The organism is Leptolyngbya sp. AS-A5, from assembly GCF_039962495.1.
GTDB lineage: Bacteria > Cyanobacteriota > Cyanobacteriia > Leptolyngbyales > Leptolyngbyaceae > Leptolyngbya.
Genome location: NZ_JAMPLL010000013.1, coordinates 56,505 through 114,001 on the forward strand (window position 1 = coordinate 56,505; position 57,497 = coordinate 114,001).

56 protein-coding genes (1 of these 56 only partly in view) are annotated in these 57,497 nt (G+C 48.9%); 32 read left to right on the forward strand and 24 right to left on the reverse strand.

Annotation, left to right across the window (positions count from 1 at the left end; genetic code table 11):
* Positions 1-109 precede the first annotated feature (109 nt).
* Positions 110-427: a DUF3155 domain-containing protein gene (locus tag NC980_RS15815; protein WP_190378108.1), complete on the forward strand. Its 318-nt coding sequence runs from the start codon at positions 110-112 to the stop codon at positions 425-427.
* Between the two features lie 207 nt (positions 428-634).
* Here the strand turns inward: NC980_RS15815 and NC980_RS15820 are convergent, their stop codons facing one another.
* The 3 genes from NC980_RS15820 to NC980_RS15830 form a co-directional block, all read right to left on the reverse strand.
* Positions 635-1,159, reverse strand: a complete 525-nt coding sequence (locus NC980_RS15820; protein WP_190378109.1) for a cofactor assembly of complex C subunit B — start codon at positions 1,157-1,159, stop codon at positions 635-637.
* Between the two features lie 73 nt (positions 1,160-1,232).
* The gene (locus NC980_RS15825) at positions 1,233-1,625 is read right to left on the reverse strand and encodes a PadR family transcriptional regulator (protein ID WP_190378110.1); all 393 of its coding nucleotides are present in this window, start codon (positions 1,623-1,625) and stop codon (positions 1,233-1,235) included.
* Positions 1,626-2,558: 933 nt separating this feature from the next.
* Positions 2,559-3,284: a hypothetical protein gene (locus tag NC980_RS15830; protein ID WP_190378111.1), complete on the reverse strand. Its 726-nt coding sequence runs from the start codon at positions 3,282-3,284 to the stop codon at positions 2,559-2,561.
* 163 nt (positions 3,285-3,447) lie between these two features.
* Between NC980_RS15830 and NC980_RS15835 the strand changes: the two genes are divergently transcribed.
* Positions 3,448-3,984 carry a GNAT family N-acetyltransferase gene (locus NC980_RS15835; protein WP_190378112.1) on the forward strand — a complete coding sequence of 179 codons (537 nt, stop codon included), beginning with the start codon at positions 3,448-3,450 and terminating at the stop codon, positions 3,982-3,984.
* Positions 3,985-4,064: 80 nt separating this feature from the next.
* On the opposite strand, the gene NC980_RS15840 is transcribed toward NC980_RS15835, so the two are convergent.
* Positions 4,065-4,511, reverse strand: a complete 447-nt coding sequence (locus NC980_RS15840) for a DUF4332 domain-containing protein (RefSeq protein WP_190378113.1) — start codon at positions 4,509-4,511, stop codon at positions 4,065-4,067.
* Between the two features lie 246 nt (positions 4,512-4,757).
* On the opposite strand from NC980_RS15840, the gene NC980_RS15845 reads away from it, so the two are divergent.
* The 4 genes from NC980_RS15845 to NC980_RS15860 all read left to right on the forward strand — a co-directional run bounded on the left by NC980_RS15845 (position 4,758) and on the right by NC980_RS15860 (position 10,197).
* Entirely contained in the window at positions 4,758-5,198 is a 441-nt protein-coding gene (locus NC980_RS15845) for a Fur family transcriptional regulator (RefSeq protein WP_190378114.1), read from the forward strand.
* A 283-nt stretch (positions 5,199-5,481) separates the two neighbouring features.
* Positions 5,482-7,509 (forward strand): hypothetical protein, encoded by a 2,028-nt coding sequence (locus NC980_RS15850; RefSeq protein WP_190378115.1) that lies wholly within the window; start codon positions 5,482-5,484, stop codon positions 7,507-7,509.
* A gap of 67 nt (positions 7,510-7,576) precedes the next feature.
* Positions 7,577-9,232 carry a DUF3685 domain-containing protein gene (locus NC980_RS15855; protein WP_190378116.1) on the forward strand — a complete coding sequence of 552 codons (1,656 nt, stop codon included), beginning with the start codon at positions 7,577-7,579 and terminating at the stop codon, positions 9,230-9,232.
* A gap of 161 nt (positions 9,233-9,393) precedes the next feature.
* Positions 9,394-10,197 carry a paraslipin gene (locus NC980_RS15860; RefSeq protein WP_190378117.1) on the forward strand — a complete coding sequence of 268 codons (804 nt, stop codon included), beginning with the start codon at positions 9,394-9,396 and terminating at the stop codon, positions 10,195-10,197.
* Here NC980_RS15860 and folP read toward each other — a convergent pair.
* Positions 10,194-11,030, reverse strand: coding sequence for a dihydropteroate synthase (folP, locus tag NC980_RS15865; RefSeq protein WP_190378118.1), 837 nt, complete (start codon positions 11,028-11,030; stop codon positions 10,194-10,196). The two genes, NC980_RS15860 and folP, sit on opposite strands and share 4 nt — an antisense overlap.
* Positions 11,031-11,178: 148 nt before the next feature.
* Here folP and NC980_RS15870 point away from each other — a divergent pair, with 148 nt between their 5' ends.
* Complete coding sequence (locus tag NC980_RS15870) at positions 11,179-11,454, forward strand: photosystem I reaction center subunit X (RefSeq protein WP_190378119.1); 276 nt, start codon at positions 11,179-11,181, stop codon at positions 11,452-11,454.
* A gap of 43 nt (positions 11,455-11,497) precedes the next feature.
* On the opposite strand, the gene NC980_RS15875 is transcribed toward NC980_RS15870, so the two are convergent.
* The 6 genes from NC980_RS15875 to NC980_RS15900 form a co-directional block, all read right to left on the reverse strand.
* Positions 11,498-13,756 carry a PAS domain-containing protein gene (locus tag NC980_RS15875; RefSeq protein WP_190378120.1) on the reverse strand — a complete coding sequence of 753 codons (2,259 nt, stop codon included), beginning with the start codon at positions 13,754-13,756 and terminating at the stop codon, positions 11,498-11,500.
* Positions 13,753-14,646, reverse strand: coding sequence for a PAS domain-containing protein (locus tag NC980_RS15880; RefSeq protein ID WP_199298637.1), 894 nt, complete (start codon positions 14,644-14,646; stop codon positions 13,753-13,755). Before NC980_RS15880 ends, NC980_RS15875 begins: the two co-directional genes overlap by 4 nt.
* 121 nt (positions 14,647-14,767) lie before the next feature.
* Positions 14,768-15,301, reverse strand: coding sequence for a ribosome maturation factor RimM (rimM, locus tag NC980_RS15885; RefSeq protein WP_190378122.1), 534 nt, complete (start codon positions 15,299-15,301; stop codon positions 14,768-14,770).
* Between the two features lie 5 nt (positions 15,302-15,306).
* Positions 15,307-16,575 (reverse strand): valine--pyruvate transaminase, encoded by a 1,269-nt coding sequence (locus tag NC980_RS15890; protein WP_190378123.1) that lies wholly within the window; start codon positions 16,573-16,575, stop codon positions 15,307-15,309.
* Between the two features lie 295 nt (positions 16,576-16,870).
* On the reverse strand, positions 16,871-17,824 hold the full coding sequence (locus NC980_RS15895) for an isoaspartyl peptidase/L-asparaginase (RefSeq protein WP_190378124.1): 954 nt from the start codon (positions 17,822-17,824) through the stop codon (positions 16,871-16,873).
* Positions 17,825-17,885: 61 nt separating this feature from the next.
* Entirely contained in the window at positions 17,886-18,050 is a 165-nt protein-coding gene (locus NC980_RS15900) for a DUF2256 domain-containing protein (RefSeq protein ID WP_190378125.1), read from the reverse strand.
* A gap of 39 nt (positions 18,051-18,089) precedes the next feature.
* Here NC980_RS15900 and NC980_RS15905 point away from each other — a divergent pair, with 39 nt between their 5' ends.
* Both NC980_RS15905 and NC980_RS15910 read left to right on the forward strand, forming a co-directional pair.
* The gene (locus NC980_RS15905) at positions 18,090-18,812 is read left to right on the forward strand and encodes an RNA methyltransferase (RefSeq protein WP_347272686.1); all 723 of its coding nucleotides are present in this window, start codon (positions 18,090-18,092) and stop codon (positions 18,810-18,812) included.
* 153 nt (positions 18,813-18,965) lie between these two features.
* Complete coding sequence (locus NC980_RS15910; protein WP_190378126.1) at positions 18,966-20,390, forward strand: serine hydrolase; 1,425 nt, start codon at positions 18,966-18,968, stop codon at positions 20,388-20,390.
* Between the two features lie 75 nt (positions 20,391-20,465).
* Here NC980_RS15910 and NC980_RS15915 read toward each other — a convergent pair whose 3' ends face one another.
* Positions 20,466-21,389, reverse strand: a complete 924-nt coding sequence (locus tag NC980_RS15915) for a hypothetical protein (protein WP_190378127.1) — start codon at positions 21,387-21,389, stop codon at positions 20,466-20,468.
* A 279-nt stretch (positions 21,390-21,668) separates the two neighbouring features.
* Here NC980_RS15915 and NC980_RS15920 point away from each other — a divergent pair, with 279 nt between their 5' ends.
* The 7 genes from NC980_RS15920 (at position 21,669) to cobT (ending at position 28,084) form a co-directional block, all read left to right on the forward strand.
* The gene (locus tag NC980_RS15920) at positions 21,669-23,861 is read left to right on the forward strand and encodes a DEAD/DEAH box helicase (RefSeq protein ID WP_190378128.1); all 2,193 of its coding nucleotides are present in this window, start codon (positions 21,669-21,671) and stop codon (positions 23,859-23,861) included.
* A gap of 84 nt (positions 23,862-23,945) precedes the next feature.
* Entirely contained in the window at positions 23,946-24,197 is a 252-nt protein-coding gene (locus NC980_RS15925) for a hypothetical protein (protein WP_190378129.1), read from the forward strand.
* 74 nt (positions 24,198-24,271) lie between these two features.
* Positions 24,272-25,327, forward strand: coding sequence for a spore photoproduct lyase family protein (locus tag NC980_RS15930; protein ID WP_190378130.1), 1,056 nt, complete (start codon positions 24,272-24,274; stop codon positions 25,325-25,327).
* Positions 25,328-25,351: 24 nt separating this feature from the next.
* On the forward strand, positions 25,352-25,756 hold the full coding sequence (locus tag NC980_RS15935) for a hypothetical protein (protein ID WP_190378131.1): 405 nt from the start codon (positions 25,352-25,354) through the stop codon (positions 25,754-25,756).
* Between the two features lie 108 nt (positions 25,757-25,864).
* The gene (locus NC980_RS15940; protein WP_190378132.1) at positions 25,865-26,224 is read left to right on the forward strand and encodes a hypothetical protein; all 360 of its coding nucleotides are present in this window, start codon (positions 25,865-25,867) and stop codon (positions 26,222-26,224) included.
* A 29-nt stretch (positions 26,225-26,253) separates the two neighbouring features.
* Entirely contained in the window at positions 26,254-27,003 is a 750-nt protein-coding gene (locus NC980_RS15945) for a DUF2232 domain-containing protein (RefSeq protein ID WP_190378133.1), read from the forward strand.
* Positions 26,996-28,084, forward strand: a complete 1,089-nt coding sequence (gene cobT, locus NC980_RS15950; RefSeq protein ID WP_190378134.1) for a nicotinate mononucleotide-dependent phosphoribosyltransferase CobT — start codon at positions 26,996-26,998, stop codon at positions 28,082-28,084. The genes NC980_RS15945 and cobT overlap by 8 nt, the downstream gene beginning before the upstream one ends.
* Here the strand turns inward: cobT and NC980_RS15955 are convergent, their stop codons facing one another.
* Positions 28,085-28,453, reverse strand: coding sequence for a hypothetical protein (locus tag NC980_RS15955; RefSeq protein WP_190378135.1), 369 nt, complete (start codon positions 28,451-28,453; stop codon positions 28,085-28,087).
* Positions 28,454-28,872: 419 nt separating this feature from the next.
* Here NC980_RS15955 and NC980_RS15960 point away from each other — a divergent pair, with 419 nt between their 5' ends.
* On the forward strand, positions 28,873-30,045 hold the full coding sequence (locus NC980_RS15960; RefSeq protein WP_190378136.1) for an extracellular solute-binding protein: 1,173 nt from the start codon (positions 28,873-28,875) through the stop codon (positions 30,043-30,045).
* Here NC980_RS15960 and NC980_RS15965 read toward each other — a convergent pair.
* Positions 30,023-30,679 (reverse strand): hypothetical protein, encoded by a 657-nt coding sequence (locus tag NC980_RS15965; protein WP_190378137.1) that lies wholly within the window; start codon positions 30,677-30,679, stop codon positions 30,023-30,025. The genes NC980_RS15960 and NC980_RS15965 overlap by 23 nt on opposite strands.
* A 46-nt stretch (positions 30,680-30,725) precedes the next feature.
* Here NC980_RS15965 and NC980_RS15970 point away from each other — a divergent pair, with 46 nt between their 5' ends.
* The gene (locus NC980_RS15970) at positions 30,726-31,148 is read left to right on the forward strand and encodes a peptide chain release factor 1 (protein ID WP_190378138.1); all 423 of its coding nucleotides are present in this window, start codon (positions 30,726-30,728) and stop codon (positions 31,146-31,148) included.
* Positions 31,149-31,224: 76 nt separating this feature from the next.
* Complete coding sequence (locus NC980_RS15975) at positions 31,225-31,755, forward strand: DUF456 family protein (RefSeq protein ID WP_190378169.1); 531 nt, start codon at positions 31,225-31,227, stop codon at positions 31,753-31,755.
* On the opposite strand, the gene NC980_RS15980 is transcribed toward NC980_RS15975, so the two are convergent.
* A complete protein-coding gene (locus NC980_RS15980; RefSeq protein WP_190378139.1) occupies positions 31,752-32,828 on the reverse strand; it encodes a type IV pilin-like G/H family protein in 1,077 nt (358 codons plus the stop codon). The genes NC980_RS15975 and NC980_RS15980 overlap by 4 nt on opposite strands.
* A gap of 321 nt (positions 32,829-33,149) precedes the next feature.
* Here NC980_RS15980 and NC980_RS15985 point away from each other — a divergent pair, with 321 nt between their 5' ends.
* The 6 genes from NC980_RS15985 to NC980_RS16010 all read left to right on the forward strand — a co-directional run bounded on the left by NC980_RS15985 (position 33,150) and on the right by NC980_RS16010 (position 40,550).
* Complete coding sequence (locus NC980_RS15985) at positions 33,150-34,076, forward strand: Hpt domain-containing protein (protein ID WP_190378140.1); 927 nt, start codon at positions 33,150-33,152, stop codon at positions 34,074-34,076.
* 48 nt (positions 34,077-34,124) lie between these two features.
* Complete coding sequence (locus NC980_RS15990) at positions 34,125-35,009, forward strand: NAD(P)-binding domain-containing protein (protein ID WP_190378170.1); 885 nt, start codon at positions 34,125-34,127, stop codon at positions 35,007-35,009.
* Positions 35,010-35,299: 290 nt separating this feature from the next.
* The gene (locus NC980_RS15995) at positions 35,300-36,577 is read left to right on the forward strand and encodes a glycosyltransferase family 4 protein (RefSeq protein ID WP_190378141.1); all 1,278 of its coding nucleotides are present in this window, start codon (positions 35,300-35,302) and stop codon (positions 36,575-36,577) included.
* A 185-nt stretch (positions 36,578-36,762) separates the two neighbouring features.
* Entirely contained in the window at positions 36,763-37,686 is a 924-nt protein-coding gene (locus NC980_RS16000; RefSeq protein ID WP_190378142.1) for a glycosyltransferase family 2 protein, read from the forward strand.
* Complete coding sequence (gene hpsU / locus NC980_RS16005; protein ID WP_190378143.1) at positions 37,683-38,300, forward strand: hormogonium polysaccharide biosynthesis acetyltransferase HpsU; 618 nt, start codon at positions 37,683-37,685, stop codon at positions 38,298-38,300. The genes NC980_RS16000 and hpsU overlap by 4 nt, the downstream gene beginning before the upstream one ends.
* A 72-nt stretch (positions 38,301-38,372) precedes the next feature.
* A complete protein-coding gene (locus NC980_RS16010) occupies positions 38,373-40,550 on the forward strand; it encodes an AAA family ATPase (protein WP_190378144.1) in 2,178 nt (725 codons plus the stop codon).
* Positions 40,551-40,556: 6 nt separating this feature from the next.
* Here the strand turns inward: NC980_RS16010 and NC980_RS16015 are convergent, their stop codons facing one another.
* The gene (locus NC980_RS16015) at positions 40,557-41,402 is read right to left on the reverse strand and encodes an MBL fold metallo-hydrolase (protein ID WP_190378145.1); all 846 of its coding nucleotides are present in this window, start codon (positions 41,400-41,402) and stop codon (positions 40,557-40,559) included.
* A 74-nt stretch (positions 41,403-41,476) separates the two neighbouring features.
* A complete protein-coding gene (locus NC980_RS16020; RefSeq protein WP_190378146.1) occupies positions 41,477-42,328 on the reverse strand; it encodes a DNA adenine methylase in 852 nt (283 codons plus the stop codon).
* A 129-nt stretch (positions 42,329-42,457) separates the two neighbouring features.
* Here NC980_RS16020 and NC980_RS16025 point away from each other — a divergent pair, with 129 nt between their 5' ends.
* From NC980_RS16025 to NC980_RS16045, 5 genes are all read left to right on the forward strand, one after another.
* Positions 42,458-42,664, forward strand: a complete 207-nt coding sequence (locus NC980_RS16025; protein ID WP_190378147.1) for a DUF751 family protein — start codon at positions 42,458-42,460, stop codon at positions 42,662-42,664.
* 33 nt (positions 42,665-42,697) lie between these two features.
* Positions 42,698-43,090 (forward strand): 30S ribosome-binding factor RbfA, encoded by a 393-nt coding sequence (rbfA, locus tag NC980_RS16030; RefSeq protein WP_190378148.1) that lies wholly within the window; start codon positions 42,698-42,700, stop codon positions 43,088-43,090.
* Entirely contained in the window at positions 43,065-44,729 is a 1,665-nt protein-coding gene (locus NC980_RS16035) for a glycoside hydrolase family 3 N-terminal domain-containing protein (protein WP_190378149.1), read from the forward strand. Before rbfA ends, NC980_RS16035 begins: the two co-directional genes overlap by 26 nt.
* 360 nt (positions 44,730-45,089) lie before the next feature.
* On the forward strand, positions 45,090-47,432 hold the full coding sequence (pcrA, locus tag NC980_RS16040; protein ID WP_190378150.1) for a DNA helicase PcrA: 2,343 nt from the start codon (positions 45,090-45,092) through the stop codon (positions 47,430-47,432).
* A 9-nt stretch (positions 47,433-47,441) separates the two neighbouring features.
* A complete protein-coding gene (locus NC980_RS16045) occupies positions 47,442-48,155 on the forward strand; it encodes a Uma2 family endonuclease (RefSeq protein ID WP_190378151.1) in 714 nt (237 codons plus the stop codon).
* On the opposite strand, the gene NC980_RS16050 is transcribed toward NC980_RS16045, so the two are convergent.
* From NC980_RS16050 to ispF, 5 genes are all read right to left on the reverse strand, one after another.
* Entirely contained in the window at positions 48,144-48,866 is a 723-nt protein-coding gene (locus NC980_RS16050; RefSeq protein WP_190378152.1) for a response regulator transcription factor, read from the reverse strand. The two genes, NC980_RS16045 and NC980_RS16050, sit on opposite strands and share 12 nt — an antisense overlap.
* 353 nt (positions 48,867-49,219) lie before the next feature.
* The gene (gene trpE / locus NC980_RS16055; RefSeq protein WP_190378153.1) at positions 49,220-50,752 is read right to left on the reverse strand and encodes an anthranilate synthase component I; all 1,533 of its coding nucleotides are present in this window, start codon (positions 50,750-50,752) and stop codon (positions 49,220-49,222) included.
* 152 nt (positions 50,753-50,904) lie between these two features.
* Positions 50,905-51,327, reverse strand: a complete 423-nt coding sequence (locus tag NC980_RS16060) for a photosystem I reaction center subunit II PsaD (RefSeq protein WP_190378154.1) — start codon at positions 51,325-51,327, stop codon at positions 50,905-50,907.
* A gap of 182 nt (positions 51,328-51,509) precedes the next feature.
* The gene (locus NC980_RS16065; protein ID WP_190378155.1) at positions 51,510-53,495 is read right to left on the reverse strand and encodes a DICT sensory domain-containing protein; all 1,986 of its coding nucleotides are present in this window, start codon (positions 53,493-53,495) and stop codon (positions 51,510-51,512) included.
* A 170-nt stretch (positions 53,496-53,665) separates the two neighbouring features.
* Positions 53,666-54,145 carry a 2-C-methyl-D-erythritol 2,4-cyclodiphosphate synthase gene (gene ispF, locus NC980_RS16070; protein ID WP_190378156.1) on the reverse strand — a complete coding sequence of 160 codons (480 nt, stop codon included), beginning with the start codon at positions 54,143-54,145 and terminating at the stop codon, positions 53,666-53,668.
* A gap of 91 nt (positions 54,146-54,236) precedes the next feature.
* On the opposite strand from ispF, the gene NC980_RS16075 reads away from it, so the two are divergent.
* Both NC980_RS16075 and NC980_RS16080 read left to right on the forward strand, forming a co-directional pair.
* Positions 54,237-54,653: a BlaI/MecI/CopY family transcriptional regulator gene (locus tag NC980_RS16075; protein WP_190378157.1), complete on the forward strand. Its 417-nt coding sequence runs from the start codon at positions 54,237-54,239 to the stop codon at positions 54,651-54,653.
* Positions 54,654-54,655: 2 nt separating this feature from the next.
* Positions 54,656-55,498, forward strand: a complete 843-nt coding sequence (locus tag NC980_RS16080) for a M56 family metallopeptidase (protein WP_190378158.1) — start codon at positions 54,656-54,658, stop codon at positions 55,496-55,498.
* A gap of 63 nt (positions 55,499-55,561) precedes the next feature.
* On the opposite strand, the gene lpxD is transcribed toward NC980_RS16080, so the two are convergent.
* Positions 55,562-56,596, reverse strand: a complete 1,035-nt coding sequence (lpxD, locus tag NC980_RS16085) for a UDP-3-O-(3-hydroxymyristoyl)glucosamine N-acyltransferase (protein WP_190378159.1) — start codon at positions 56,594-56,596, stop codon at positions 55,562-55,564.
* Positions 56,597-57,497, reverse strand: the 3' portion of a protein-coding gene (rlmD, locus tag NC980_RS16090) for a 23S rRNA (uracil(1939)-C(5))-methyltransferase RlmD (RefSeq protein WP_347272700.1). Its footprint extends 494 nt past the window's final position; only the last 901 of its 1,395 coding nucleotides appear in the window; its start codon lies off the right edge, out of view; it ends in the stop codon at positions 56,597-56,599. It abuts the gene before it with no gap.

Sequence of the window (57,497 nt, forward strand, 5' to 3'; positions counted from 1 at the left end):
GATGCGTTAAGAGAAGTTGAAGTCTAGGGCGGGAGCTGATATAGTTGCGACGGGTTTTGTAACGATCATTACAAGTTTCGGCAGTTTGGAACCTAAGGAGGTAAAGGGTTTGGCAAGGAGACGTAAACGCAAGAGTCGGCGGCGGCAGGAAGGAAGACGGATTTTAGAAAGCGTTCCTCAATTTAGCATTGAGTGTGGCGAAGATAAACCCGTTACTGCTGCTCGCAAATTCATTCACTCTGAAGGCATCGTGCCGCCCGCGCTGTTGCTGGTCAAGAGAAATGAGCATACCACGGATCGATACTTCTGGGCAGAGAAGGGATTATTTGGCGCACAATATGTGGAAGAAAATCATTTCTTATTCCCCAGCTTGCGAACCTCTGAAGATGAAGTGGATGCTGTCGTTGTTCCGTCCCGGAGCCGATAGACGTTTTTGCCATTGGCAGAACCTTTAAATGGTTCGGCTTATCGGTCTTTGCTTGCTCTGAATGCGAAGTGCAACTGTAGCTAAATTTTGTTACAGGTTCAGTTGAGCAAGTTAATATAAAGCATTCATCTGATAAAAGCTCCCTTCAACGCAACGAAGGGAGCTTTTACATTTGATCGGTCTGACGGTGCTAGATCCGAAGCAGAGCTATTCTGATTTCAGTTCTAAAAATCGCTGCAACTCCGCTAACTCATCCCGGTGTGCCTTTACAGTAATCACGCTCCGCGATGCGGCATCTAGACTCGGCTCTACTCTAAGCGATACCTGCTCAACTCGCCCTGCCCCTTTCCAGTAAAAGACTCCTGCCAAGGGCGACAGGAGCAATAATCCAAACCAAAAATTTGACCAGTCGGGCAGCACCATCGAGAGGACGAGCACAAAGCACAGTACACCGATCGAGGCAAGCAAGGACAGAAAGACTGCTAGGAACACGCTAGGGCGAACTACGCCTTCAAATGTAACCTGATTATTCGCTGCGTCGATCGCCGCCACTCGATAAGAGCGCTGCCCGAAGTAGGAGCGCAACTGAGACAGCAGAGAATCTTCGGATTGGTCAGACAGCAAGCGCACCTCCTGAGTTCGATCTTTGACTGAGGCGCGAATGAAGAAAAACAGCCCAATCATTAATAGAACGGTGAGAAGAAGCGTTGAGGCAATTACAGGCTGAGTCATGGCGCAACTAAAGAGCAATCCCAATTACACCATCAGTTTAGACAACAACGGGACATCGATAGAACTCCGCTGCTTATTTCTCAGCCCCACTAACCTGAGGAACTCCTGAATTCTCGTGCGCGGTTTCGCGTTTAACGGCATATTCGCGCCAGAGTCGAGCAAGATCCTGTGCCTGCGGCATGGCTTCAGATTTAATCTGATACATGCGACGGGGACGACCCCGACCTTCGACTTTTTTCCAGTAGCCTGTGACCATTTCTTCATCCTCAAGAAACTTCAAGGCACTGTAGAGAACTGTGTCTGATAGTCGATACAGCGGATATTCTGTTTCAAGCAGTTGAATTAATTCAGTTCCGTAAGAATCTCCCCGCAAGAGGACGGCGAGAACGTAACAGACCGCCAGTTCTTTATTGAGATAGAAAGGTGGCGGATCTTTGAAAAATTGGTAAATATCCTCAAATTTCATCTGTCTGATTCCAGGTATGCGACAAATCACTTGCTTGAGAAAGCGACACGAAGATCGAAAACTCAGCTTTGCTTCCTAGATTAACAATCACATATCGGAGGTTGCCGTCCCTCTAAAGGGTTAATCCTTCAGCGTGAAATATTAAACTGGCTCGAATTGCAACTTGGCACAAACACACTGAACAACTCCACAACTCAAATGACAACTAACATTTGAATTGATATTTAAGTTGTCAGCCTGAATGAGCTTCACAATTCGATCGTAGACTGAGCGAATCGGCATCGCTTTGAGTTAAACAATTTTAAGAAATCGGTGCTTAAGATCATAGGGCAATATTCAGTCTTCATCTTGACTGCACTGTGTAAATAGCACCCAGCAGCCTATGCGCTTTTCTTAAAACAGCCATTTCATTAAGTTGCTTAGCTTCTGCAAATTGTACCTCTCGATTCTAAACTTGAAATTCTAATTTGTGGGTTAGGAAGTAAATTTACAATCGCTGTATCATACGGAATTCAAGAATTTGGCGATATTTGAAGAAATATTTAGATTATTCGCAATCTTGGCAGATTTACGATCGACAGGCGCCCAAATTGATAACGCAATCTAATCTCTGCTTAGCTTGACCTCTTATCGGTTCGATCAACTTTTGCCAATCTACGAACTTGCTGAATTTCAACGAAAAATTTTAGTCTACTTGTGACTGTCAAAACCCAAAATTTTAGCTTATCGGATTTAAATTGGCAGAAGTTTTTTAGAGAAATCGCTAGAATTCTCGTTAATCTTAGCGTGCGAAGCGATTAAGAGGATTATTTTTAGACCGTTGACTAAAAATACCCAAGCTGGAGTAGCAAGTAGACGAATGCCTCCAAGAAAAGTTCCCAAAGGCTGCGGGTCGATCGTTGCGTGAGCGATCGCGAATCTTGGAGAATCAAACTAAAATCGTCGTCCCAGTAATCGCTGCTTCACACCTTCAGCAATCTTTTGACCGAGATACTCAGGAATTAAACTTTCATTCGGGCCTAATAAGTACAAAATTAGCCGCGTTCGTCCACGCCAAACGAGCAAATTCGCATTCACGACCAGCAAATCTTCCTGCCAGATTGCGTACATCACTTTGTAAAACAATCCAGGCTGATTATCTGCTTCAATTAGCAGCGCGGGCAGGTGGAAGACTGGATCGACATAGAACTCAGTCTCAACCTGTTCTAGTCCTGCATCCAGGTTAAACTCAACAGCCAGCATTTCTTCGACTTCAAACCGTCCCGCCAAGGCTTCTCGAATCGCCCGACAGACATTTTCAGCCGTCTTGTCGGTCAGGGCTTTGCCGCTGCGCGACACAATCAGCTTAATGAACACCAGCATTGGTGGGTAGATTTGCCCATACAGGCTGAGACTGTGAATTGTCAAGCCATAAGCTGCCAAAACCCCGAAAATATCGCTGAGCAAAAAGGACTGGTTGCGGTAGGCAAAATGCAGCGCACTTTTTGTTCCCTCGGTTTTTAGCTCGATCACGGCTTGTTTTGACTTATACAGTTGATAAGCCAATCGGAGATTTTGCAGTTGAATTTCGCTGCTGACGAACTGCTCATAAAACTGGGGGAACGCCCGATTAAAGCGCTTTAACAGTTCTAACGTAGAGGATTTTAGACCCAAAGCCATAGTGGAGGAGACCGCTGCTCAACGACACGCAGATAAATAAGTCGAAACTAAAAAATATCGATAAGGAGACTGACAATTGCTAACATTTCCCCAAAATCAGGAGAATGCAACTCAAATCCGAGAGATATACTAGCTATTACTGCTTCACTGTGATGACCTTGGCATGGGTTTTTGGAAAAGCTTATTTAGTAGCACGGATGCTTCGATCGAGAAACCAGCCTCGACGGAGAGTTATGTTGTCCCCGGATCAACAGAAGGAACAACGACAGGCGATCGCGCCAACTCGCGGGTCTTTTTCTCAACAGAGCGAGAGATTGATCTTTACGAGCTAGAGGAGCTGTGCGATGCGGTGGGCTGGTCGCGTCGCCCCTTGAGAAAGGTGAAGAAAGCGATTCAGCATAGCTTTCTAGTGGCAACAATGTGGGAGCAGCGAGGTGCGTCGCGGCGACTGGTCGGATTCGCACGGGCGACTTCTGACCATGCGTTTAACGCAACGATCTGGGATGTCGTAGTGCATCCGGATTTCCAGGGCAAGGGGCTAGGGAAAGCGTTGATGAAGTTCATGATTAAGAAGCTTCGGAGCGAGGATATCAGTAATATCACTTTGTTCGCTGATCCGCATGTAGTCAATTTCTATCGAAATTTGGGATTCATGCAAGATCCAGAGGGAATCAAAGGAATGTTTTGGTACCCGGATTAAAGTGCAATCCGGGCATCTGCATTTTCAGAGTTCCCCAGACTGTGAAGCAGGGATACGATCGCGTAGATGAAATTCTTGAATTACCGTAGGCTTCGCGCTTGATGAATCCACAAGCCGATGTAATCTGTCGTAGGACAGAGATCGCGCCGTTGCATCGTGGAAACGTAAAGCCGCAGCAGTTGGCGGTGGAGTTGACCGATCGAAGTTTGCCCCAGCTGTAGAGGTGAGGCAATGCCTGCGTGAAGGAGCAGTCCAGCGTACTCACAGCCCACACTAGGGATACGGGCGAGGTCGGCAAGGGCAACCCATTTGTTCAGTTGGCGAATTGGCACTTGTAGTTCAGTTGCTAAAAGGTTTCTCTGATCTTGCGTTTTACCCAGTTTAAACAAGTCTAGCGTTGTGTGAATGTGACGATCGTTCAGTCGAGTTGCATCATCGGCAGCAAGACCCGGAAGTAGGTCGATCTCCCAGCTTGCCGAGGGAATGCCTGCTGATTTTTTCGATGGCTTTGCGGAAGAATGCGTCACGGTGTCCTCGAACAAAATTAGAACATTTAGTTTAACAACTCGAACTCTTCAAAGCAAAGTTGTAGCGAGTTTACTTTAGCTTGTGATAGAACTAGAGATAGATCAGATGAGCTAACCTCTATCATTTGATAGGGTATCGAAGCCTTCAGAAAACGAATAAAACTTTCATTTACAGTTGTACTTTCTAACAGTTTCACGATCGAGATGGTTCGTTAACAACAAATTCCTTAGCATTGCCACTTAACGATGAACACCGAACTGACATCAGACCTTAAACCGATTCGCTGCCTCGACGATGCGATCGAACGCTGTCAACGCCTTGGGATGCGTCTCAGCCGCCAGCGTCGATTTATTCTTGAATTGCTTTGGCAAGATCAGGAACATTTATCGGCGCGAGAGATCTACGATCGCCTGAATCGCCAGGGCAAAGAGATTGGGCATACCTCGGTCTATCAGAATCTAGAAGCGCTGTCTGAGCAGGGGATCATCGAGTGTATTGAGCGATCGGATGGGCGACTGTATGGCAATGTTAGCGATGCTCATAGCCATGTGAATTGTCTGGACACGCAGCAGATTTTAGATGTTCACATCGAGCTTCCTGAAGAAATCATTCGACAGGTAGAAGCAAAGACGGGTGTGCGGATCACAGAATATCACATTGATTTCTATGGCTATCGAGCGCAGTAGAAATCAACGAGTTAGAGCTATTTTTTACAGCGATCGTCCTTTCTTTAGAACTGAAAGCCAGAAATTCATCAGCGAGTCTGTGAATTTCATTTTGTCAATTTAGCCATTACGCTGCTTGCAAATTGTAAAGAATTGTAAGTGGCGTTTTTGTCGTAACTCCCGGAAACGCTAGTTTTTCGTGCGGAACTTGTAAAAGCAATCCGCATCAAGGGTTCCATTGGCAAAATCGCCTGTAGAATATCCGAGACTCTGACCCGCCGCCTGATAAAGGTTCGCAGCGACAATGGCTAGAAAAACCACTCCTCAATGGCTTCAAGGGCTTCAAGCCTTCCAGAAGCCGAAGTCCACAAAATTGCATCCGCCTACTTCGACCGATCGTCCGCCTGAGAATTCTACCGCTCTCCTTGAGAGCCATCCGCCCACGCAGCCAAAACGCCGCAAATCGCCCCCCAATCAGCGTAAGGTCGCCAAGATTGGTCAGCGGGCGACGAGAACTGCGTCTTCAGCCACACGGGCGATCGCGCGACGAACGGCGGCGATCGCGAGTGCTTGGAAATGGCAGTTGATTTGGCTGGGAATTTTAGGTGTTTTTGGCGGAACTGGAGCGATCGCGTTCTGGTGGCTGTCGAAGGTTCCCCCTGCGGTGGACTGTAAGCAAGTGACGGCACAATCGCTTGAGTCAGAGCAATTGTCTTGCGCTCAGCAAGCAGCGCAATCCGGTAAAGCCGATCAAATTCTGGCATCAATTAATCTGGTCAAGGATTGGACAACCGAGCATCCCCTGTATGCCCAATCGCGATCGCTGCTGCAAGATTGGTCGAATGCACTGCTGATTCTAGCGCGGGATCGAGTTGGACAGCGAGATATTAAGGGGGCAGTGTCCTTAGCCAATCAAATTCCGAAGACGAGTCCGATTTACAAAGAGGCTCAGGCGGCGATCGAGCGCTGGACAGAGGAATATCGGCGCGGAGAAGCGATCTACGTCAAGATTGTCGATGCGCTGAAGAAGCAAGATTGGAACAAAGCCTCAGAAGAAATGGCGCAATTGGCGCTAGTGAACGATCCCGGTTGGCAAGACCGTTTAGGTGAGATTCGCGAACAGTCAAACAATGAGCGTAAAGCCTGGAAAGCGCTTACCGATGCGCGGAATTTTGCTAAATCGAATTCACCGAGTCAGCTAGGACAAGCGATCGCGCTGACAAATCCGATCGATCGTAAAACTTTTGTCTGGACGTTGCAGGCAAATCAAGAGGTCGTGCGCTGGCGTAATACAATCTTTCAACTGGCGATCGTGCAATTCGATCAGCAGAACATTCCTGAAGCGAGTCGGTTGATTAACTCGATTCCCGAAAGCATCAAGCTAACGAGCGCCAACCAGGATTTGGTGCAGTTGGTGCGGGCGCGAGAAATTGAGACGATCAATCAATACAACACTCCTGGGCTAGAGCGGATCGCCCCCCTGATGATGGCGACTCATCTCGTGAAGCAAATTGATCCCCAAAGTCCATTTGCTTCACGAGCAAAAGTGTTGATCCCGCGCTTGGAGCAACAGACCCAGGATTTGATGCAGTTGAATGTAGCAAGCACGATCGCGAATCTTCAGCAGATCCCACTGTTAGAAGCCGCGATCGCTCAAGCGGCATCAATCCAGGCAAAGCGTCCGGGACGACTGCACGCGCAAACCTTGATCGCACAGTGGCGGAAAGAGCTACAGTCGATGCAAGACCGCCCCGTACTCGCTCGCGCTCAACAGGTCGCGAAATCGGGCAAGATTGGCAATTTGCGATCGGCGGTTGCAATGGCCACGCTGGTCAAACCTAAGCGTTCGCTGCGAATCGAGGCGCAAACCTATATCGCGGATTGGACAAATCAGATCGAAATTATCGAAGATCGTCCGATTATTAACAACGCCAAAGCGATCGCACAAACTGGACAACTCGGACAGGCAATCACGGTGGCAGGAGGTATTCGACCGGGACGCGCGCTATACAACGAGGCGCAAGGCTTGATCGGAGAGTGGGTATATCAGATTCAGCTTGCGGAAGATCGATCGCTACTGGCTCAGGCAACGAGTTTGGCAAATCAGGGCTACCTGACGCGGGCGATCGATGCAGCATCGGGAATTACGCCCGGACGACCTTTATATGGGGAAGCAAGGAGTGCGATCGGGCAATGGGCAGCAGAGCGGGCAGAGATATGGCGGCAGCGAGATATGGCTCCGAGTTATAGCGCTCCGGTTGAGCCGTCTCCTGCTCCGGATTCTACCGAGTCAGAGCCAACGCCGCCTGCTTCTCCGGAGCCAACGCCCTAAGCAATTTCCGTAGCTTGTGCAACGGGTCGCTAAACTGTTTAATCAAAACAAACTTGCTAACGAATGGATGAATAGTTTAGCTGGGGTGGCGCGATTGATGATTGTGGAGCGAGATCCGGTGTTTCGATCGGGCTTGCTCAATTGTTTGAGCCGGTTTCCAGAGTTTCGCATCGTTGCGGAAGCAGAATCGATCGCGATCGCGACTCGCAATTTGGCAGAATTGGGGCGCGATCGCTTAGATGGCATTTTGATCGGAATCGACAGCGAATTTGCTCAACAGGTAAAAGCGCAGTATCCGACCGTGCCAATTTTGCTGATCGAGCCATTGCCTGAGCCAGAATTAGCCGCGGCATTTCAGGCGGGGATCGAAGGCTACTGTCCTAAAGGGAGTTCGATTGCTGAGTTTGTCACGGCAATTCGGCAGATTACAGCGCGGCAGAACTATTGGCGATCGGAGGTGTTGCAGCAGTTAACGCTCCAGGGGACGCGATCGCAATCAATTAGTGTTGCTAAGGTGATTCGGCAAAATTGGCGATCGTCAGGACTCGCTCAAATCGATGCGGCATTGAATGACATTGATGCACAATTGCGATCGGTAACTCTTTCAACCTTGGATCGGATTTTTCTGACCGGACGACGACGAGAACTGAAAGCAGCGCGATGGTTGGTGCAAAAAGCCTTACCGCCTGAACAGATCCAACCCAAAAGAGGCGCGATCGTTCCACTTGAATCTGCGACTCCAGATCCTCAAACCTCAGAAATTGTTCCAGAAGCGCCGCAACCGAAAGTATGGCGAGGAGAACTGCTCGATCGCATCGCTGCAAAACTTCAATCTAATCTCGATAATCTAACGAATATTCCTTTAGAAATTGACATCTTGAGATTAGAAAAAAAACGGGAATTGTTCTTTACGATTTTGCGACAGTTAGAAGAATTACTCGATGAATTGAGATTTTCTCAGATTCAATCAGATCAACTTGCAGCGAAGCAATCTGAGATTTTATGTGATTTGTGGCAAACGATCGTCATCCAATTTTTCGGACGCTATTCGATGGTGCGGGTGAAAAAGCGCGATCTTGAAATCGTAACCGCGCTGCTTGCACAAAGAGACATGGTGCGATCGCAGATTCTAGATCAAATCCCGCTGACACAGGCAATTTTTGAACATTTGCTGTTTGAATCACCGCTGATTGTTGATCAAACGCTCTACGAAGTGGGCACCCTTGAAGCCCGCGATCGCGCGATCGATTTGCTGGAAAACCTAATGATTCAGCTTGCAAATGCCGTAATTCAACCCCTACTGAATCAATTTTCTAACCTAGAATCAATCAAGCAAAACTTCTATGATCGTCGTCGATTATCCACTCGTGAAATTGAGCGATTCCGCAATGATTTATCCTGGCGATTTCGAGTCGAGCGATTTTTTAATGAGCCAAAAGCGATGTTTGAAAGCCGTTATCGCCTCTTTATCTTCAGCGAATATGGCATCGATCGCATTACCATCTATTCCCCCAGAACTGAAGAACTCGAAACGCTTTCCGGAGTACAATTAGCAGTCACGCTGGCGCTAGAAACTCGCGATGCAATTTCTCCACGATTAAGAAGTACGATCGCATTTCTTGGCAGTGGAATTGTCTATCTGTTGACTGAAGTGATCGGACGGGGGATCGGGCTGATTGGACGGGGAATTCTCAAAGGAATTGGAAAATCAGTTCGCGGATAGCACGAACTCGCCAAGAACGGCAAAATAGTATCAGGAGAAACGTTGATCGATCTTGAATTTCGCGCTTGAATCTGCAACATTTTCAAGGAGAGCGATTAGACTAAATTTGCAATCTCTATTTTTGAAATCATTAAAACTCTGGTTTGGCGGGAGCGCGATCTATGCTTGAAATTATTGGTGCATTCTGTCTGATTCTGTTAGGCGGTGTAATTGGCTCAATCCGCGTCATTGAGCAAGGTGATCAAGCGATCGTGCAGCGACTTGGAAGATATGAACGTACCCTCAATCCAGGGCCGAATGTGGTCATTCCGTTTCTAGATACGGTATTAGTGGAAACGGTGCGGGAGCAACTTTTAGACATCGATCCCCAGCGGGCATTTACCAAAGACAATGTGCCGATTGAAGTCGACGCGATCGTATCGTGGCAGATTCTCGATTTGCAGAAGGCTTATTATGCGGTCGAAGATCTGCAAGAGTCGCTGAAGCAGATTGTGATCTCAACTTTGCGGAACGAGATTGGGCTGCTGACACTAGAACAACTCTTTTCTTCTTCAGCCGCGATTAATAAAGCACTATTGCGCGAGTTAGATCAGTCCACTGCAAACTGGGGCGTGAAGGTAATTCGCGTTGAGGTGCAAGAGTTTCAGATTTCGCAAGCACTGCGGGAGTCGTTAGAGAAAGAGCGGGCAGCAAAGGCAGAAAAGGCAGCCGAACTGACTCGTACTCAAGGAACGGTCGAATCGATTCAGCAGCTCGCTCAGGCGCTCCAGGGACAAATGAATGCAGAAGATGTACTCCGCTATCTGGTAGCAAAGGATTATGTCTCAGCAAGTATGGAAATCGGTAAGAGCGATAACTCTAAAATTGTGTTTATGGATCCACGCGCGTTGAGTGAAGCGGTGACGGAGCTAATGGGACAAGTTGAAGAACCTCGCAATCGTGGCAATCTCGACGGTGAGGCTTAGGAATTTCGCCAAATCGCATCAGCAACGTGACAAGCATCGCGCATTTCTGCAACATCGTGAACGCGAACAACATCGGCTCCATTGGCGATCGCGCTGACACAGGCGGCAGCGGTTCCCCAAACTCGCTGTTTCGGATCAGGCTGATCGAGAATCTGCCCGATAAAGCTTTTGCGCGAGGCTCCGACTAAAATCGGACAATTCAAAGATTTAAAGTCTTGTAATCGCCGCAGAATTTCCAAATTTTGATCATATTTTTTCGCAAATCCAATTCCTGGATCAATCATGATCTGGTTAATTCCCTGTGCGATCGCGCTTTGGATGCGTTCCTGTAAGAAATCACAAATCTCTTGAATGAGATTGTCATACTCGGTTAACGACTGCATGGTTTTCGGTGTTCCTCGCATGTGCATCAAAATGATTGGAACTCCTAATTTGCCAACGACTGTAAGCATTTCTGCATCGAAGACTGCACCGGAAATATCGTTGATCATATCTGCTCCCACTGCGATCGCGGCTTTTGCCACCTGCGATCGCGTGGTATCGACTGAAATTGGAGTCTCAAATCGCTGACGAATTGCCTCGATAATGGGCAGTACGCGATCGAGTTCTTCTTGCAATGAGACTTCGTCAGCGTTTGGACGAGTAGATTGTCCACCAATATCGAGAATGTCTACACCGTCTTTAACCATTTGTTCAGCTTGAGTGATCGCGCTCTGGAGCGAATTAAACTGTCCGCCGTCGCTAAAGCTATCGGGTGTCACGTTCAAAACACCCATAATGTAGGTTTTCTGTCCCCAACTCAACGTAGTGCGCGATAGTTCCCAAGCTTGCATGGTGAATTAAAGATTCTACTTCTTGAATCATCGCATCAAAAACTGCGTCCCTATCTTTGGATAGAGCCGAAATCCCCCACTGAGAAAGACGCGAAGAGTACAGCGATCGTCAAATGATAGTCCCAGTACCATTATGGAGTTACGCTTTATGTTGAATCTCGTTGCTGCTGCCTTTCAACAACCGCCCTCTGGCAACCTCTGGAACTGGCAAGGAACCCCCTTTATTGTTGGAGCTTGCCTGTTAGTGTTACTCATCGGATCGCGCACCATTAAATATCCGCACACAGGCGCAAGAATGCCGCTACCTTTTTCTAAATCTCTGTTCAACAGCATCAGCGTTGGCGGATTCTTAGCTTGCATGAGCTTTGGGCATATTCTCGGCTTCTTGCTCACGCTCGGATTTGCGAATACCGCACTGAAATAGAGTGGAGCGGGAATAGAGTGGATCGGGGCGATCGCGCCCCCAATTACCGCTTCAGCAGCGAGACGATCGCGTTCACTAACTCATCCACATCCACAGGCTTCGCCAAGTGCCGCTGAAATCCCGCTTTCAGAATTTGCCGCTGATTCGTTTCTCCGGCATAAGCCGTGAGTGCGATCGCAGGAATTTCGCTCTTTTGCCGAACCTGCTGTATCAGTTCATAGCCATCGAGGTCGGGCATTGCGATATCGCTGACCAAGATATCCGGGGCAAATTCAGACAGGATTTCAAGGGCTGATGACGCAGATTGAACTCCCCGAACGATCGCGCCTGCTGTTTCCAATAAGAACACCAGAAAATCAAGGTTATCCGCTTCGTCGTCTACGGCAAGAATTTTGAGTCCAGCCAGATCTCCCTGTGATTCTACCGGCTCTAAGGCTGAGCTAGGTTGCTCTAAAGTGTGGGCGATCGGCAACCTCACGGTAAAGATCGCGCCTTGATCTTCGCCTAAGCTCTCAGCAGAGATGGTTCCCCCATGTAGCTCAACCAAGTGACGAGCGATCGCGAGTCCCAATCCTAAGCCGCCAAACTGTCGCGTCGTGGAAGAATCCGCCTGCCAAAATCGCTCGAAAATGTGCGGCAAAACCTCCGCTTGAATTCCTTTTCCAGTGTCGCGCACTTGAATTTCCGCCTCGCTGCCAATCTGGGAGAGGATTACCTCAACTCGCCCCCCGCTCGGTGTGAATTTCACTGCATTCGAGAGTAAGTTCCAAATCACCTGCTGCAATCGATTTGCGTCGCCTCTTACCCTGCCAACCGTTGCATCAAGATTGAACACGAGGTCGATCGCTTTTGACTCTGCGGCTAACTGAACCGTCTCTGCTGCTGCTGCGATCGTCTCTGCAAGATTGACCCAGTCATTGTTTGACATAATTTTGCCCTGGAGAACGCGAGAGACATCCAGGAGATCCTCGATCAGTTGAGTTTGCAGATGGGCGTTGCGCTCGATCGTGTCTAAGGCTTGCGGCACTTTCGCAGGTGGGCATTTCCCTGCTTTTAGCATCCTCACCCAGCCTAAAATTGGATTCAGCGGCGTTCTCAACTCATGCGACAGCACCGCGAGAAATTCATCCTTGATGCGATTGGCTTGCTCGGCTTGTTCGCGTAGAAGTTTCTCGCGATCGAGTAACTTCTGCCGTTCCGCTTCACGCTGTTTCGCTTCCGTAATATCAATGACTGTCCCGATCAATCGAATCGCACGTCCAGACGGATCAAAGAGTGCTTTTCCAGTCGCTGAAATCCAGCGCTGAATGCCATCTGAGAATCGAATGACGCGATACTCAAGCTTGAGATCTCCCGCGCTATGCGGTGCGATCGCGGCTTCGACTGATTGATTACTCCGATCGCGATCGTCGGGATGCAGCAAAGTTTCAAAGCGTTCATAGCTGACTTCTGCATCGTTCGGCAATCCAAACATTGCCTTACAGCCGTTATCCCAAGTGAGTTGTTGGGTGGCAAGATTAAAATCCCAAGTGCCCAAATTTGCACATTCGATCGCCAGTCGTAAACGTTCTTCGGCTTCTCGCAGTGCCGCTTCGATCTGTTTGCGCTCGGTAATATCGGAGAGTGCGCCTGGGAAAGAGATGGGAGTGCCGTCTGCACCGTATTCCACTCGTCCCCGCGCTGCGACCCAACGTTCGGCCCCACTTGCTGATCGCACTCGGTATTCTGCAAAATAATCCTCACCCGTTGCGATCGCGGTTTGAATCGCTGCGCTTACGGGTTCACGATCGTCCGGGTGCATTCCATCCAGGAAAAACTTGATCGGCAGTCCTCGCGCAGCGGCTTCCGGGTCAACTCCAAATAAATTGGCAAGTGCTGCATTTGTGAAAGTGAGATCTTCTTGAATTCGCCAGCGCCACGTGTAAATCGATCCTGCCGCTAATGCGGAAGACAAAAGCACGTCAGCTTCTCTTAGATTGGCTTCGGTTTGTTTGAGTTGGCTCAGATCGATCGCAAAGCAAATCCCACTAGGTAAGCCAATACTAAACGCGCCGCCACCGAGCAAAATTGGGATGCGCCGCCCGTCTTTGTGAAGATATTCCTTCTCGAAAGGGGTGCAATATCCTTGAGTGACGCTTTCTGTAAAGGCGCGACTGTCCCGCTCTGCCCACTCTGGAGGCGTTAAGTTTCTCCAACTGAGTTGCCCGGATTCCAGTTCTGAGCGCGTATATCCCACTAGATTGAGGAAGGCATCATTCGCATCGCTGAGGCGCTCTTCTTCCCAAATCGCGATCGGAATCATATTGCACTCAAAGATGCTGCGAAATCGCGTCTCACTGTCACGTAGGGCTTGTTCGGTTTGCTTGCGATCGGTGATATCGGTGACAAAGATCGAAGCTCCGTGGCGGAGGGATAAACCCGATTCAGATACCAGCGATTTCGGGATGGATAAAAAAACTCAAACTCGATCGTGCGCTGTTCTTGGATGGCTCGGTGATACTCAATCTCGATCGAGCTTCCAAGCAAATCCGGGAACACGTCCCAAAGCCGATTCCTGATGAGTTGCGCTTCGGATCGCTGCAACAACTCGGTTGCTGCTGAATTGACATAGGTATAGCGCCAATCGTGATCGAAAACGGCAAACGCATCGGTAATACTTTGTAAAACCGCTTCGGTTTGCGCTTTTGCGGCTTCGGCTTCTTGGCGTAAAAGCCGTTCCCGCTCGTTGGCTTCTTGCTGAGCTTTTTCGCTGAGTTTTTCCTGAGTGATATCGCGTACTTCGATCACTGTGCCGATCGTTTGCCCTGCTTCTCGAATTGGGCTAGCGGTGTAGGCGACCGGATAAAAGTGTCCGTCTCGATGCACGAACACTTCTTCGCCTTGCTCTTGATTGTTTTGGGGAAACACCTGATCGATCGGGCATTCGCAGAGCGGATAAGGACGACCATCTGGGCGGGTGTGGTGAATCACATCGTGTAGCGCCCGTCCTTGAAGTTCTGAGAGCGCATACCCCGTTAACTTCTCAGCCGCCGGATTCATATAAACACACTGTTGACGCTCATCCATGACAAACAGCGCCAGAGTTGCATTATTACAGACCGTTTCTAAATACTGCTTATAGTATTGGGTGTCCGTTTTGGGTTGCGGTAGTCGCTGGTGTTCGCTGAGGGATCGAAAAGGTTGCGAAGTCATGAAGAGCCGGAATAAATAAATGTCAGGCAAAGGCGAGATTATATCCATCATACGGTAGGCGGTTAGGGGTTTTAGTCCACCGATCGTAGGAGTTCACCTGCTCTGTGGTTTTAGAGACTGCTTATAAATTAAGTAATCCGGGCGGAGGTGTGATTTCGATGCGATGTCGATCGAGGTCAACAATCGGGACGATCGCTTCGACAAAGGGAATCAAAATTTGCCGATTTTTTCCGTCTTCTATTGTCTTAGTGACTTGCAGTAAGTCATGTCCTGCTGGAATTACATCGCTCACTGTTCCAATCAATTCTTGAGTCGCTTGCTCATAAACGGATAAGCCGATCAGATCCGCAACGTGAAATTCACCCTCTTCGAGTTCGAGTCGATCGGTGTCTGGAACGAGCAGTTTGCACTCTCGCAGCGCTTCAGCCGCGTTGCGATCGTGAATTCCTTTCAGTTGAATCACGTAGAGTCCTTTGCCATCCAGGTAACGCCCGGAGACAAGTTCGATCGGCTCGGGTTCGGTCTGGTTAGGACGCAAAAGCCAGCGCTGTCCGGGTTCCTCGAAGCGCTCCGGAAAGTCCGTATTGGGATAAACGCGCAATTCGCCTTTGAGTCCTTGAGCCGCGACAATTTTACCGATTTCTAAGTAACCCATGCGTTCTATGATCCATAAACTTGCTGTGCGACTTGTGCAAGTCGTTCCATTGCCGTTTGTAATTCGGTATCTGTTCCGGTAAGGCTAATTCTGAGACATTGCTGCTTGTGCTGCCACTCTTCTCGTAAACCTGGGAAGAACGTACTGCCGGGAACGACGATCACGCCGACTTTTTTGAGTTCTTGGTAAAATTCCCAATCGGTTATGGGCAATTCATCCAGCCAAAGCCATGCAAAGATTGCTCCCTCACCTCGATGCAGAAACCACGGCAGCGATCGCGGCAGGGTGCGATCGAGCGTTGCTTCGACGATGGCAATTTTGCGTTGATAAAACGGACGAATCACATTCACGGAAATGTCTGCGAGTTGACCGGATTGAATGGCGCGGGCTGCGATTGCTTGTCCATAGCGCGGCGAGTGAATGCAGAGATTGGTTTGGAAACATTCGAGCGCTTGAATAATGGCGGGTTCTCCGATCGCGATGCCAATACGCTCTCCGGGAAGTCCTGCTTTCGATAAGCTCATGCAGTGAACCACATTGCCGCCGAACAAGGGTGCCATTTCTGTAAAGTTCAGTGCCGGAAAGGGTGGTGCGTAGGCAGAATCAATCAGAACTGGGACATCATGAATTGCTGCAAGCGAAGTGATCTTATTCACTTCGTCGTTGCTTAAAACGTTTCCAGTTGGATTGCAGGGGCGTGAGAAGATTACACATCCAGTCTGTTCATCAATTTGTAGCTGATTGAAGTTCGGACGATACTTAAATCGATGATTTTCCTGATCAATTTCTAATTCCGGTTTGTACGCGATTAGCGCTTCTGGAGTGAGCGTAACGCCGCCATACCCGGTGTAATCAGGACTCAACGGCAGTACGATTTTTCGGAGTTCTCCGCTTGCGGTATATCCGCCAAACGCATTCGCTGCGTAAAAATAGAGGCTTTGACTTCCGGGCGTAATCAGGACGTTACGATCGCTTAAATTCAACCCATAGCGCTGATTAAAGTCTTGAACGATCGCATCGATTAAAGGCTGATATCCCTGGCTTGCTCCATAGCGGCAGACGACCTCGCCATATTCAGGACTAGCCAGTAATTCTGCGGTACAGTCGCGCCAAAGCTGCTCAACTTCCGGCAAAATCACCGGATTTCCTGCGCTGAGATTGATAAAGCTCTGTCCGGCTCCTGCACGCAGTGTCTCAATAATGTCTTTCATAATCGCCCGTACACCAGACAGGCGAGACATTTCGGTTCCAAGTTGACTCAGCGCAGGATTCATCACAAACCGTAAAATTTAGAGCAATCTTGATGCTACCGATCAATGGGCGCGATCGTGCATTAATTTTTGCTGCAATTCGTTCAATAGATTTTGAAAAGTCTGAGCAAGACTCTCAGGGGCTTGAGAGCTTGCAACTGTGATGTGTCTGTCTTGCATCTAGGGGGAACTGCAAGACCAAAAAAGCGACCCTACTGGGTAGACTGCCAAACTACGTAAGAGCATACTTACGCATTTTCCTCAACGCATCCGTAGATCTGCACAAGTTTAGTGATTTTTGACTCAGTGTTCTGCGAAATTACACAGTTCCGGTTTGCAGATCAGTCGGTAGATCTAAAGTGTCGCCGATACGATCGCCGGTATGATACGCCGCTAACAGCACTTCGCTAGTTTTTCCCCAACCGATCGAACCCTCTGCGGAAAGACCGATCGCGCCTAAGTCGCGGCGATTTCGATAGGCTTCACCAAAGGACTTCTCTAGCGAATTTGCTAGCGACTGCCCATCTGTAACCCGAATCACAATCCGAGCGGCTAAACATTCATCGATAATGTCTTCTCCAATCCCAGTACAGCTAATCGCGGCATCTGCGTTTGCGTAATTTCCCGCAGGCATCGCAGAATCACTCACCCGTCCGATCCGCTCAAAGCCTTTACCTCCGGTTGATGTCCCAACGGCAATCCGCCCTTGATGATCCAGCGCGACAACCCCGATCGTGCCTCGTCCCGCTGATTCGGAAATCAGTTCTTTTTCCGCGACCACGCCCGCCATTGCTCGATTAAAGTTGCCCTCGCGCTCTTGAATCCATTCCTGTAAGCGCAGTTCGGTCATCGGATCGTAAAGCGGCAGTTGCAGTTCTCGCAAGAGTTCCGCAGAGCCAATATCAGACAGCACGCGATCGTCTGAAGTTTGCAGAAATAAAGCAAGCTCGATCGGGTTTTTGACTCGCGACGTGTTAATCACGCCGCTGAATCGCTGCCGCGCTCCATCCATCAACGCCGCACTCATGCGGATTTGTCCATCGGATTGCAGCACTGATCCGGTTCCTGCATTAAACCGCGGATCGTCTTCGAGCAGTTGGCATCCGGTGACAACTGCTTCGGTTGCCGTTGCCCCTGCCAGGAGGAGTGCGTAGACTTCTTCCACAACCTTGTAGAGCGATCGCCGAACCGCTTCTGCGCCGCCTTTTCCCTTGAGCGAACTCCCGGCTCCCCCGTGAATGATCAGTTTGGGCTGAACGCGATCGACAGACATGAAAGAGACCTCGCACAAGACAGATAGCACAAAAGCTTATCATGTCTCAATCACATCGCAATCACAGGGATTCAGGTTTAGTTTGCGACTTGCGTTTGCGACAGCGATCGGAGCAATATTTCACGTCGTCCCAACAGTCCGCCCATTTCTTGCGCCAGGTGAACGGTAAGCCACAAACAGGACACACTTTGGTCGGTAAATCAGATTTGGCACGATGGCGCGGCATAACAGATTCGAGACGTAAGATAGTTTATTTTAGAAGTCTATGTCAGAGATGCCTGCTCAAGTCCGAATTGTTCTCGTCGAGCCTGCGGGAGCGCTGAATGTCGGGTCGATCGCTCGGGTGATGAAAAATATGGGATTGAGCCAGTTAGTGCTGGTGAATCCCCAGTGCGATCTGCAATCCGATGATGCGCGAAAAATGGCAATGCGGGCGATCGACGTTTTAGAAGCGACACAGATTGTGAATTCGATTCCAGAAGCCTTAGTCGGCTGTCATCGCGCGATCGCCACCGCCGTTCGATCGCGCATTAATGCACCGCTAGAGCATCCCCGCGAGGCACTACCTTGGTTATTAGAACCTGGGCTGAATACGGCTTTGTTATTTGGCTCAGAAGATCGGGGACTGAGTAACGACGAATTAAAATACGCGCAGCGATTTGTTTATATCCCGACGAGCGATCAGTACCGATCGCTCAATCTCGCTCAAGCCGTCGCAATCTGCTGTTACGAACTGTTCCAAGCACCGCTACCCCCCCAACCCCAAACGATTCCCTGTTCGCTCGATGCGCTCGATCGCGCTTATCAACATCTCGAATCCGTGCTGCTTGAGATTGGATATCTGCAACCGCACACAGCAGCCAGCCGGATGGAAAAATTTCGCTATGTGTTTGATCGCGCCAATTTATCAGAAGCTGAGCTTGCTCTGCTGCGGGGCGTTCTGCGACAGGTCGAATGGGCAAGCCGCGATCGGAAGGCTAAAGATTGATCGATCCGGACGGATCACTTTTCCGAAGTCAATGTAAAATCCCTAAAACATAGAGTAAATCAAGCGTCCTCAACTTCAAACCGATCGTTTGCCCGAATCTCGGTAAAATGTCGCTGAAATCTAACCTTGTTTGACCAACGGAGAAAAGCGTAAATGTGGGATGAAACTGACGAGCCAGCCGCATCAAATCCTAACCGCAGCGAACGATCAGCCTCTCGTTCACGTCGCCGCCCCCCAGAGGCATTACGCCCTTCGCAACCTCCGACTTCGCTGTCCTCGCGTCGGGGTGGAGATCGTCGTCGGGAGCGAACCCGGCAGGAAACGAAGCCGTTGCGTAAAACCGCCCCAGAACGCCCGATCGCTCAATCCCGCGAATTTTCAACAACGGTGCGATCGTTTCGCACCCCCCCAGAGCGCCCACCCGCTAGAGCCGAGCGCCGTCGGCTGGAAGTAGTGCCGCCTCCAGAACCGCGTCGCCCACAGCCGCCCCGAAAACCGATCGTCCAAGTTCCCAAAAGCAGATCGGCATTAGCCGTTCTTTATGGCGCTCGACTGTTAATCCTGGGTATAGGAATCGGCGTGATTGTAGGCACAAGCTTATCCATCCTTGACCCAGCCAACCGATTCAGCGCCTCATCTCAACCTGAAAAACCCGAACAAGTTGCACCCTCGCCTCCTCCGCCTGTTGTTCAACTCGAACTCGGTCAGGAAATCACCGCGCTCAAACCCCAACTTCAAAGCGCGATCGCACCCCAAACTCAACTTGCTCCAGGGATCATGCTGGTTGATGCGGATACCCGCGCTCAAATTGACATTAACGGCTCTACGCCGATCGCGGCCGCGAGTACGATCAAATTCCCGCTTCTCGTTGCGTTTTTCCAAGCGGTAGACGAAGGTAAAGTCCGGCTTGATGAACCGCTGACGATGCGAAAAGAACTGGTCGCCACAGAATCCGGTGATCTGCAAGATTTACCCGCTGGCTCTCAGATCCCCGCGATCGAGGTTGCCGCCAAAATGATCGAGATCAGCGACAATACCGCCACCAATATGATCCTTGATCGTTTAGGCGGTAAGGATGCGGTGAATCAGCGCTTTCAAACATGGGGTCTGACCCATACCAAAATTCAAAATCTGCTCCCTGATTTGCAGGGAACCAACCTGACTACGCCGCATGATATGGTGGCGCTGCTGGATGCCCTGCATCGCGGGAAAATGGTATCGCCTCGATCGCAAGATCGAATGCTCAACATTATGCGGAAAGTGAGAAATAATTCCTTAATTCCGCAAGGCTTGGGACAAGATGCAATGATCGCCCATAAAACTGGAGACATCGGCACCGTGCTGGGGGATGTCGGCATGATCGATTTACCGAATGGCAAGCGCTACTTTATGGCAGCCCTGGTTAAGCGTCCGCACAATGACGATCGAGCGGGTGATTTGATTCGGCAGATGTCAAAGCTGACGTATCAATACTTCAATCAATTGAATATCGCACCACCAAGTCCAACCGCATCACCGAGCCCAGCCCCTGGATCTCAAGGGGCAGAGCCTTCACGATCGACGATCGCGCAACCCTAACAAAAATATGGGCAAAAATATGGGTCAGGAGTTTTCCTGACCCACAACATCTTTAAGACGATTCAAACAGCTAATTTATCCTGCACAGACAGGCTTACCAGTAGCATTCAGGCGGATTTTACCTTCTGTTCCGTTAATCATAAATGGAACTTTCTGGTCTTCAACCACGCGCACAAACGCGGGTTTATCTTGCAAACAGGCACCCACTGCTGCACCCCAAGCTGTTAAATCTTTCGACAGCTTATCGGTGATCGGCGTATCGCTGGTCACGGATGCCTCTTGCGCCACCGTCACTTGAATGGGCAGCGTGAATCTGGCAGGAGCATTCCCGATCGAGGGCAAACTTGTTTCTTTGATTCCTGTGATGGATTCACCTTCAAGCACCATCGTTTTTGCAGTCACCTGAGTATTGGGGGCAGTAGACTGTTCAGCCGGAGTGGTTGGGGCTGGTGCAGTTGTGGGAGCCGACGGCGTTGTCGGTGTGGTTGAGTCGCTCGGCGCTGCCGGAGTCGGGTTTGAGGGAGTGGTTGCGTCGGGCGGAGCCGTCGGTGTTCCCGGAGTGGTGTTCAAAGGAGCGGCGGGACTGAGGCCAGGGTTTGGAGTGATCGTGTCCGGAGCCGTCTGTGTGGGTGAATCGGATGAAGGCGCGATCGGAGCCGTTCCGGGTGGAGTGGAGTCTGTTGGCGTGGGTTTTGCCGGATCAGAAGTCGTCGAACTATCAGGAGTGGTTGGACTCGAAGCCGGGGCAAGCGAAGGCGTTTGAGTTAAACCGGATGGACTTGCTTCTGGAGCGCTAGGGGTTGAATTGATTGGATAACTCAGAGGAGTGGTTTCGGGTTTGGAGATCGGAGAAAGTCCCGGAGTTGCGGGGGTACTCATCGTGGGTTCAGTCGGCGCGGTTTTTGCGGGCTTTTTGTCCGACTGAGCGATCGTAGGAACGGTGTATCCTGCAAGCACTGCGGCTACGCCAATAGCGGCAATCTGTTTCAGTTTGCTCACGTTCATCTCCAAATTTGCTAAAGGTCAATGGGTTTCGCACGTTGAGAACGCACCGTGATAATTTGTCGAACGTCTGTGTATTTGGAAAGTAATAGGTCAGCGCTCGACAGCCAAACCGTACCGAAGCGATCGCGCTCGGCTCAACTAAGCAAGAGACAGATTATTAAGTGGCACAAGTCAGAGTAGATTGCTGGAAAAATTAGCGTTTAAACAGCAAAAATCCGCTTTGCTTTAAAGTAAGGCGATGCAAGGGATTCGATCGAGGGCTGAGGGAAAAGAATGCAGAGTGCGTATCACCGATTAGCGCCTTTTATTCAGGAGTATATTTACCAACAGGGCTGGGCGAGTTTACGTCCAATTCAAGCAGAAGCTTGTCGCATTGTATTTGAGACGGATAATCATTTGCTAATCGCCGCAGGTACGGCATCTGGGAAAACTGAGGCGGCGTTTCTCCCTGTGTTGACGTTATTGCATGAAAATCCTTCCCGTAGCGTTGGCGCAATCTATATCAGCCCGATTAAAGCGTTGATTAATGATCAATTCGATCGATTAACAGAACTGTTACAGTATGCGGATCTTCCCGTTTGGGCGTGGCATGGGGATGTGGCGCAAAGTCGCAAGAAAAAGTTGCTCACTCATCCATGCGGCATTCTACAAATTACCCCGGAATCTCTGGAAAGTTTACTTATTAACAAAAGCGCAGAAATTGATCGTATCTTTGGCGACTTGCGCTTTGTGATTATCGATGAAGTTCATGCCTTTATTGGCAGCGATCGAGGTTGCCAGATTTTGTGTCAGCTATCACGGCTTGCAAAGCTTACTAGCAACCAACCTCGGAGGATTGGACTGTCTGCAACGCTGGGGGATTATTCTCTAGCAGAATCTTGGCTACAGGCGGACACTTCCCAAACTGTCATTACCCCTAAAATTTCTGGAGCCGCAAGAAAACTCCAACTATCGATCGAGCATTTCTATGATCCGGGCTTGGTGGTTCGCGCTAAAGGAGACACCCGCGACAAGGTTTTTAATCCTTATCATCTATATTTGTTTCGGCAAACTGAAGGGCGCAAGAGTCTGATTTTTGCCAACGGGCGAACGGCAACCGAAGAAGCGATCGCGGCACTGCGAGAGATTGCCCAAGCAAAAGGCGCACCGGATATTTATCACGTCCATCACGGCAGCATTTCGGCAGCGCTGCGAGAAACCGCAGAAGAAGCCATGCGCGATCCCGAAAAAATGGCGGTGACGGCGGCGACTGTGACATTTGAAATGGGGATTGATTTGGGACACCTCGATCGCGTGTTGCAATTAGAAGCGCCTGCATCGGTCGCGAGTTTTCTGCAACGGTTGGGACGATCGGGACGCAGAGGGGATACTGCAGAAATGCGGTTTATCTGTGCGGAAGATAAGCCAACAGGCGAAGAGATCCTACCTGAACAAATTCCGTGGCAGTTGTTGCAATCGATCGCCATTATTCAACTTTATCTAGAAGAACAGTGGATCGAACCTGCTCGAATCCTGCGCTATCCCTTTAGCTTGCTGTATCACCAAACGATGAGTACGCTGGCATCGTTGGGAGAATTGTCACCGAGCGCGATCGCTCAAAATGTTCTGAAGTTACCGCCATTCCGATCGATTTCTCAAGATGACTTCCGACTGTTCCTGCGGCACTTATTAGACATTGATCACTTGGAGCGCACTCCAGAAGGCGGTTTGATTGTGGGAATTGCCGCAGAAAAGTTAATCAACAATTTCAAGTTTTACGCAATCTTCCCGGACACCGAGGAATATTTAGTCAAATACAACGGCAAAGCGATCGGCAGTATTATCGTTCCACCCATGGAAGGCGATCGTTTTTCGCTCGCTGGAAAAACTTGGGAAGTGATCGAAGTGAATGCAAAGAAAAAAACGATCGCTGTTGAGCCAAGCAAAAAATCAGTCACATCAAGTTCATGGCGCGGTAATACGGGTGAGATTCATTCCAAAGTGCTACAGCGAATTAAACAGGTATTGCAAGAAACAACGCTTTATTCTTATTTGCAACCCGGAGCAAAACAACGCCTACAAGATGCGCGAGAATTGGCAAAATCAACCGGACTCTTACACAAGCCAATTCAGTTAATCGATGAGGAAGTTTGCTGTATTTTTCCGTGGATGGGAACGATCGCGTTTCGCACGCTAGAACGATTTCTGCGCTTTTATGCCAAAGATGCCTTGGGATTGAAAAGCATCAAAGCTCGATCGCCGTATTTCCTAATCGTGCGGCTGGGAAAATGCCAGCTTGAGAATTTATATACAGAGATTCAGTCCTTAAGCGATCGAGCAACTAGCGTATCGGATCTGATCAAGCCAGATGAAACATTAATCTTCAATAAATACGATGCTTACATTCCGATCGAACTGCTCGAAAAAGCGTTTACTCACGACTATCTGGATCTCGCAGAAGTGCAAACTCTACTCAAGAACTGGTAAATCTTCCGCAAGGGGGATGATTTTTTCGCTCAATTACCTTGCAACCTGTTATGCTGTCCTGAAACCTTTAGGAGAAACAGCACTGTGCGGAATTCTCAGTCGATCGTCGTGGATTTAGAAATGTCCGATATCGAATACCTTGAATTGTTAGTGCAAGGACGCAATCCACTTCAGGAACAATCTTACACACAGCAATTAATCTGTTTTGGTGTTGAGCTAACAGAAGCCAAAGAAATTGCACCCCTATTCGATCAGAAAGACACCTCGATCGCTGAAAAAATTGCCGTCAATCGTGCCCTCAAACAAGTGTGGAATCGCCTCATCAAAATGGCGTGAAACCCGCTCCTCTAGATTGATTGCGCCGTCTCGATCGTTGCCATAATAGAGAAGTAAGGCAATGATTGAGGCGCATGGTAGTTACTGCACCAGTTCGTGAAGCTCGTGGCTCGAAGTTATGGATGCCCGATCGTGTGATTGTCACTCCCGCTGCATTGGATGAGCCGTGGGGCCAGCAGATCGTCGAGCGGGTTCAGCAGTTAGGCTTACCCGTCGAAGAATTACCGCGCAATCGCCTCAGTGGGTTACGAGGCGAGGATGAGCGCGAGACATACAGCATTGCAAAGCGGACTTTAGCGATCGTCACTGCTCCTCAGAGTCAGTTTAAGCTCAGCCCGATTCCGCCGTCTGCGGATTGGCAGTTTCACATTGCAGAGGGCTGTCCGGGCCACTGTCAGTATTGTTATCTTGCAGGCAGCTTATCGGGGCCGCCTGTGATTCGCGTTTACGCTAATCTGCCGCAGATCTTGGATAACTTAGGGCGATATGAGCGTCCCGGCAGCGAGACCAGTTACGAGGTGAGTTGTTACACTGATCCGCTTGGCATCGAGCATCTCACAGGTAGCCTTGCCGAGTGTATTCGCTACTTTGGCACACGCGAGGATGGTTATCTACGCTGGGTGTCGAAGTTTAGCAATGTCGAGGGCTTGTTAGATTTGCCGCACAATGGACATACTCGCTGTCGCGTTAGCGTGAATGCGGCTCCAGTGAGTCAGCGTTTAGAGGGCGGTACTTCCTCGGTCGAGGAGCGGCTTCAGGCATTGCGCCGACTCGGTTTAGAGGGCGGCTATCCATTGGGCATTGTGATTGCACCGATTATGCCGATCGACAATTGGCAGGAGCATTACACGCAGTTGCTCGATCGGATGTCTGAGTTGATCGACTTTGATTGTGACTTGACTTTTGAGTTGATTTCACACCGCTTTACTCCTGGCTCGAAGGAGGTCTTGCTAAATTGGTATCCGAATACCAAGCTAGACATGGAGGAGTCTGCGCGGGTCGTCAAGCGCAATAAGTTTGGGGGCATGAAGTATGTGTACGATGCCAAGACGATGCGCGAGTTGCGCTGCTTCTTTGAGCGGGAGCTAGCGCAGCGGTTCCCGCAGGGTAAGGTTTTGTACTGGACTTAAGACCTTGATTCGGGTGATTCTGATATGAGTCACCCGATTTTTATTCATGGTGTGGGGAAACTGAAATTGATTCTAGAGTGTGCCTCAAGGATCGCTTATTCGCCGCTGGATGATCGTATGCTGCATGATTCTCCTAGCAATCCGACTCCTGAAGAAATGCCAAAAGTCCGATCGCTCGATCGTCTCACCCTAGATCCACCGCTCATTAATCCGTGGCGACATCTCAAGATTGTCCGTCGCCTTGATCGTGTTGAGCCGTTTGATCATGCAGCACCCTTGTCTCCGCTCCGCCATCGTGACCTAGAGATTATGGCGAGATGGTTCGATCGTCTAGATATGCTTGAAATCGAGCAAGAAATTAATCATCAATTGTCGCTCCTGCACCCAGAGCCACCCTGGGAAGAAGACCTCGACCTAAATTTTCTGTGAGATTACCTTTGATTACAGAGCTTCGTGAAGTTTGATTGACAATTTCAGCCCGATCAAAAACACAGTGCGACCATATGAGGAGACTGTCGATCGTCGTGAGTGTGAAGAATGCTAGATTCACTGTTTGAATTTTCGCGAACAAATTGTGTGGGGATTTGCACGTTTCTCGTTCCTGCGAATCTGCTAACGACTTCTCTGACTCTGGCTCTAACGGGTTTAGGACGATCGCGGGCTCAAGTTTTTGTCGCAGCAGGAGTGGCATCGCTGTTTTCCGGCATCATGGTACTGCACGTGCTCACCTGGTTTTTGATCGGGGTTGTGATGCCGCCGACTTTCATTTTGCTGGGTTTGGGCAGTTTGTGTTTAGCGACAAACCTAGTTGCATTTTTCCGACCAGAACAAATCAGAGGACTGTTACGCGCACTCGTACAGCTTTTTGGTGCAACGTTTGAGGAGAATTTGCACTAGAGTAGATGTGCTAATCAGAATCAACTTCAATGACTGAATTGCCGAATGACGATCGCTCTAACCAATCTGCAAATTCGATCGACCTCGACGAAGAGTGGATTCCCGATGTCGATCCGGAGCCGGATTTTGCTGATCAGCCGCCCGTTCGTCGTCGCGTTGATCCCGATAGCCCGATCGTCATGGTGGAAACGGCATTTTTAGCGAGTGCTGCCAGCTTAGTTTGGCTGGTGAATACTTATTTCCCAATGGGACCGTTTCTGCAAATCTTTTTTCCGGTTCCGATCGCATTAATTTATCTGCGTTGGGGAAGTCGAGCGGCGTGGATGGGATGTGCGATCGCGGGATTGCTGCTTTCGGTGTTGATGGCTCCAGTTCGTAGCATTCAATATGTCATTCCTTACGGGTTGATGGGCGTATTGCTAGGAGCATTGTGGTATCGACGCGTGAAATGGTTTGTCTCCATTCCGATCGGTACGCTCCTTGGTGTGTTGGGGGCGTTCTTCCGAGTGTGGTTAGTTTCGCTCTTACTCGGTGATGATTTGTGGCAGTATGGCACTATTCAGGTGACAAACTTTCTAGATTGGATCTTCTCGCTGTTAGGATTATTAATTCAACCCTCGCTTGCATTGGTGCAATTGTTTATATTTTTATCTATTATTGCGGCGAATACAGTGTATCTGTTTGTGGTGCATTTAGTGGCGTGGTTTCTGTTTGATCGCTTAAACAATCCAATTCCCCGTCCGCCGCAGTGGGTGCAAGTAATTTTCGATAATGAGTAGCGCGATCGCCATCTACACCAGGGAAAAACAGGCGCGTCTCTGGCTCGATCGATACCGAGGAAAAAAGCCTCATTTTGCTTGTGTTTTAGGATTTACAGAAACCGGATTAATTCCAGGAATTTCTGCCGCAGGAGCAACCCCTAACGATCGACAATTTACCGCGATCGCCGATGCAGAATTTCTCGTCAACGGTGTTCAACCCAATCCAAGATTTCCGCTACCGCCGCTTCATGTCGGCGCGTCTCCGGTTTACATTTCTCGCGCCGTGATTGAAGCGCTGCAAATTCCGGTAACAGTTTTTAATGCGGGATTACCTCGATCGCCTGCAATTAGCGCAATTGATTTACACGGCAGTCCGGCTCGATGTGTGAGTACAGGCGCAGCGTTAGATTGGGCGATCGTGCATCACCTGTTTAATCAAGGCTTGAAATGGGGTGAAAAGCTCGCTCAAGACGCAGATTATCTGATTCTGGGGGAATGTGTTGTTGGCGGAACAACAACTGCGCTCTCGGTTCTGACTGGGCTTGGAATCGATGCTGCTGGAAAAGTGAATAGTAGCCATGCAATCTGCAATCACGCTCAGAAATGGGAGCTTGTGCAGCAAGGATTAGCCAATCATCCTGAAGATCCGTTCTCGATCGTTGCTGCCGTTGGCGATCCGATGCAAATTACCGTAGCGGGAATGGCGATCGCGGCAAGTCGATCGCGAGGCGTTTTACTGGCAGGTGGAACACAAATGCTGGCGGTATACGCACTGATTCGAGCGATTGCGCGTGTGCAAACTTTAGCCTGGAACTCTGATCAAATCATCATTGGTACAACGCGCTGGGTGGCAGAAGACTCGACCGGAGACACAGTTGGACTTGCGACAACGTTGAGCGATGCAACCCTAATGGCAACTCGATTAAGCTTTGCTGACTCGCGCTGGAATCAGCTTCGAGCCTATGAACAAGGATTCGTCAAAGAAGGCGTAGGAGCGGGAGGATGCGCGATCGCGGCTTCGATCTTTCAGAACTGGGGGCAGATTGAATTATTAGGCGCGATCGAACAGTTACTTGATCGCTCATCCCGATCTATTTAATTAGTGAACGCGCTGCGCCAAAAGTTGTTCTTCTAGCGCTGCAATTCGATTGTAAGCAGCAGTCAATTGGGCGGTGAGGCGTTGAATTTGGATTTCTGGAGACAGCGTTTTTTCGCCGCTGTGAGCAGACGAATCAACTGTATGGCTATCCGATAAAACGTCTTTGTGTTCCATCGAAGTATCGAACGATCGCGAATAGGCATAGCGTCCGTTCGTAGTTCCGAAGGTCGATCGACTAATTCCAGACTGAGAGCCAGTCTGAATTTCGGTCAAGGCTTGCACCAGATTTGCTCCTAAATGTTCAATAGTCTTGTGCAGCGAATCTACCTTGCTGTTGAGAGCGTTGATCTGGATCTGGATGGTATCCATTAGTTAACCTTTATCCCTACTTTTCTAAGGTCTTATGGTAGTTTACGAAATCCACTTTCGTGGCTTATTCCTGAATCATTTAACGTTCTGTGGTGAATCAAAATTTACTGAAATAAACGAATGAGCATTAGCTCAATTTAAGTCTCGAAAGGTAAACAAAATCCAAAATAAGGAAAAAAATGGCTCGAATCTAAAGCAGAAATGCGTCAAATTTTTTGCAACAAAACTAGAAAATTCATTCACTTCAGAATGGCACGATCGCTTTGGGATCTAGTTAGTTTCATCCTAAATTTTGAATCTCAGAAAACATCAGCCATTGCGCGCATAATGTAAAAGCGTTTCGCTGAGATGCTCTTGTCTCGATCGTCACCACTTTGATCCGTTTTGGGGTAGAACGAAAGAGGTAACAGGATATCAACATGGATCGACGCAGTTTCTTACTCGGAATCGCAGCACTCAGCACAACGCTTAGCGGATGTAGTAGTCCCAATCAGGCAGCGTTCCGAATTCGCTTGCTAAAAAACTCGATCCCGGTTCAACTGCCGAGCCAATTTCGTAGACAGCTAACCGAGTTCAAAGATACGCCGATCGATTTCAAGCCGGAAAATCAGCTACAAACGCTATTTACCGCCCTGCAAGCCTGGAAACAACAAACGGGTAAAGCACCGGATCGCTCTCTCGCTCTGCCGTTTCTGCCGAAGCAAGACGCAATTCCGGATCTGATCACAATGGGCGATTATTGGCTTTCAGTTGCCATTCGCCAACAACTAATCCAACCGCTCGACCCGAACACCTGGCAACTTTGGCAGCAACTCCCTGATCGCTTCAAGCAAATTGTCACTCGCGACAATCAAGGCAATCTAACGCGCAATTCGGCTCAAGTCTGGGGCGCACCCTATCGTTGGGGTGCAACCGCGATCGTCTATCGCACCGATATCTTTCGCGATCGCAATCTCAAACCGCCGCAAGACTGGGCAGATCTTTGGCGTGAGGACTTACGCGGACGCATTGCGCTACTGGATCAACCCCGCGAAACGATCGGTCTTACGTTGAAAAAGCTCGGTCAATCCTACAACACACCCGACCTCACCAAAGTCCCAACGCTCGAAGCAGAACTCGCAGCACTTAATCGCCAAACTCGGTTCTATAGCTCTGATTCCGTGCTGCAATCGCTGTTAATCGATGATGTCTGGATGGCGGTTGCTTGGTCTACCGATATCTTGCAAGCGATGAAACGTAATCCGACGATCGCCGCTGTTTTCCCTAGTTCGGGTACTGCACTCTTTAGCGATCTTTGGGTGCGTCCGGCGACCGTTCCCAACTCAGATAAAGCCGTGCAATCTTTACTCGCGCAGTGGATTAGCTTTTGTTGGCAACCGACGATCGCGCCGCAACTCTCCCTTCTGAGTCAAGCCGCCTCTCCGATCTTATCGACCTTAAATCCTGCTGAGTTTCCCGCAGCACTGCGGCAAAACTCCCTGTTAGTGCCACCCCCGGAATCGCTCGATCGCAGCGAATTCCTCGCACCCCTTAGCGATGCCACGATCGAGCAATATCGCACCCTTTGGGCTAAAGTCCGAAGGGCTGTCTAGACGGCGACCAGAAATTCGTTCGCGCTAACCTATCAAACGTCGAACACTCGATCGCTTCATCCACGGTCGAGTTCTGCTTTATTTGGGCTGCGACCTCTGAGTTGAAGTTACACGTATAAGCACCTAAGATCTCCCCTTGCGGATCAAACACTCGCAAATTGTAGCCGTAGTCACTCGATGCGGTGCCAAACCGTTTGATGAACTCATAGCGATCGAGCAAATCTAACAAACTCCAAATCTGAGCATTCACCATCACATCGACTCGATTGGTTTCACCCGTTCCCTCACACGCCAACCAACTATCAATCAATCGCCGCCCGTACTTATTCTGTGCCGCAATCTGATCGCGAATCCACCACAAACTTGGCTTGGTCAAACCGGACTGTTGAATCGTTGTATCGGTGATGCCCGCGATCGCTGGGGTACACATTCCCTGTTGAATCATTTCTGGCTTAAACGGAGCCGTCGAAGGTGCAAGCTCTGGTTTTGCCAAGGCGCTCTGAGTAATCACCCCGACAATAACGCTTGCCCGAACGACATGACTTATCACAGATAGAACCGAGTGTGGAATCACAGAGGGATGTGGCATAGTGGGTTCGAGCAACTCTAATCGAATGACGCTAACTTGAGTCAAAAGTGCCTACTGGCTGTTGTAGTTTAACTCTCTAAATTAAATCCCGATGTTCAATCCTTTGCGTCCCCTGAAATACTTACCCTGGACTGAATTGATGCAAGTGGCGCTGATTACGATCGGCTTTACGATTCTATTGGATTGGTTATTGTTCCAAGTGGCTGCAATTCCAGCGCTGCGCTCAATGATTGTTCAACTGCTGGAGTCCCCGCTTGCCGTGATCGTCTTTTTAGGGGCGGCTGTGGGAGTCGGAGCGCTGGCAGTCGCGATTACAGAACGGTGGTTCCGCCGAATTGTGATTACCAATGCGATTTTGTGGGCATTGGTTCCTTGTTTGCTGTTCGGGTTCTGGCTGCGATCGTTGTTACCCGATGCGGTTTTCCCGCAACTGCTTACGCCTGGGGTGAACTTCAATTCGGCAATGGGGATGATCATCGGTCTATTTTGGAAAGGAAAACCCTACTGGCGATAATTCAGCCCTCACGATACGCTACCTTAATGACAACCCTTCACTTAACTTAAAGGACGCTGGAATGCCTGCTCTGTACATGTTTGCTCTGTATTGTGTCTTGGTGATCGCCATGCTGGTTGGAATCGTTGGCGCAGTCGTGCCGGGTATTCCGGGAACAAGCTTAATTCTCGTCGCGATCGTGATTTGGGGCGCAGTTCGAGGATTTTCAGATGTGACAGTCGCTCTCATTATTGGGAGTGTCGTCTTTTTACTGAGCTTTGGAATTGATTTTCTGGCGACGTACTGGGGAGCCAAGAAAGCGGGAGCCAGCAACTGGGGGCAAATCGGCTCAGTCGTCGGATTTATTCTCGGAATTCTTGGATTTCTGCCCGCTTTGCCGATCGGTGGACTTCCGGGATTAATTGTGGGTCTGTTTTTTGGCCCGCTTGTCGGGGCGATCGTGGGTGAATTTCTCTACTGCAAAGATGCCATGATCGCAATCAAAGCGGGTCTCGGCATTGTCGTAGGTTCTGTGGTGGGTAACTTAGCTCAAGGCGTTTTGGCAGTCCTGACCGTTGCAGTGTTTATTTTCACCACGTTTCCGCAAGCCCAAGCGCTGATGAATTAGAGTTTCTGCGATCGTGCAGCACAGGTGGTTTTTTTGCCTTTGGTCACGGCTGGCTTTTCAGGAACTTGCACCGACGGTTTGAGTGATTGACAGATTAAACTCTCAGCTCCCGATGCAGCTACCCTGACAACTCCAATATAGCTATGTAAACCAGCCTCGCGGGGTACAGCCGTGATCACAGAATCAGTGCCGACGCGCAGGCGATACGCATAGCTGTAACTCTGAGAAATCACATTTGCCGATCGCTCTAGCTCCTCTAAGCTGCGAGCGAATCGGTTATTCCGCTGATAAAATTTCTCCTGTGCAGCGATCATCGCCTTGAGATAGCTTTCCGCTTCCTTTTGCCGCTCCAGCGCAGCATCGTTAGGCGGCTTGCTGGCGGTTCCCTGTGATCCTTGAGACTGACTTTTTGCGGTTGACCAAAATGCCGTCGTCCCGCCTGCGACAAATCCCGCAATCACGACGAGCGCAACCGGAATCGCGTACACTCGCCACCGCGTTTTTAGCCAGCCCCGCAACGAGAGCGGCTCTTCGAGTTCTTCCTCTTCTCCGATCGCTTCTGCAATTATCGGTTGAGCTTCAGGGGTAGCCTCTACAACCGGAGGTTGGACTTCAGCGATCGCCGCTGCAACCGGAGATTCGACTTCAGGAGTTGCTTCTTCAACTAGAGGTTGCGATTCAGGTGGAGCATCCAGCGTCGCAACAGAAGCCTCTAGTTCAGCATCCGGCAGAGTTGAGATTGCAACCGGAGCCGTTACGACCGGAGCAGATGACTCAGGCGATCGCAGCGAAAACTCCCGTGTCCAAGCGAAGTGATCTTCTCCGATCTTTTTCGCTTGTGCCCGTACTGATCGGATTGAATCATTCCCTAACTCTAATAGCCCCTTTTGAATAAAGGTGACGAGTGTTTCTTGATTGAGTGGCTTCTGCGACTCCAAACACACCCACAAACAGTCCTCATCCAAACCCGCCTGCGCTGTGATGCCTTTTGGGGACAATACCGCATTCATCAACGCTGCGATCGCAGCCGGTTCACCTTGCTTTGCGAGTTCTAATAGATTCGGCTGTTGCATAGAAACACTTGCTTGACTCTCAATTCTAGACCGCTGAAGTTGCTTTACTTTACCGTCGAAAACTCAGTTTTGTCTAACTGTCCCCTCAACTCTCAGGTTATTCTCAGCGTTGTGCCGGATTAAAGTCACGTCGGTTAAAACATTTCAATACTGCAAGCGGAAAGTTGATATTAAAACAGCTTTTGACGAAATTGCAGCAAAGATTTGCGTTAAAAGCAATTTAGCCTATTTTTGCCGTGAATTCTTACCGCTTTTGGGAACACTCAGAACACAGGGCAAACTTTCCCGGTCTTGTGAATTTGTCACTTCAGGAGCAGGGCGGTGCAAACGGTTAAGCAACAGCAGATTCTTGGCTATTTCATTGAAGAAGCAAAAGAACATTTAGACACGATCGAACAGGGCTTGGTCGATCTTGCTGCAACGATGGCAGATTCAGAGCGAGTGAATGAGCTATTTCGGGCAGCTCACTCGGTGAAAGGCGGGGCTGCAATGCTAGGCTTTGATGGTATCCAGAGAACCGCTCACCATTTCGAGGATTGCTTCAAAATTCTCAAAGAGCATCCCGTTAGAATCGATCAGCGCCTTGAAGATTTGTTTCTCAAAGGATTTGACACGCTCAAAGAACTGATCGAAGCGCTTCAAAGTCCGTTTGGACTGCGAGAAGAAGAGGCACAGCAAGCCGTTTCCGCCGCAGAACCCACATTTCGAGAACTCCAAGCCTATCTCAGCACCCTAATTGCCGGGAGAAGCGCTGCGCCGAAAGCCTCAACTTTACCGCAAGGCGTTGCAGCCCAGATTACCGCAGTCCTTAAGGCGATGCTGCAACTGTTTAAGCAGGGCGATTCTCAGAAGAGTCGGCAGCAGTTGATCGCTTTATGCAATCGCCTAATCCAAGTGAGCAGCACGACTCCAGCCTGGGTACTGTTGTTGCAGACGGCGCAACGGGCGATCGCAAATTCCAAAAATAGCTATGCTACGCTCGCCCCAGTGGTGATTAAGGATCTAAAGCAAGCGAGTGATTTTCTGCTCACTGGCGGCGCTAACCGCATTGCAATCAGTCCGAACCTGAAGAATTTAGTCAGTCCGCCTACTCAACCTGCAAAGCCTCCCGCGTCGGTTACGCCCGCAGCAAAGCCCCAAATCACAATCTCATTAGAGCCGAGAGCCGCTGCCCGATCGTTAGTAGAGTCGTTCAACAAAGCAGAACTGCTTGAAATCGCTGAGTTCATCATGAAAACAATTCAATAGATCGTTTCCCTCTAGACTGTGAAAAGAATTGTCTGGAGCGGAGCAATGGTGAAGATCGGATTTATTGGCACAGGGTTAATGGGTTTACCGATGGCACAACGGCTAATTACCGCCGGTCATTCTGTCACTGCCTACAATCGCACTGATGCAAAGTTAGAATCCTTGGTGGGAGCGACGATCGCCACTTCTAGTTCGCAGGCAATCGTGGCTTCTGACTGTGTAATTTTGATGCTCACGAATGCTGAAGCGATCGAACAAACCTTGCTGTCGGATCAAGCGGTTCTGCAAGGGCGCACCGTGATTCAAATGAGTACGATCGCGCCCGATGAGAGTCAATCCATTCGCGATCAAGTAGTCGCTGCGGGTGGAAGTTACCTAGAAGCGCCGGTGCTTGGAAGTATTCCAGAGGCGCGATCGGGCAAATTGATCGTGATGGTGGGTGCGGAAGTCGAGCAGTTTGAACAATGGCGATCGCTGCTGCAAACGCTTGGCGAAAATCCGGTTTTACTAGGGACAGTGGGTTCGGCTTCGACGGTGAAGCTTGCCTTAAATCAACTCATTGGATCATTAACCAGTGCTTTTGCCGTGAGTTTAGGTTTAGTCTTGCGGCAGAATGTCGAGGTCGAAGCGTTTATGCAAATTCTGCGGCAGAGTGCTTTGTACGCGCCGACTTTTGATAAGAAATTACAACGAATGCTCGATCGAGACTTTGAAAACCCCAATTTCCCGACAAAGCATTTGCAAAAAGACATCAATCTGTTTGTTGAAGCGGCACGGTCGGCGAACCTGAATGTTGCTTCCGTTGAGGGAGTTCGAGAGATTTTGCAAAGTGCGATCGCCCAAAATTTATCTGATCTCGATTATGCTGCTTTATTTTCGATTGTTTGTCCAGTAGAACTCCAGAATGATCAGTCTGTGGAAGATCTGGGATAAAAGCTTGTTATTTCAATGACATCGAGCAGAAAAACGAAATTTAGCATTTTCCAGCAAAGCAATGTAAAGACGAGTGTTTTCTGGGCAACCTAGACCTAGCGTCCCTGATTTGCTACAAACGTTCAGCCCAGAACTCACAGGACTCCGTTTCCTGACCTCGATCGCAGGATTTTCTGCATGTGACCCCTAGCACATTCTAAATATCGAACAGGTTCAAGTCATCTGTGGCTTCTGAACGCTTGACGGCTGAGTTCTTCATCGCGACCATTGCCGTTTGGGTTCACTAAGCTATGCGTGTTTTGATCTATTCCTATAACTATCATCCTGAACCGATTGGAATTGCACCTCTGATGACCGAACTGGCTGAGGGATTGGTCAGACGGGGGCATCAAGTCCGAGTGATCACTGGGATGCCGAACTATCCGCAACGCCAGATTTATGAGGGCTATCGAGGCAAGCTCTACATGACAGAAGAATGCAACGGAGTGGTCATTCAGCGCAGCTATATGTGGGTTAAACCCAAGCCAAACCTGCTCGATCGACTGCTGCTTGATAGTAGCTTTGTCTTGACTAGCTTCCTGCAAGCGCTGCGAGGCTGGCGACCGGATGTGATTCTTCTCACAGTTCCGCCACTTCCGGTCTGTGTTCCGGCAGCGCTTCTGAGTTGGCTCCACAACTGCCCGATCGTCCTCAATGTGCAGGATATTCTGCCGGAAGCGGCGGTACAGGTCGGGCTGTTGAAAAATAAAACGATGATTCGGGTATTTGAAGCTTTAGAGAAGTTTGCTTATCGCACCGCCCACACCATCAGTGTGATTGCGGATGGATTTGTTGAAAATCTAGAAAACAAAGGAGTTCCATCCAGTAAGCTTACCTGCATTCCAAATTGGGTTGATACTAGCTTTATTCGTCCCCTGCCTAAGAGCAATAATGCCTTTCGGAGCGAACATGGACTGGATGGAAAGTTTGTAGTTTTGTATGCCGGAAATATTGCATTGACACAGGGTTTAGAGACTGTGATTGATGCCGCTGCCCAATTGCGCCATGTTTCAGACATTGCTTTTGCAATTGTGGGAGAGCCAAAAGCGATCGAACAACTTAAGCAGCATTGTGAGCTACAGGGTGTCGATAATGTGAAGCTCTTGCCGTTTCAACCGCGAGAGAAACTGCCTGAAATGCTGGCAGCCGCAGATGTGGGGTTGATTGTGCAGAAGCGCAATGTAGTTTCGTTTAATATGCCCTCGAAAACTCAGGTACTTCTTGCCAGTGGACGGGCGATCGTTGCTGCAGTTCCCAGTACAGGGAGTGCGGCAAGCGCAATCGAGAAAAGCCGCGGTGGAGTTGTTGTAGAGCCAGAAAATCCAGAAGCTTTAGCAGAGCAAATTTTAGCGCTGTATCACGATCCGGAGCTTGCGGCGCGGCTGGGAAGACAAGGGCGACAGCACGCGATCGAGCGCTATTCATTCGAGCAAGCTTTAACTCAGTATGAAGCTTTGTTTGAGCAGGTTGTGAAGTTGCCCTTCCCCAAGACTGATTACCGTTTGAGTGTGGATAAGTCGAGCAGCTAGAATTTTATCTCACTCTATCTATTTTTTGATGAAAGATTGGGGTTTAGCTGACTCCGATCTTTTGTGTTGTTTGACCGGTGCGACCGTCTACTAGAAGCTAAATCCTTCGGTATGGTCTTCAGCAGAATGGGAATACTGAAGCAGAGCAAATTGTAGCTATAGCATTTCTTCCCTAGATGCCGATTATGACCCTTTCAAAACTTCCCGTTTCAGTTCTGATTCCTGCTCGTAATGAAGAAGCAAATTTGTCTGCTTGTCTCGAAAGTGTCGCCAGAGCAGATGAAGTCTTCGTTGTTGATTCACAAAGTAGCGATCGCTCCGCTGCAATTGCAGAAAGCTATGGGGCAACAGTTGTTCAGTTTCACTTCAATGGTCGCTGGCCCAAGAAGAAGAATTGGTCGTTAGACAACTTACCGTTTCGCAACGAATGGGTGTTAATTGTCGATTGTGATGAGCGGATTACGCCGGAATTGTGGGATGAGATTGCAGCAGCCATCCAGAATCCGGAGTTTGCGGGATATTATCTCAATCGCAAAGTGTTTTTTTTGGGACAGTGGATTCGGCATGGTGGCAAGTATCCAGACTGGAACCTGAGATTGTTTCAACATAAAAAAGGACGTTATGAAAATCTCAGTACCGAAGCAATTCGGAACACCGGAGATAACGAAGTTCATGAACACGTTGTGTTATCCGGCAAAGTCGGGTATCTGAAAAACGATATGCTGCATATCGACTTCAAAGATCTGTATCACTGGCTAGAACGGCATAATCGCTACTCGAACTGGGAAGCGAAAGTGTATCTCAACTTGCTCACAGGTCAGGGGGAAGATGACACGATCGGGGCGAATTTGTTTGGAGATTCGGTGCAGCGCAAGCGCTTTTTGAAGCGAATTTGGGTGAGATTACCGTTTAAGCCGACATTGCGGTTTTTGTTGGCTTATGTGTTTCGACTGGGATTTCTGGATGGAAAAGCGGGGTATATCTATGCACGATTACTTAGCCAGTATGAGTTTCAAATTGGCGTGAAGTTGTTTGAGTTGCAGCAGTTTGGCGGGACGCTGAACGCTCCACAGCCAGTTAAATCCCCGATCGTACAGCCAGAATCATGACGCAGATTCGACAGTCTCCGATCGACATTTACGCTCCCTCACTCGTGGATCTGTGCCAGTATGATCAGTCCTGGTTTGATCGAGGTCGTCCAGGTTGGTATGTTTTGCTCTGGTGGCTGGTGCAGGCGATCGTCTTTCCCATGACTCCCCATCCGCTCAATTCGCTTCGATGTTTGATCCTGAGATGGTTTGGAGCCAGGATCGGGCAAGGCGTGTTAATTCGCCCAACCGCGCGATTCACTTATCCCTGGAAAGTCGAAATCGGTGATTACAGTTGGGTCGGTGATGATGTTGTACTTTACAGTCTCGATCGTATTTCAATCGGGAATCACTGTGTTATTTCCCAAAAAAGCTATCTATGTACTGGAAGTCATAATGTCAGCGATCCAGCGTTTAAGTTAGAAACCTGTCCGATCGAGATCGGTCACGGAGTTTGGATTGCGACAGATTGCTTTATCGCCCCTGGGGTGCAGATTGGCTCAAATGCAGTGATCGGAGCGCGGAGTACCGTTTTGAAGTCGATGCCTGCTCAATCGATTTGCTGGGGATCTCCTTGCCGATCGCAGTATTCAAGAGAATTTCAGGCGAATCCTATACGAGAAAATTTGCAGTAGTGTCACTTTTTTGACGAAGCAGAAGGAAGCGAAAATCTTGTCGAACTGGCAGAATGCTAGGATCTGTACAGTATGGCAGATTCTAAACTCCCTCACTCTCGACGCTCGGTGAATAGCGAAGCTCCGCTCGCAGCTCGAATGCGTCCTAGAACGATCGACGAATTTGTCGGGCAGGGTGCGATCGTCGGTCACGGGCGATTGTTGCGTCGCGCCATTCAAGCGGATCAACTGTCTTCGCTGATTTTCTATGGGCCACCTGGAACTGGAAAGACGACCTTAGCGCAAATTATTGCCAATACAACGCAAGCTCATTTCATCGCAATTAACGCTGTTCTTGCCGGGATCAAAGATATTCGAGATGCCATTGCGATCGCACAAGACCGCCACAAACAATTTAAGCAACGCACAATTTTGTTTGTCGATGAAGTGCATCGATTTAACAAAGCGCAACAAGACGCACTGTTACCCTGGGTTGAGAATGGAACTGTAATCTTGATTGGTGCAACTACCGAAAATCCCTATTTTGAAGTGAATAAAGCGTTAGTCAGTCGATCACGCTTGTTCCAACTCAAGCCGCTAACTTCGGCAGATTTGCAGCAGGTCGTTCAACAAGCCTTGAGCGATCCGACGCGAGGCTATGGAGATTGGAACATTCAGCTTGATTCAGACGCGCTAGATCATTTGGTAAATGTTGCGAATGGTGATGCACGATCGCTGCTAAATGCTTTAGAACTTGCTGTTGAAACCACACCCGCAGATCAGAACGGTATCATTCACATTACTTTGACGATCGCCGAGGAATCCATTCAGCAACGGGCAGTGCTATACGACAAAGAAGGTGATGCCCATTTCGATATCATTAGTGCTTTAATTAAAAGCTTGCGTGGGTCTGATGCTGATGCTGCACTCTATTGGTTAGCTCGAATGATTTATGCCGGAGAAGATCCGCGATTTATCTTTCGACGTTTGTTAATTTTAGCCAGCGAAGATGTAGGATTGGCTGATCCAAATGCAGTCGTTGTCGTGAATGCTTGCGCTCAGGTATTCGATCGTGTGGGAATGCCTGAGGGACGCTATTCCTTAGCACAGGCAACCCTTTATCTTGCAACTGCCCCAAAATCAAATAGTGTGGTGGGATTCTTTGATGCGTTATCTACCGTAGAGCGAGAACGTGAAGCTGAAGTGCCCCTGCATTTAAGAGATCCGAATCGCGATCAAGAAGGGTTTGGTCATGGTTCAAACTATCTCTATCCCCACGCCTATCGAGAACATTGGGTTGCACAGCAATACTTACCAAGCAGTTTGCAAGGTCAAGTCTTCTATCAACCGTCAGATCAGGGCTTTGAAGCGACGATTCGAGATAAAGTGGATCGCGATCGTGAAGCGCAGCTTGCCGCTTTGATTGAAGAACTGCCTGAAAGACTTACGCTCAGTCCAACGAATTCAAGCTTGGATCGATGGTTGGCACGATCGCTCAGTCAAGCTGGAGAAAGATTTGGGGCAATTCGCGATCGCATCTTTGAACTCGCACAATCGCAACGCCATCATCTGATTTTCGACCTTAATGCAGGAAGTGGACTTTTGACCTGGGAAGCGATTCGTCAAGTTCCCGAAGGGGGGGTGTATAGTTATACGCGAACTGCGGCGGAGTTTGCGGCATTGAATCAGCAGGTTCAATCTTTGCCAGAATTGTCTCGTCCGGTGCTAGTTCAAGCTTTACCACAGTTGATTAAGTTCGATCGCCTGATTGGACGGAATGTCCTTTATGCTGAACCTGATAAAGCAAGTATGATTACATCCTTAGCTGCATTGATAGATGCAGAGGGTCGAATTGTACTAGCAGAATCGATGCCGATTGCAGCACAACGACTGTATCAACTAGCTAATCCATCATGGTTGAAGCCTAAGTTATACGATCGCTGGCAACAAGCAGAGGAAGCCATTTATCAGTTTTTAGATGATCCGAAGCTTAATTGGACAGTGCAAGACCTACAACTGTATTTTGAGCAAGCGGGTTTCGAGGTTGAGATGCAGATTGAACCAAGTCAAACAGAGATGTATCTATCACGATCTCTGTTCGATCGATGGTTTACAACTAACTCTGATCAACCTACTTATGCAGAGCGTTTAGCTCAGTGTTTAACAGCCGCCGAAGTTCGCCAAATTCAACAGCTTTTCTTGGCTCACCTACTGGATCAGACTGTGACCTGGAAGAGCCGTACCTTGTGGATTCAAGCCAAATTAGCCTGAATGGGCTTAGCTCCGGCTGAGGTTTAGCGATCGTTGTTCCGCAAAGGTTTTGTACTCGATCGCATCATGGCTGCAAAAGAGGCGAACTTCGTCACGATGGTTGACCATTAGTTTGCGGAGACGATCTTGATTAAGCAATCGTGCATTACGATCAACTTCCATCATCCATTGATACGCTTTTAATCCAGGTGTACATTTCGGATTTGGCTTCATCTCGTCGCGATAGAAGTAAGCATCTCCCGCATGTAGGAGCCAACCGTCGGAGGTTTCGATCGCGACTCCTGCGTGACCAGGTGTGTGCCCAACAAGCGGAATAAACAGAATTTCCGGTGGCAATCCTTCTAACTCTCGCACGGCTTCAAATCCAAACCAGGGTTCACCGTTTACTGTGTAGAATTTCCAGGATTTGACCTCATCCCATTGTTCCGGACGATAGCGGCGGCGCGCAATAAAGCTCTCCCGATTCCGTACCGCATCAATCTCACTCTGCATGACATGAACTGTTGCGTTAGGAAAGTCTTCTAGACCTCCCGCATGATCAAAGTCGAGATGAGTCAGAACAATATGACGGACATCTTGAGGCGAGAATCCCAGCTCTTCGATTTGGTCGATCGCACTGTATTTGCGATCGAATTGAATGTTATTAAATGCAATAAAAAACGGACTCAGCCGATGTGAGGGAGCTTGAATATCGCGCAACCCAAAGCCCGTATCGATTAGAACAAGTCCTTGATTTGTTTCAATCAGCAAACAGTGACAGACAAGATGGGAAGTCAAGCCTCGACTGAAGCCATCGAACAAGGCTCCACCCACCGGACACATACAGCCACAGTTTAGATGATGAATTCGCATAGCGGTTCTCTGGTGCGATCAACTATGTGAATGCTAGAGAGATTGCGATCGAATTCCGTCTTTCCAATGGGAGATCAGTAATTTGTCACCAAGACTTCTGTGATCTTGCCGCGTTTTTCTGCATTGCAGTTAATATTGCGGGTTGCATAAATGGTGTGAATGTTGAATTCTTTGTACAACTCACGAATAAACGAACAATCGGAGTTTGAGAGCATCACCTTTACGCCTCGATCGCTCAACTCCGTCACAACATCTCGCAATTGCACCTGCTGGTCTTCGCTGAATGAATAGCGATTGTAGGCGGTGAAATTGCTAGTTGAACTAATTGGATAGTAAGGCGGATCAAAGTAAACAAAATCGTTTGAACTATGAGCAGATTGCAGCACTTGATCAAATGATCCCGGCTTGATTTCAGCCGTCGAGAGCGCGATCGAGTCCGCTCGAAGCACCTCTGGATCATAAATCCCAGGCTTTTTGTAACTGCCGATCGGCACATTAAAATGCCCTTTGGAATTCTCACGGTACAGTCCGTTAAAGCAAGTTTTATTCAGATAAATCAGTCTTGCAGCGCGATCGACATTATTACCGGCATAAAACCAATCATCTGAGGCGGCGATTTGAGCGCGGACTTGGTAGTAATGCTCTGGGCAATGTTGCTGATGATGTTGCTCTAAGCGATTGATCAACTCTTCCACCTGATCGCGCACACACCGATAGACATTGACTAGCTCAAGATTAATATCAATCAATAATGATGTTGCGGGCTGGAGATGAAAGAAAATTGCTCCACCTCCGACAAACGGCTCATAGTAATTCTGGTAACGTTTCGGGAAATAGGAAACGTACTGCGAAATTAGCTGGTTTTTTCCGCCTGCCCACTTAATAAATGGGCGTGGTAACCCTGGGGACTGTACTTGAGTAATCATGTTTTTATTTAACACCTAAAATACATTTGATCTGATCAGCATTCGTATTATAAAAATGACACTCTGATCAGGTTTCGTAATTGATCTCTGATCTCGATATGATGGAATGGAGTTTAGAAAATAACCCTTATGATTCAAGACCTTTGGAACACCGTTTCTAAATACCCCAAGTTTGTAATTGGTGTCATTCTTGGCATATTCCTGAATGCTGCTGCGCCGCTCGTGCCGCTGTTCAAACGCCCTGTAACCGCGATCGCGCTAGTTGGCGTTCTTGTCGGTGGACTTGCCTTTGTTTCTTTCACCCTCAAAGCAATGCTCGGTTTAGATCCGCTTTAATAGAATGGACTTTTGTAGGTAGGAAGGAATTGTATGGCGACAGATCGAAGAATGGCTCGTGTCGCAGAATCTATCCGGCGCGAAGTGAGTCAAATGCTGTTAAATGGCATTAAAGACGATCGCGTAGGAACCGGAATGGTGAGCGTCACCGATGTTGATGTATCCGGGGATTTGCAGCACGCCAAAATCTTTGTCAGCATCTACGGCGATGAAGAAGCCAAAGCCGAAACGATGGCAGGCTTAAAGTCTGCGACAGGTTATGTTCGCAGCGAATTAGGACAGCGAATTCGCTTACGGAGAACGCCTGAAGTTATCTTTATTGAGGATCGATCGCTAGAGCGGGGTGATAAAGTTCTAGGGTTAATCAATCGCCTCAGCCAAGAGCGCAAAGAGTTCCCCGATGAAGACGTTTCTCCCGAATCTTGATGAGTTAACGCTGCGTCAGCAAGTGGCTCAAATGGTAGTCGTGAGGGCTTCGGGCTTTCTGTTTGACCATGAGATTCAGTATCCGGTCTGGGAGCCACCTGCGGCGACGTTAGAGTGTTGGATTAGGGAGTGGGGCGTGGGGGGTGTGATTCTCCTGGGTGCGAGTGCGGGAGAAATTGCGCTCAGAACGCAGCAGTTGCAAGCTTGGGCATCGATTCCGCTCTTGATTTGTGCGGATGTTGAGGAAGGAGTTGGGCAGCGGTTTTCGGGGGCAACTTGGTTTCCACCGCCAATGGCGATCGCAGAAATTGCCAAACGGGATCTCACTCTTGCGTGTCACTATGCTGAACAAATGGGGCGAATTACGGCAGCAGAAAGTTTAGCGATCGGCTTGAATTGGCTGCTTTCTCCCACGGTGGATGTCAACAATAATCCTGACAATCCGGTGATCAATGTCCGGGCTTTTGGCGAAACTCCAGAGATTGTTGGCGAACTGGCAAAAGCTTTTATCCGAGGCGCACACCAGCACCCGATTTTAACCACTGCAAAACATTTTCCGGGGCATGGTGATACGGAGACCGATTCTCACCTCGAATTACCTGTAATTCCGCATGATCGCGATCGCCTAGAACAAATTGAACTTCCGCCTTTTAGAGCCGCAATCTCAGCAGGTGTCGATGTTGTAATGAGCGCTCACCTTCAAATTCCCGCGCTTGATCCGAACTATCCTGCAACGCTTTCTCCAAAGGTTCTTACAGATGAGTTGAGACGGAATCTTGAATTTGAAGGCTTGATTGTCACGGATGCTTTAGTGATGGGCGCGATCGCCAATCGATATGGAACCGAGGAAGCTTGTGTTCTGGCAGTCGAAGCAGGCGCAGATATTTTATTGATGCCATTAGAGCCAGAAAAGGCAATTACAGCCGTTTGTGAAGCCGTAGAAAGCGGGCGGATTAGTCACGATCGCATCCAATCTTCGGTTGAAAGACTCTGGAGAGCTAAACAAAAAGCTTGTGCAGTCACAATTCCATCTGAAGAAGGTCACGCTTGGGAAAATCCGCCCGAACCTATTTTAGAAACAATTGAATTAACCTCGAAAATTGCTCAGCCAGATGCACTTTCAATCAATGCCGAATTGCTGCGTCATTCGATGCGGTCACGTTCGCATGTGCCAAAGGCATCGCATCATCCAAATTCTTCTCGCTTAGATTCGCTTTCCGGTGTGGGTCGCAATCTAGTAATTGTCGATAGCATTCTGGATTGTGATTTCCTGGGTCGAACCGCTCCTGCGATCGCATTTCCCGCTCAATTTGGATTGACAGAGACTCAGATTATCGATCGACATACCCCTTACATTGCTCCAAATAATCGCGCTCAAGTTCCAACTGTATTGCAATTATTTATCCGGGGTAATCCCTTTCGTGGAATCGCTGGATTAACTCAAGCGGCAGAAGATTGGTTTACGTTTCTATTAAATACAAATCAACTGTGTGCGATCGCAGTTTACGGCAGTCCTTATGTTCTCGATCGCTTTCTTCCCAGTTTGCCGCCGGATGTCCCTTATGTATTCAGCTACGGGCAAATGCAAGCGGCTCAAGCGATCGCATTAGAAACTCTGTTTAGAAGCCAATGCAAGTAGAACATCTAACACCGGAAGCGATGGAAATTATCTTGAACACTTTGCCAGAAAAGTCCAGTTAGGGCTACGTGCTTATGCGGCAGCGATCGACTTCCCGATCGAGGCAGTGATTGAAATGGCTGTTCCGCAAACCGTCGTTCACAGTCTTGGCAATAGCCAGAAACTCTACTTCTCCATCATTACATCTTGAGCACTACTTACATCTTCACTACTACAGTGTGTGCAGTGCGTTGTCCAATTTTTTCTATGATGGATGCACAATTCGGACTTGGGCGGTGATACGTACTATTTCTTTTGCCACGTTCCAAGCTGAGATACGATACCCTATCTATGGAGTAGATTTGTGCGATCGTCTAACCTATGACTGTTGATTTTCTCAGCCATCTTAATCCGTCCCAAAGGCAAGCCGTTCAGCATTTTTGTGGTCCTTTGCTGGTGATTGCTGGCGCGGGTTCAGGCAAGACAAGAGCATTGACGTATCGCATCGCCAATCTGGTGCTGAAACATCGCGTCGATCCAGAAAATATTCTGGCGGTGACATTCACGAATAAAGCGGCGCGGGAAATGAAAGACCGGATCGAACGATTGTTTGCCGAGCAGGAGGCATTAAGCGAACACGGCAAGCCGCTCGAATCGCTGCCCGGTCATGTTCAGACGAAATTGCGATCGCACGTCTACAAAACCATCACCAAAGATCTCTGGATCGGCACATTTCACGCGCTTTGCTGTCGAATTCTGCGCTTTGATATCGAAAAGTTCCAGGATGAAAAAGGACGGAAATGGACGCGATCGTTCTCGATTTTCGATGAGTCCGATGCTCAAAGCTTGGTGAAAGATATCATCATTAATCAATTGAATATTGATGAAAAGAAATTCGATCCGCGATCGGTTCGATATGCAATCAGCAACGCAAAAAACAAAGGTTTATCGCCGCGAGATTATGAAAAAGAGCAATCGAACTTCAAAGGAAAAGTGATTGCAAACGTCTATAGTGTCTATCAGGATAAACTCGCTGAAAACAATGCCGTTGATTTCGATGATTTAATCTGGATTCCAGTACAACTCTTTCGTCAGAATGAACAGATCCGCGCATACTGGCATAAACGCTTCAGACATATCTTGGTAGATGAATATCAAGATACCAATCGCACTCAGTACGATCTGATTCAGTTATTAGTGACGAATGGAGAACCCCCGAATCGATTTAACGAGTGGGAACATCGCTCGGTCTTTGTGGTGGGCGATGCAGATCAGTCGATCTACTCGTTCCGAATGGCAGACTTCACAATTCTGATGGGCTTTCAGCAAGACTTTGGGGATCGCTTGCCCGATGATGACACCCGGACAATGGTGAAGCTCGAAGAGAACTATCGCTCGACCGAGAATATCCTGCAACTCGCGAACGAACTGATCGAAAACAACACCGAACGCATCGATAAAATTCTTAAACCGACTCGTGGACAAGGTGAACCGAATTTCTGCTACCGCGCTCAGGACGAAATTGACGAAGCAGAATTCGTCGTTCAACAAATGCGGCGACTCGAAGCAATGAACTCCGATTTACACTGGGGTAAATTTGCGATTCTCTATCGAACCAATGCTCAATCACGGGCGTTTGAAGAAATTTTGGTGCGTTGGGGTGTACCTTATAAGGTCGTCGGTGGTCTGCGGTTCTATGACCGGAAAGAAATTAAGGATGTGCTTGCGTATTTGAGAGCGATCGCCAATCCTTCTGATACCGTTAGCCTCTTGCGCGTCATTAATACACCTCGTCGCGGAGTTGGAAAAACCACGATCGAATCTCTACAAAAAGCTTCGATCGGACTCGGTGTTCCTTTATGGGAAATTCTCAGCGATGAAAACTCGATCAAAACTCTAGCGGGTCGGTCTTCGAGAGGCGTGATTCAGTTTGCGCAGATCATTCAGAAATGGCGATCGCAGCTCGATGCAGTGAGCGCTTCAGAACTGGTACAAGGTGTGCTTGAAGACTCTGGTTACATCGCCGATCTAAAATCTCAAGGCACAGACGAAGCCGAGGACCGCTTGCAGAACGTTCAAGAGTTGTATAACGCTGTACTGCAATTCGAGGAAGAAAACGAAGACGATAAGAGCCTGATCGGTTTCCTCGCCAGCGCGTCTCTCGCTTCGGATTTAGACGACGTACAAGAAGAAACAACCAAAGTTTCTTTGATGACGCTGCACTCCTCGAAAGGGTTAGAATTTCCGATCGTCTTTCTAGTCGGTTTAGAACAAGGCTTATTTCCGAGTTACCGATCGCTCGATGATCCCGCCGCGATCGAAGAAGAACGCCGCCTCTGTTACGTCGGCATCACCCGCGCTCAAGAACGCCTATTCCTTTCCCACGCCCGTGAACGTCGGTTATACGGAAATCGCGAACCCGCCAGTCCCTCGCTATTCCTGGGAGAAATGCCCCGCGAATTGATGGATAGCAACACCAAAGCCGCGATCCCAACCAAATACACCACCAAGCCTGCCGCCAAACCCGCCCCCGTGATTCAGAGTACCGAAACCGATTGGAGCGTCGGCGATCGCGTCATGCACAGCCAATTTGGAATCGGAGAAATCACCAATATCTTCGGTAGTGGTAATAAAGCGACTTTGGCGATTCGATTCGATAACTTGACCGGAATGAAGCGCAAGATTCTCCCGATCGGAGATCGCGCCTTGAGTGCGATCGAGTAATCTCAAACTATGGTGATTCAATCCTCTAAATCAAACCGCTCTGTCCCGCCCTTGAAGAATGGCGATCGTTTGTCCCGCGCCGAATTTGAGCGGCGTTATGCGGCTGCACCCCACATCAAAAAAGCCGAACTGATCGAAGGAATTGTCTATATGCCAGCCGCACTCCGCTTTAGAAGTCATGGTCAACCCCATGCCCGGTTAATGGTCTGGCTGGGCAACTATCAGATTGCCACGATCGGGACTGCGTTAGCGGATAACACAACTGTCCGACTTGATCTCGACAATGAGCCGCAACCTGATATCGCCTTATTTATCGAACCTGAATTCGGTGGACAAGTGCGAATTTCAAGCGATGACTATCTCGAAGGCGCACCAGAACTAATCGCAGAAGTCGCAGCAAGTAGTGCGGCTTACGATTTGGGCGATAAGAAGAAGGCGTATCGGCGCAACGGAGTCCGAGAATACCTCGTTTGGCAAATGTTTGAAAATAAGCTGGACTGGTTTTTGCTGCAAGACGATGAATATGTACCGCTATTACCAGACGAAACCGGAATCATTCGTAGCCAGACATTTCCGGGATTGTGGCTGGCGATCGACTCCCTGCTCAAGGGTGAAATGCTGCAAGTCATGGCAGTTTTGCAGCAGGGATTGAATTCCCAAGAACATCAAACACAAGAACATCAAACATTTGTGCAGCAGTTGCGCGATCGTCTAGCCGACTAATCCCGATCGCAACGCCCTCACCGCCGCCTGGGTTCGATCATCCGCACACAGCTTATTCAGAATGTTCCGAACGTGCGTCTTCACTGTTCCCACCGTGATATAAAGCTTTTCAGCGATCGCAGCATTGCTACAACCATCCACAATCAACTGCAATACTTCTAATTCCCGCTCTGTTAATGGATACGCCTCAATAATTTGGTTATATTCTGGCTCGGTTGCGGTAATGGCGACCTGTTGAGCTTCAGATTGAGCCGCAGTTTGAGGCGCGGTTGACTGAGTTTGACGCAGCACCACACGAGCGATCGCCGGATCGATCCAGGAGTTTCCTTCTTGGGTGACGCGCAACGCCTCGACCAACTGATCTAAACTGACATCTTTCATGCAGTACGAGTCTGCACCCGCCGCAAACGCCGCTAGAACTGTATCTTCGTGATCTTGTAGCGTTAAAATAAGAACTTTTGTATTGGGGTGATCTTCCATCTCAGCTTGCGCTTGACGGAAACGGCGCGTCAGTTCTACGCCATCGATATCGGGCAAGCCAATATCTACGATCGCAACATCCGGCTTCAAATTCGTCAGCATTTTCAATCCATCGGTTCCATTCGCTGCTTCTCCCACGACTTCAAACCCTGGGCGTTGCTGTAACGCGGTCTTCATTCCCACCCTGGTTAAGTCATGATCCTCAATCAGCGTAATCCGAATGTCATTCATGTGAAAAACCCCCACAGTATTTAGAGAATATCAAAATTGCATAGAAATACATCAATACGCCGCACCAGTGTTGGAGCGGTGCTTAATTACAAATCCACATAGAAACAGCCAATTTTATTGTGCTTTAAAAATAGTCGTAAATCCTCCTCCCTGTTGTACTACCTGTGGCATAAACCTTACGTAGGATCTTCTTCGTCCTCGTCTCTAGGGCTGAAATGGCATCAACTCTTTGCTTCGTTATAGCAACTCAAGCAATGAATGTTGCAAATGGTGCCTTTCCACGACTCGATTAGGGCGTTTCAGCGAAACGCCTCAGCATAGAATATAAATTGCATTTACTGCATCTAAGGGACTCACTCTTGTAAGCAGCGAATTGCCTCTAAAAGCCCCCGCGCTTTATTTAGCGTTTCTTGATACTCACTTTCGGGTACAGAATCCGCCACCAGTCCGGCTCCTGCTTGTACCTGAACTGTGTGTTTACCATCACCTCGATCGCGCACCACCATCGTCCGAATCGCGATCGCGCTATTCAGTTGCCCCTCAAAGTCGTAGTACCCATACGCGCCCGAATACACCCCGCGCCGGCAAGGTTCTAAATTGTGAATAATCTCCATTGCTCGAATCTTCGGCGCACCGCTCACCGTTCCGGCTGGAAATCCTGCTTTGAGCAAATCCCACGCGGTTTTATCGGGCGATAACTCTCCGACGACGTTACTGACAATGTGCATCACATGAGAATAACGCTCAATCACCATCAATTCATCGACTTTCACCGTTCCGTTGATGCAGACGCGCCCTAAATCATTGCGTCCTAAATCGACTAACATCACATGCTCTGCCACTTCTTTGGGATCAGCCAGTAAATCTTGTTCTAGAGCGAGATCTTCTGCGTGAGTTTTGCCGCGTTTACGAGTTCCCGCGATCGGTCGCACTGTGGCAATTTTCGGCTGAGTCGGATCGCTCGATCGCTCGGCTTTAACCAAGACTTCTGGACTCGATCCAATAATCTGCCAATTGTTGAAGTGGAAATACGCCATATAGGGCGAGGGATTGATTAATCGCAGCGATCGATACAGTGCAAACGGCTCTCCGACAAATTCCGAATTCAGCCGTTGCGAAATCACAACCTGAAAAATATCACCCGCTTTGATGTGCGCTTTGGCAGTTTCGACGTTGGCGCAGAATTGTTCTTTTGTGGTGTTGCTTGTCCACGTGATTGATGAATCATTATTTGCAGGTGGCTTCCAGGAAAGCAATCGAGTTTTCTCAGGAAGCGGCGATTTGAGCTTATTGACTAATTGCGTGACGCGATCGCAGGCTTGCTGATATGCTGCCTCTAAATCGGTATTCGGATCGCGCAGATCTGCATACGCGATCGCCCAAATCTTCCGCTTCACCTGATCAAAAATCAACACCTGATCAATCTGCATCCACAATCCATCGGGCAAATCCTCTTCGGTTGCCTGATAGATTGGAACACGCGGTTCAATCCAGTTGATCAGTTCATATCCCCAAAATCCAAACAGTCCGCCAATTCCTGACGGCAATTCAGGTAGTTTTACCGGCTGATAAGGCGCTAAACATTCAGACAGTGTCGTAAACGGATCGCCTTCAAACACTTTCTGAGTTCCGTCTCGGTGAGTTTGGGTGGTGCGATCGCCCCTCGCTTCCAAAACCCACAACGGATCACACCCTAAGAAACTGTAGCGCCCGATCGTTTCTCCGCCTTCGACCGACTCCAGCAAAAAGCTATAAGGCTGCCCATCGCACACGCGATACCATGCAGAAACGGGCGTATCCAAATCAGCGACCCACTCTTGATAAACGGGGACAAAATTACCTTGCTGTGCGAGTTCCTTGAATTGAGAAAAATCGGGAGAAATCATAACAACTTAGAACGATCGTACAGCTAGGATACAAGCTTTCTTTTACCGATGACTATACAGACTGAATTTCTTACTCGAAACAAGAGGAGCCAAACTTTAACCAAGAAGGCTAAAATTCAGCTCCTAAAAGCACAATTCGAGACGATCGAGGTTTAAGGATCGTAGGGTTTACGACCGCTAAACTTCAACTTGGCAGGCTCATAGTTCGCTCCGATGTTGCGCGGAACGCTATTGACTGCAACACGACCAGGATTTACCCTTTCAGGGAAAACGCCATCATTCGGGTGCAGGTACTGAATTTCGCCGTTCGGGAAAATGCGATAGACCTTGTAGTTGGTGATCTTGAACTTCGTGCGAAGTTGTCCACCCAAAGCTAGGCAGTGTTCCTTGCGGGCTAAATACAGTAGATTGTCGCCTTGACGCATCGTTGCTGCACCACTCATGGGCATTTCAAAGACTTGCTCTTTGGGGCTGCTCCAGGTGATGGCGTATTTCTCTTCTATTAGGGCTTTGGTTAGCAGTCCACCTGTACTGCCACCGAACAAAGGTGCTTGTCCAGTAAGAGTTTCTGACATAGGGTCTCGCTCTAAACGTTTTAGGCATCGTATCACCGCACGTTTACAGCTTTAACGATTCCGTAACAGTTGTTAATAGGTACGAATTTTTCCAGGTTTAAGCGTAGAAAATTCTAAACTTTTGGGCAGGAGGCACAGCAAAACCGTGCCAATTATCATGCGGCATTTTGCATTTCGGGCATTTAATCTCTCGATCGCGTTCTTTTTCTCTGAGCGGATCGCTTAGACTCTCCCACGGGCACGATCGGAATCGTAAAGTGAAACTCACTGCCGCGATCTTTGCCGCTCGATTCTGCCCAGATGCGTCCGCCCCAGTTGGCGATAATTTGGCGACAGATGGCAAGTCCGAGACCGGTTCCGCCTGTGGTACGCCTCAGTGCGCCTTCTTCTTGGTAGAAGCGATCGAACACCGTTTCTAGCCGATTTTCTTCGATGCCGCGTCCAGTATCTGCGACCATCACTTCAAGCATGGTGTCGCTGCTACGCTTCGCTCGAATGGTGACTCTGCCCCCAGCATCCGTAAACTTGCAGGCATTATCGAGTAGTTTGGTGAGAACTTCGACTAGCCATTCACCATCGACTTGAACCAGCGGCAGTTCGGTGGAAATTTGAGTAACAATTTGCGGCAGTGGAGTTGCCATTCTGCGGGCTTGCAGACTGCTGAGAGCGAGATCAACACATTCCCAAAGCGGCAACGGTTCCATTCTCCACTCCACTCGTCCGCTTTCAAGCCGCGACAACGTGAGAAAGTCTTGAATCAGCTTCCGCATTCGTTCTCCGTCGGCTAGGGCGGAATTGAGCATCACTTGCCGCAGGTCGGGAGACATATCGGGTTCGCTGGCAAGGCTTTCGAGACACACTTGAATAGTCGAAAGCGGGGTGCGAAGTTCGTGCCCGGTAATGGCAATCAAATTGCTGCGGGTGCGATCGAGCGCTTCTAGCTGCTGATTGAGATCTTCTAGATTGGCAAACGATTCGGCTTGCATCAAAGCCACTCCAACTTGAGTGGCGATCGCTTCGATCATGGCGACTTCATCGCGCTCTAGAACGTGCGGAGTCGTGCCGCAATAGTGCAGTTCGACCATGCCCAAAAGCTGATTCTGATGCAGCACCGGAACCATCAGCCACGATCGAACATCCCATTCCTGAGTTAAGGCTTGCAGCGTGCGATCGCCATCTTTGATCATCGCCAATCTTGCATCGGTTTGAGTGTCTTCGATAAAAACTGCTTCTTGGCGCTGCACAACTTCTTCAAACAACGGATTGCCATGCAGTGTCCAAGTCCGACCTGCAAGCGAGGGAACCGAATCGAGTAAATATTCGTGCTGCAAAATCGCAGAAGCATCGGTTGATTTGCAGCGATAAATTAAACAGCGTCCCGCACCTAACACTTTTCCGAGTTCTTCTGCTGCAACATTGAGAATTTCATGCGGATCAAGCGATCGTCGCACTGCTGCCGTAATTGAATTCACCAAGCGTTCTTTGCGCTCTTTTTCTGCAATCGAGCGGTAAGCTTTTGCGAGTTTATACTGTCCCGCTTGCAAGTAGGTGACTAAGCGATCGGCAAACGGAGCCGGATCAACTTGGTTAATATTTGAGGTTGAACTTGCGGCAATTCGCACCAGCATTGGAGCAATTTTGCTTTGTAGCTCTGGGCGATATTGCAAAATTCGATTCAGCAGAATCTCAGCCGACTTGTGAACCACAGCGCGATCGAATGTCCAAATTCCTTCAAATCGTCGGGCTTGATCGACGTGCAGTGGCGCAATGGACTGATTTTCTGCACTAAGATCGCGCTCTCGACAAATCAAACAAGCGGCGTACTGTTCGCTGACAACAATGAGATGCCATTCCTGGCTCAGCGCATCTTCCGGCTCAAAGGCGATCGTTTCGTAATGTTCGGAGCGATTGGCAAAATCGGTTTCTGGAGCCGCAAGCACATAGACTTGATCGGTACGATCGGAGATTCTCAGATACCGATGGGCTTCTTGCCGATAAAAACGCTCACGCTGAAAACTCGCGATTACAAGCGGATGATCATTGCCTGCTAAAACCTGGTCTTCCATCGCGTGCGACAAGGCAGTGAGGGAAGACTTGAAGTAGATTTGAGGTCGCACCTGGGGAAGCGCCTTCAGCAGCGTCTCCAGGACTGAGTCAGGAATGATCATTGTTATAGTAAGTAACCCGCCAACTGTTGAATTCCCAGTGGGTCGAGAAGCTAGGGTCGAAAATGACCTAGACCGTAGTAGAACTTTTGTTTATGAGAATCAAAGTAATTCCCTCAGCCATTGTAAAGGGTGGATGGGGTCGATCGCAGGTTCACGTTTCGTTTCTTAACTCAGGCTTGTTCCAGCAGCACTACGGCGTGAGCGACGATCGCATCTTCCTGCCCGACGGCATCCATTTTTTCGTTCGTGGTGGCTTTGACTCCGACGCAATCTGGAGGGAGATTCAGAGCGGTGGCGAGACGCGATCGCATTGCTTCAATGTGCGGCTTCAGTTTCGGGCGTTCTGCCACAATCACCGAATCGATGTTGCCGATTTTCCAGCCTTTGTCTTGAATTAATTGATGCACTTGTTCAAGTAAAACAATGCTGTCGGCTCCTGCCCATTTTGGGTCAGTCGGTGGGAAATAATGCCCGATGTCGCCTAAACTCAGTGCCCCAAGCATTGCATCCATAATCGCGTGAGTCAGAACGTCCGCATCACTGTGACCCAGCAACCCGGTTTCATGTTCGATCTTGATGCCACCGAGGATCAAATCTCGTCCACTGACAAGGCGATGAATGTCGTAACCGTTGCCGATGCGAATTGCCATAACTTTGAAGAAATCACTGCGACTTTTAGGATAGTTGAATCTGAGCGATCGCAGACAGTACAATCAAATGCGATCCACACCTGCTTAACACATGACTCCGCTTCCAGAATACCGCCCAAAACAACTCTCGCTAGGCCCCTTAGAAGCTGAGATTCTTCGCATCGTTTGGGAACTCGAAATGGTCACGGTAAAGGACGTTCACGATCGCATTCTGGCTGACCCCGATCGAGAACTGGCTTACACTTCAGTCACGACGGTTCTGAATCGATTGGTGAAAAAAGGCTGGTTAACCTGTAACAAGCAGAATCGATCGTTTACTTGGTCGGCGATCGTTTCGCAATCTGAGGCAAGAGCAATTCAGGCAATGGAGCAACTGAATCAATTTTTAGCGGTGACTAATCCGGATGTGGTTGCGGCATTTGCAGATAGTTTGGATCAAGCGAGTTGTGATCAGCTTGACGCGATCGCGCAACGCCTCAAAGCGGTTCGTCAAGCACGGGAGAAATAATTATGCACTTCACTTTATTGCTCATTTCCGTTAGCGTGGCGATCGCGTTTCGGCTTGCCTGGAAAACGAGTGCTTCAGACTGGAATACCCGTTGGCAAATGGCGTTAGGCGTATTTTTATTTTCGCCGCTTCTGTTAATCACAAGCGCGATCGCGATTTTGTGCATGGGGCCTCGCGGTCAAATGGTACAAACTTGGGAAGGCTGGGGGAGTTATGGAATTGCGATCGGATTTTTGGGTCTTGGCGTTGTTTTGATGATGCAGTTGGCAAGGCAGGCAGGGCGATCGCTGAAAGAAATCGACCAGTTGCCGCAAGAAATTATCTTGTCAACACCTGCGCGATTACTGAAAAGCTCAACTCCGTTCATTGCTCAAATCGGTTTCTGGAATCCTGAGTTAGTGATCAGTGATGGACTTCTAGACACGCTAGACGAAGCGCATTTACAAGTGGCGCTAACGCATGAAGAAGCACATCGTCATTATCGTGATACGTTCTGGTTTTTCTGGCTGGGTGGATTGCGCCGTTTAACTGCTTGGTTGCCGAACACCGAAGCCCTTTGGCAAGAGATAATTTTGCTGAGGGAACTCCGCGCCGATCGCTGGGCTGCACACCGAACCGATGGATTGCTACTTGCGGAAGCGTTGTTATCGATCGTTTCTGCCTCGCAAGCTGAATCCGAACCCTGGATGGCGGCGCTAAACGATTCTATGCCTCAAACTCGACTGAATGAGCGAATTGATGCGTTATTAGATGAATCGGAACCTTTACCAGAAACGAGTTATGCAGTTTGGATCTGGTTGTCGATCGTATTATTGCCGCTATTCGTCATTCCGTTTCATTCCTGATTACTACCGCATTGTGCAGGAGCGACTTGCAGAATTGCGAAATATATATCTTATCTGTTCACACTACTGATCATCTAAGCGTTTCTGAATCTGTTTGATGGCTTGATACATCTCATATAAACGGCTGTAAATCGCTGAAGATTTGAGATAGATTTTATGCTCCACCGCAGGATAGCCTGACATAATTGCGCCAGGTTTCACGTTCGCATGAACGCCTGCTTTTGCCGACGCGATCGAGCCGTCGCCCATTTTAGCTTCGTTCGCAACTCCAGACTGTCCACCCAGAATCACACGATTACCGATCGTCGATCCGCCTGCAATTCCAACTTGAGCCGCAAACGCACAAGCTTCACCGACTTTCACACCATGCCCAACTTGAACAAAGTTGTCAAGCTTAGTGTTGCGCCCAATCCGGGTTACACCGACGGCAGGACGATCGATCGCTGAATTACACCCAACCTCGACTCCATCTTCTAGCACCGTGTAGCCAGATTGCTCCATTTTCAGCCAGCCTTCACGAGTCGGCACAAACCCAAACCCTTCTGATCCAATCACTGCCCCAGCATGAATCACGCAATCTGCACCGATTTGACTCCGTTCGTGAATCGTGCAGTTGGCATGAAGCACCGTACGATCGCCAATACTTACATCTGGATAAATGACAACATTGGGGTGAATGCAGGCATGATTACCAACTCTAACGCCGGATTCAATCACCACATGAGCACCGATCGCAACACCTTCGCCAATCTGAGCCGATGGATCGATCACAGCAGTTGGATGAATCTTAGGCGAAGGTTTGAAGGGTTGGTAAAACAGCGCGATCGCTTGGGCAAACGCAAAACGCGGCTGAGAGACAACAATCCAAGCTAAATCGCGCTCGGTGGCGATCGCCTGTAAGGTTTCGTTAGCAGGCAAAATTACGGCAGTCGCTTTTGTCGATTGAAGCTGCGCCGTATATTTTGTGCTTTCTGCATAAGTCAAAGTGTTGGGAGTGGCATCGGCGATCGGGCTTACACCTGTGATGTCTAAACTTGGTGTAGCACTGTAGCGGATAACCGATTTACCTAACTTTTCGACTAGATCCTTGAATTGCATTTACTCATCCACCCGTTTCAAGAAAGCTGCACATTCGACGTGAGCGGTCTGCGGGAAAAAGTCCGCAGGCTGCACCCGCTTCAGTTGATACATATTACCTGCACACAGCACCTTTAGATCGCGTGCAAGAGTTGCAGGGTTACAACTGACGTAAACGATTTGTTTTGGTTTCTGAAGGCGTAACGTTTCTAAAACGCTAGCATCACAGCCTTTTCGAGGCGGATCGAGCATGACTAAATCAGGGTGAAGGGAGAGGGTGCGCAAAGCTTTTTCAACCGAGCCGACCTCAAAGCTAACATTCCCAATTCCATTTAATGCTGCGTTCTGCTGCGCTTGCTCGATCGCTTCGGGTTGAATTTCGATTCCGATCGCAGTTTTGACCCGCTGTGCGATCGGTAAAGTCATCGTGCCAATTCCGCAGTACAGATCAATAAAGGTTTCATCCCCTTGTAAGTTCAACTCATCCAAGATTGTCGTTAACAATGCTTCTGCTTGCTCGGTGTGAACTTGGAAAAATGTATCCGGTCGAATGTGAAAGGTTAATCCAGCAAATTGCTCACTGAGAAACGGTTGCCCCGCAATGCAATGGGTTTCTGCACCAAAGATGGCGTTTGTGCGATCGGGCTGCACATTGATCGACACTCCTACAAGAGCTGGGTACCGTTGTAGCCATTCCTGCGCTTGAGCTTCTAGATTTGGTAATTCTGGATCAGCCGTCACCAACGTTAACAGCACTTCACCTGTACGCTGTCCGATTCTCAAAGCTAAATGCCGCACTTGTCCCCGGTGATACTTCTCATCATAAACCCGCCAACCTTGCTGCTGAATATCGTGTTTCACCTCAGCCAAGAACGGATTCAATCGTTCATCCTGAATCGGGCATTGATTCAGATTCACAATT

What these genes read in the sequence shown, in the direction of transcription:
- NC980_RS15820 (WP_190378109.1), bottom strand. Translation starts at nt 1,159, where the DNA reads ATGACTCAGCCTGTAATTGCCTCAACGCTTCTTCTCACCGTTCTATTA.
- NC980_RS15825 (WP_190378110.1), bottom strand. Translation starts at nt 1,625, where the DNA reads ATGAAATTTGAGGATATTTACCAATTTTTCAAAGATCCGCCACCTTTC.
- NC980_RS15830 (WP_190378111.1), bottom strand. Translation starts at nt 3,284, where the DNA reads ATGGCTTTGGGTCTAAAATCCTCTACGTTAGAACTGTTAAAGCGCTTT.
- NC980_RS15835 (WP_190378112.1), top strand. Translation starts at nt 3,448, where the DNA reads ATGGGTTTTTGGAAAAGCTTATTTAGTAGCACGGATGCTTCGATCGAG.
- NC980_RS15845 (WP_190378114.1), top strand. Translation starts at nt 4,758, where the DNA reads ATGAACACCGAACTGACATCAGACCTTAAACCGATTCGCTGCCTCGAC.
- NC980_RS15850 (WP_190378115.1), top strand. Translation starts at nt 5,482, where the DNA reads ATGGCTAGAAAAACCACTCCTCAATGGCTTCAAGGGCTTCAAGCCTTC.
- NC980_RS15855 (WP_190378116.1), top strand. Translation starts at nt 7,577, where the DNA reads ATGAATAGTTTAGCTGGGGTGGCGCGATTGATGATTGTGGAGCGAGAT.
- NC980_RS15860 (WP_190378117.1), top strand. Translation starts at nt 9,394, where the DNA reads ATGCTTGAAATTATTGGTGCATTCTGTCTGATTCTGTTAGGCGGTGTA.
- folP (WP_190378118.1), bottom strand. Translation starts at nt 11,030, where the DNA reads ATGCAAGCTTGGGAACTATCGCGCACTACGTTGAGTTGGGGACAGAAA.
- NC980_RS15870 (WP_190378119.1), top strand. Translation starts at nt 11,179, where the DNA reads ATGTTGAATCTCGTTGCTGCTGCCTTTCAACAACCGCCCTCTGGCAAC.
- NC980_RS15875 (WP_190378120.1), bottom strand. Translation starts at nt 13,756, where the DNA reads ATGATTCCGATCGCGATTTGGGAAGAAGAGCGCCTCAGCGATGCGAAT.
- NC980_RS15880 (WP_199298637.1), bottom strand. Translation starts at nt 14,646, where the DNA reads ATGACTTCGCAACCTTTTCGATCCCTCAGCGAACACCAGCGACTACCG.
- rimM (WP_190378122.1), bottom strand. Translation starts at nt 15,301, where the DNA reads ATGGGTTACTTAGAAATCGGTAAAATTGTCGCGGCTCAAGGACTCAAA.
- NC980_RS15890 (WP_190378123.1), bottom strand. Translation starts at nt 16,575, where the DNA reads ATGAATCCTGCGCTGAGTCAACTTGGAACCGAAATGTCTCGCCTGTCT.
- NC980_RS15895 (WP_190378124.1), bottom strand. Translation starts at nt 17,824, where the DNA reads ATGTCTGTCGATCGCGTTCAGCCCAAACTGATCATTCACGGGGGAGCC.
- NC980_RS15900 (WP_190378125.1), bottom strand. Translation starts at nt 18,050, where the DNA reads ATGCCGCGCCATCGTGCCAAATCTGATTTACCGACCAAAGTGTGTCCT.
- NC980_RS15905 (WP_347272686.1), top strand. Translation starts at nt 18,090, where the DNA reads ATGTCAGAGATGCCTGCTCAAGTCCGAATTGTTCTCGTCGAGCCTGCG.
- NC980_RS15910 (WP_190378126.1), top strand. Translation starts at nt 18,966, where the DNA reads ATGTGGGATGAAACTGACGAGCCAGCCGCATCAAATCCTAACCGCAGC.
- NC980_RS15920 (WP_190378128.1), top strand. Translation starts at nt 21,669, where the DNA reads ATGCAGAGTGCGTATCACCGATTAGCGCCTTTTATTCAGGAGTATATT.
- NC980_RS15930 (WP_190378130.1), top strand. Translation starts at nt 24,272, where the DNA reads ATGGTAGTTACTGCACCAGTTCGTGAAGCTCGTGGCTCGAAGTTATGG.
- NC980_RS15935 (WP_190378131.1), top strand. Translation starts at nt 25,352, where the DNA reads ATGAGTCACCCGATTTTTATTCATGGTGTGGGGAAACTGAAATTGATT.
- NC980_RS15940 (WP_190378132.1), top strand. Translation starts at nt 25,865, where the DNA reads ATGCTAGATTCACTGTTTGAATTTTCGCGAACAAATTGTGTGGGGATT.
- NC980_RS15945 (WP_190378133.1), top strand. Translation starts at nt 26,254, where the DNA reads ATGACTGAATTGCCGAATGACGATCGCTCTAACCAATCTGCAAATTCG.
- cobT (WP_190378134.1), top strand. Translation starts at nt 26,996, where the DNA reads ATGAGTAGCGCGATCGCCATCTACACCAGGGAAAAACAGGCGCGTCTC.
- NC980_RS15955 (WP_190378135.1), bottom strand. Translation starts at nt 28,453, where the DNA reads ATGGATACCATCCAGATCCAGATCAACGCTCTCAACAGCAAGGTAGAT.
- NC980_RS15960 (WP_190378136.1), top strand. Translation starts at nt 28,873, where the DNA reads ATGGATCGACGCAGTTTCTTACTCGGAATCGCAGCACTCAGCACAACG.
- NC980_RS15970 (WP_190378138.1), top strand. Translation starts at nt 30,726, where the DNA reads ATGTTCAATCCTTTGCGTCCCCTGAAATACTTACCCTGGACTGAATTG.
- NC980_RS15975 (WP_190378169.1), top strand. Translation starts at nt 31,225, where the DNA reads ATGTTTGCTCTGTATTGTGTCTTGGTGATCGCCATGCTGGTTGGAATC.
- NC980_RS15980 (WP_190378139.1), bottom strand. Translation starts at nt 32,828, where the DNA reads ATGCAACAGCCGAATCTATTAGAACTCGCAAAGCAAGGTGAACCGGCT.
- NC980_RS15995 (WP_190378141.1), top strand. Translation starts at nt 35,300, where the DNA reads ATGCGTGTTTTGATCTATTCCTATAACTATCATCCTGAACCGATTGGA.
- NC980_RS16000 (WP_190378142.1), top strand. Translation starts at nt 36,763, where the DNA reads ATGACCCTTTCAAAACTTCCCGTTTCAGTTCTGATTCCTGCTCGTAAT.
- hpsU (WP_190378143.1), top strand. Translation starts at nt 37,683, where the DNA reads ATGACGCAGATTCGACAGTCTCCGATCGACATTTACGCTCCCTCACTC.
- NC980_RS16010 (WP_190378144.1), top strand. Translation starts at nt 38,373, where the DNA reads ATGGCAGATTCTAAACTCCCTCACTCTCGACGCTCGGTGAATAGCGAA.
- NC980_RS16015 (WP_190378145.1), bottom strand. Translation starts at nt 41,402, where the DNA reads ATGCGAATTCATCATCTAAACTGTGGCTGTATGTGTCCGGTGGGTGGA.
- NC980_RS16020 (WP_190378146.1), bottom strand. Translation starts at nt 42,328, where the DNA reads ATGATTACTCAAGTACAGTCCCCAGGGTTACCACGCCCATTTATTAAG.
- NC980_RS16025 (WP_190378147.1), top strand. Translation starts at nt 42,458, where the DNA reads ATGATTCAAGACCTTTGGAACACCGTTTCTAAATACCCCAAGTTTGTA.
- rbfA (WP_190378148.1), top strand. Translation starts at nt 42,698, where the DNA reads ATGGCGACAGATCGAAGAATGGCTCGTGTCGCAGAATCTATCCGGCGC.
- NC980_RS16035 (WP_190378149.1), top strand. Translation starts at nt 43,065, where the DNA reads ATGAAGACGTTTCTCCCGAATCTTGATGAGTTAACGCTGCGTCAGCAA.
- pcrA (WP_190378150.1), top strand. Translation starts at nt 45,090, where the DNA reads ATGACTGTTGATTTTCTCAGCCATCTTAATCCGTCCCAAAGGCAAGCC.
- NC980_RS16045 (WP_190378151.1), top strand. Translation starts at nt 47,442, where the DNA reads ATGGTGATTCAATCCTCTAAATCAAACCGCTCTGTCCCGCCCTTGAAG.
- NC980_RS16050 (WP_190378152.1), bottom strand. Translation starts at nt 48,866, where the DNA reads ATGAATGACATTCGGATTACGCTGATTGAGGATCATGACTTAACCAGG.
- trpE (WP_190378153.1), bottom strand. Translation starts at nt 50,752, where the DNA reads ATGATTTCTCCCGATTTTTCTCAATTCAAGGAACTCGCACAGCAAGGT.
- NC980_RS16060 (WP_190378154.1), bottom strand. Translation starts at nt 51,327, where the DNA reads ATGTCAGAAACTCTTACTGGACAAGCACCTTTGTTCGGTGGCAGTACA.
- NC980_RS16065 (WP_190378155.1), bottom strand. Translation starts at nt 53,495, where the DNA reads ATGATCATTCCTGACTCAGTCCTGGAGACGCTGCTGAAGGCGCTTCCC.
- ispF (WP_190378156.1), bottom strand. Translation starts at nt 54,145, where the DNA reads ATGGCAATTCGCATCGGCAACGGTTACGACATTCATCGCCTTGTCAGT.
- NC980_RS16075 (WP_190378157.1), top strand. Translation starts at nt 54,237, where the DNA reads ATGACTCCGCTTCCAGAATACCGCCCAAAACAACTCTCGCTAGGCCCC.
- NC980_RS16080 (WP_190378158.1), top strand. Translation starts at nt 54,656, where the DNA reads ATGCACTTCACTTTATTGCTCATTTCCGTTAGCGTGGCGATCGCGTTT.
- lpxD (WP_190378159.1), bottom strand. Translation starts at nt 56,596, where the DNA reads ATGCAATTCAAGGATCTAGTCGAAAAGTTAGGTAAATCGGTTATCCGC.